This is a genomic window from Aeromonas allosaccharophila, from assembly GCF_000819685.1.
GTDB lineage: Bacteria > Pseudomonadota > Gammaproteobacteria > Enterobacterales > Aeromonadaceae > Aeromonas > Aeromonas allosaccharophila.
In genome coordinates, this window is the sequence record NZ_CDBR01000034.1 from 1 (window position 1) to 55,608 (window position 55,608).

58 protein-coding genes (1 of these 58 only partly in view) are annotated in these 55,608 nt (G+C 60.2%); 31 read left to right on the forward strand and 27 right to left on the reverse strand.

Annotation, left to right across the window (positions count from 1 at the left end):
- Nucleotides 1-449: 449 nt before the first annotated feature.
- The 9 genes from BN1115_RS06955 to BN1115_RS06995 all read right to left on the reverse strand — a co-directional run bounded on the left by BN1115_RS06955 (nt 450) and on the right by BN1115_RS06995 (nt 8,372).
- Nucleotides 450-2,087 (reverse strand): methyl-accepting chemotaxis protein, encoded by a 1,638-nt coding sequence (locus tag BN1115_RS06955; RefSeq protein WP_042656742.1) that lies wholly within the window; start codon nt 2,085-2,087, stop codon nt 450-452.
- A gap of 257 nt (nt 2,088-2,344) precedes the next feature.
- A complete protein-coding gene (locus tag BN1115_RS06960) occupies nt 2,345-3,205 on the reverse strand; it encodes a TIGR03899 family protein (protein ID WP_042656617.1) in 861 nt (286 codons plus the stop codon).
- A gap of 104 nt (nt 3,206-3,309) precedes the next feature.
- Nucleotides 3,310-3,786: a DUF3299 domain-containing protein gene (locus tag BN1115_RS06965; RefSeq protein WP_042656618.1), complete on the reverse strand. Its 477-nt coding sequence runs from the start codon at nt 3,784-3,786 to the stop codon at nt 3,310-3,312.
- 31 nt (nt 3,787-3,817) lie between these two features.
- On the reverse strand, nt 3,818-5,065 hold the full coding sequence (locus BN1115_RS06970; protein WP_021229567.1) for an ABC transporter permease: 1,248 nt from the start codon (nt 5,063-5,065) through the stop codon (nt 3,818-3,820).
- Complete coding sequence (locus tag BN1115_RS06975) at nt 5,059-5,748, reverse strand: ABC transporter ATP-binding protein (protein WP_042656619.1); 690 nt, start codon at nt 5,746-5,748, stop codon at nt 5,059-5,061. The genes BN1115_RS06970 and BN1115_RS06975 overlap by 7 nt, the downstream gene beginning before the upstream one ends.
- Before the next feature lie 4 nt (nt 5,749-5,752).
- Nucleotides 5,753-6,343 (reverse strand): DUF2796 domain-containing protein, encoded by a 591-nt coding sequence (locus tag BN1115_RS06980; RefSeq protein WP_042656620.1) that lies wholly within the window; start codon nt 6,341-6,343, stop codon nt 5,753-5,755.
- A 31-nt stretch (nt 6,344-6,374) separates the two neighbouring features.
- Entirely contained in the window at nt 6,375-6,674 is a 300-nt protein-coding gene (locus BN1115_RS06985) for a DUF2607 family protein (RefSeq protein ID WP_042656621.1), read from the reverse strand.
- A 44-nt stretch (nt 6,675-6,718) separates the two neighbouring features.
- A complete protein-coding gene (locus tag BN1115_RS06990; protein ID WP_042656622.1) occupies nt 6,719-7,261 on the reverse strand; it encodes a YtfJ family protein in 543 nt (180 codons plus the stop codon).
- A 220-nt stretch (nt 7,262-7,481) separates the two neighbouring features.
- A complete protein-coding gene (locus tag BN1115_RS06995; protein ID WP_042656623.1) occupies nt 7,482-8,372 on the reverse strand; it encodes a hypothetical protein in 891 nt (296 codons plus the stop codon).
- Between the two features lie 139 nt (nt 8,373-8,511).
- Here BN1115_RS06995 and BN1115_RS07000 point away from each other — a divergent pair, with 139 nt between their 5' ends.
- The gene (locus BN1115_RS07000) at nt 8,512-8,859 is read left to right on the forward strand and encodes a hypothetical protein (RefSeq protein WP_042656624.1); all 348 of its coding nucleotides are present in this window, start codon (nt 8,512-8,514) and stop codon (nt 8,857-8,859) included.
- A gap of 27 nt (nt 8,860-8,886) precedes the next feature.
- Here BN1115_RS07000 and ppa read toward each other — a convergent pair whose 3' ends face one another.
- The 3 genes from ppa to BN1115_RS07015 form a co-directional block, all read right to left on the reverse strand.
- Nucleotides 8,887-9,417 (reverse strand): inorganic diphosphatase, encoded by a 531-nt coding sequence (gene ppa / locus BN1115_RS07005; RefSeq protein WP_042656625.1) that lies wholly within the window; start codon nt 9,415-9,417, stop codon nt 8,887-8,889.
- A 220-nt stretch (nt 9,418-9,637) separates the two neighbouring features.
- Complete coding sequence (locus tag BN1115_RS07010) at nt 9,638-11,218, reverse strand: DUF3369 domain-containing protein (protein WP_042079963.1); 1,581 nt, start codon at nt 11,216-11,218, stop codon at nt 9,638-9,640.
- 110 nt (nt 11,219-11,328) lie between these two features.
- Complete coding sequence (locus BN1115_RS07015) at nt 11,329-12,210, reverse strand: LysR family transcriptional regulator (RefSeq protein ID WP_042656626.1); 882 nt, start codon at nt 12,208-12,210, stop codon at nt 11,329-11,331.
- 158 nt (nt 12,211-12,368) lie between these two features.
- On the opposite strand from BN1115_RS07015, the gene BN1115_RS07020 reads away from it, so the two are divergent.
- Both BN1115_RS07020 and BN1115_RS07025 read left to right on the forward strand, forming a co-directional pair.
- Entirely contained in the window at nt 12,369-12,770 is a 402-nt protein-coding gene (locus BN1115_RS07020; RefSeq protein WP_042063140.1) for an SMR family transporter, read from the forward strand.
- Nucleotides 12,758-13,078 (forward strand): SMR family transporter, encoded by a 321-nt coding sequence (locus BN1115_RS07025; protein WP_042079960.1) that lies wholly within the window; start codon nt 12,758-12,760, stop codon nt 13,076-13,078. Before BN1115_RS07020 ends, BN1115_RS07025 begins: the two co-directional genes overlap by 13 nt.
- Before the next feature lie 78 nt (nt 13,079-13,156).
- Here the strand turns inward: BN1115_RS07025 and gloA2 are convergent, their stop codons facing one another.
- The 3 genes from gloA2 to hrpB all read right to left on the reverse strand — a co-directional run bounded on the left by gloA2 (nt 13,157) and on the right by hrpB (nt 18,492).
- The gene (gloA2, locus tag BN1115_RS07030) at nt 13,157-13,558 is read right to left on the reverse strand and encodes an SMU1112c/YaeR family gloxylase I-like metalloprotein (RefSeq protein WP_042656627.1); all 402 of its coding nucleotides are present in this window, start codon (nt 13,556-13,558) and stop codon (nt 13,157-13,159) included.
- Between the two features lie 58 nt (nt 13,559-13,616).
- On the reverse strand, nt 13,617-15,935 hold the full coding sequence (mrcB, locus tag BN1115_RS07035; RefSeq protein ID WP_042656628.1) for a penicillin-binding protein 1B: 2,319 nt from the start codon (nt 15,933-15,935) through the stop codon (nt 13,617-13,619).
- Between the two features lie 109 nt (nt 15,936-16,044).
- Complete coding sequence (hrpB, locus tag BN1115_RS07040; protein ID WP_042656629.1) at nt 16,045-18,492, reverse strand: ATP-dependent helicase HrpB; 2,448 nt, start codon at nt 18,490-18,492, stop codon at nt 16,045-16,047.
- A 178-nt stretch (nt 18,493-18,670) separates the two neighbouring features.
- On the opposite strand from hrpB, the gene thpR reads away from it, so the two are divergent.
- From thpR to BN1115_RS07090, 10 genes are all read left to right on the forward strand, one after another.
- Nucleotides 18,671-19,228, forward strand: coding sequence for an RNA 2',3'-cyclic phosphodiesterase (gene thpR, locus BN1115_RS07045; protein WP_042656630.1), 558 nt, complete (start codon nt 18,671-18,673; stop codon nt 19,226-19,228).
- Nucleotides 19,225-19,968, forward strand: coding sequence for a DNA/RNA nuclease SfsA (gene sfsA / locus BN1115_RS07050; protein WP_042656631.1), 744 nt, complete (start codon nt 19,225-19,227; stop codon nt 19,966-19,968). The genes thpR and sfsA overlap by 4 nt, the downstream gene beginning before the upstream one ends.
- Nucleotides 19,969-20,087: 119 nt before the next feature.
- The gene (gene dksA, locus BN1115_RS07055; protein WP_005335644.1) at nt 20,088-20,537 is read left to right on the forward strand and encodes an RNA polymerase-binding protein DksA; all 450 of its coding nucleotides are present in this window, start codon (nt 20,088-20,090) and stop codon (nt 20,535-20,537) included.
- Between the two features lie 111 nt (nt 20,538-20,648).
- Nucleotides 20,649-21,557 carry a tRNA glutamyl-Q(34) synthetase GluQRS gene (gene gluQRS, locus BN1115_RS07060; protein WP_042656632.1) on the forward strand — a complete coding sequence of 303 codons (909 nt, stop codon included), beginning with the start codon at nt 20,649-20,651 and terminating at the stop codon, nt 21,555-21,557.
- A 255-nt stretch (nt 21,558-21,812) separates the two neighbouring features.
- Nucleotides 21,813-23,288 (forward strand): polynucleotide adenylyltransferase PcnB, encoded by a 1,476-nt coding sequence (gene pcnB / locus BN1115_RS07065; RefSeq protein WP_042656633.1) that lies wholly within the window; start codon nt 21,813-21,815, stop codon nt 23,286-23,288.
- A gap of 11 nt (nt 23,289-23,299) precedes the next feature.
- Nucleotides 23,300-23,809 (forward strand): 2-amino-4-hydroxy-6-hydroxymethyldihydropteridine diphosphokinase, encoded by a 510-nt coding sequence (gene folK / locus BN1115_RS07070; protein ID WP_005354659.1) that lies wholly within the window; start codon nt 23,300-23,302, stop codon nt 23,807-23,809.
- Nucleotides 23,806-24,600 (forward strand): 3-methyl-2-oxobutanoate hydroxymethyltransferase, encoded by a 795-nt coding sequence (panB, locus tag BN1115_RS07075; protein ID WP_042063124.1) that lies wholly within the window; start codon nt 23,806-23,808, stop codon nt 24,598-24,600. Before folK ends, panB begins: the two co-directional genes overlap by 4 nt.
- Nucleotides 24,601-24,801: 201 nt before the next feature.
- Complete coding sequence (panC, locus tag BN1115_RS07080) at nt 24,802-25,659, forward strand: pantoate--beta-alanine ligase (protein WP_042656634.1); 858 nt, start codon at nt 24,802-24,804, stop codon at nt 25,657-25,659.
- A 24-nt stretch (nt 25,660-25,683) separates the two neighbouring features.
- Entirely contained in the window at nt 25,684-26,034 is a 351-nt protein-coding gene (locus tag BN1115_RS07085) for a putative quinol monooxygenase (RefSeq protein WP_042656635.1), read from the forward strand.
- Nucleotides 26,035-26,178: 144 nt separating this feature from the next.
- Nucleotides 26,179-27,543 (forward strand): cation:dicarboxylate symporter family transporter, encoded by a 1,365-nt coding sequence (locus BN1115_RS07090; protein ID WP_042656636.1) that lies wholly within the window; start codon nt 26,179-26,181, stop codon nt 27,541-27,543.
- 79 nt (nt 27,544-27,622) lie between these two features.
- On the opposite strand, the gene BN1115_RS07095 is transcribed toward BN1115_RS07090, so the two are convergent.
- The 8 genes from BN1115_RS07095 to hpt form a co-directional block, all read right to left on the reverse strand.
- A complete protein-coding gene (locus tag BN1115_RS07095; RefSeq protein ID WP_042656637.1) occupies nt 27,623-28,150 on the reverse strand; it encodes a rhodanese-like domain-containing protein in 528 nt (175 codons plus the stop codon).
- Nucleotides 28,151-28,154: 4 nt separating this feature from the next.
- Nucleotides 28,155-28,574 (reverse strand): MauE/DoxX family redox-associated membrane protein, encoded by a 420-nt coding sequence (locus BN1115_RS07100; RefSeq protein WP_042656638.1) that lies wholly within the window; start codon nt 28,572-28,574, stop codon nt 28,155-28,157.
- A gap of 62 nt (nt 28,575-28,636) precedes the next feature.
- Nucleotides 28,637-28,897, reverse strand: coding sequence for a putative Se/S carrier protein (locus BN1115_RS07105; protein WP_042656639.1), 261 nt, complete (start codon nt 28,895-28,897; stop codon nt 28,637-28,639).
- Complete coding sequence (locus BN1115_RS07110) at nt 28,894-29,676, reverse strand: acyl-CoA dehydratase activase (protein ID WP_042656640.1); 783 nt, start codon at nt 29,674-29,676, stop codon at nt 28,894-28,896. The genes BN1115_RS07105 and BN1115_RS07110 overlap by 4 nt, the downstream gene beginning before the upstream one ends.
- Nucleotides 29,677-29,685: 9 nt before the next feature.
- Nucleotides 29,686-30,837, reverse strand: a complete 1,152-nt coding sequence (locus BN1115_RS07115) for a double-cubane-cluster-containing anaerobic reductase (RefSeq protein ID WP_042656641.1) — start codon at nt 30,835-30,837, stop codon at nt 29,686-29,688.
- 216 nt (nt 30,838-31,053) lie between these two features.
- Nucleotides 31,054-31,827, reverse strand: a complete 774-nt coding sequence (locus BN1115_RS07120) for an ABC transporter permease (RefSeq protein ID WP_042656642.1) — start codon at nt 31,825-31,827, stop codon at nt 31,054-31,056.
- Nucleotides 31,824-32,741, reverse strand: coding sequence for an ABC transporter ATP-binding protein (locus tag BN1115_RS07125; protein ID WP_042656643.1), 918 nt, complete (start codon nt 32,739-32,741; stop codon nt 31,824-31,826). The genes BN1115_RS07120 and BN1115_RS07125 overlap by 4 nt, the downstream gene beginning before the upstream one ends.
- Nucleotides 32,742-32,852: 111 nt before the next feature.
- Nucleotides 32,853-33,383: a hypoxanthine phosphoribosyltransferase gene (hpt, locus tag BN1115_RS07130; RefSeq protein WP_005335618.1), complete on the reverse strand. Its 531-nt coding sequence runs from the start codon at nt 33,381-33,383 to the stop codon at nt 32,853-32,855.
- Nucleotides 33,384-33,584: 201 nt separating this feature from the next.
- Here hpt and BN1115_RS07135 point away from each other — a divergent pair, with 201 nt between their 5' ends.
- Nucleotides 33,585-34,199 (forward strand): TetR/AcrR family transcriptional regulator, encoded by a 615-nt coding sequence (locus tag BN1115_RS07135; protein WP_042656644.1) that lies wholly within the window; start codon nt 33,585-33,587, stop codon nt 34,197-34,199.
- 54 nt (nt 34,200-34,253) lie between these two features.
- Here the strand turns inward: BN1115_RS07135 and BN1115_RS07140 are convergent, their stop codons facing one another.
- The 3 genes from BN1115_RS07140 to queG form a co-directional block, all read right to left on the reverse strand.
- Nucleotides 34,254-35,216 carry an IS1595 family transposase gene (locus BN1115_RS07140; RefSeq protein ID WP_042656645.1) on the reverse strand — a complete coding sequence of 321 codons (963 nt, stop codon included), beginning with the start codon at nt 35,214-35,216 and terminating at the stop codon, nt 34,254-34,256.
- Between the two features lie 136 nt (nt 35,217-35,352).
- Nucleotides 35,353-36,093 (reverse strand): polyphosphate--glucose phosphotransferase, encoded by a 741-nt coding sequence (gene ppgK / locus BN1115_RS07145; RefSeq protein WP_005339062.1) that lies wholly within the window; start codon nt 36,091-36,093, stop codon nt 35,353-35,355.
- Between the two features lie 111 nt (nt 36,094-36,204).
- Nucleotides 36,205-37,359, reverse strand: a complete 1,155-nt coding sequence (queG, locus tag BN1115_RS07150) for a tRNA epoxyqueuosine(34) reductase QueG (RefSeq protein WP_042656646.1) — start codon at nt 37,357-37,359, stop codon at nt 36,205-36,207.
- Between the two features lie 60 nt (nt 37,360-37,419).
- Between queG and BN1115_RS07155 the strand changes: the two genes are divergently transcribed.
- The 10 genes from BN1115_RS07155 to BN1115_RS07200 all read left to right on the forward strand — a co-directional run bounded on the left by BN1115_RS07155 (nt 37,420) and on the right by BN1115_RS07200 (nt 48,092).
- On the forward strand, nt 37,420-38,931 hold the full coding sequence (locus BN1115_RS07155; protein ID WP_042656647.1) for a bifunctional ADP-dependent NAD(P)H-hydrate dehydratase/NAD(P)H-hydrate epimerase: 1,512 nt from the start codon (nt 37,420-37,422) through the stop codon (nt 38,929-38,931).
- Between the two features lie 10 nt (nt 38,932-38,941).
- Nucleotides 38,942-39,415, forward strand: a complete 474-nt coding sequence (gene tsaE, locus BN1115_RS07160) for a tRNA (adenosine(37)-N6)-threonylcarbamoyltransferase complex ATPase subunit type 1 TsaE (RefSeq protein WP_005339056.1) — start codon at nt 38,942-38,944, stop codon at nt 39,413-39,415.
- A 23-nt stretch (nt 39,416-39,438) separates the two neighbouring features.
- Complete coding sequence (locus BN1115_RS07165; RefSeq protein ID WP_042656648.1) at nt 39,439-41,127, forward strand: N-acetylmuramoyl-L-alanine amidase; 1,689 nt, start codon at nt 39,439-39,441, stop codon at nt 41,125-41,127.
- A gap of 73 nt (nt 41,128-41,200) precedes the next feature.
- Nucleotides 41,201-43,063, forward strand: coding sequence for a DNA mismatch repair endonuclease MutL (mutL, locus tag BN1115_RS07170; RefSeq protein ID WP_042656743.1), 1,863 nt, complete (start codon nt 41,201-41,203; stop codon nt 43,061-43,063).
- Nucleotides 43,053-43,982 (forward strand): tRNA (adenosine(37)-N6)-dimethylallyltransferase MiaA, encoded by a 930-nt coding sequence (gene miaA / locus BN1115_RS07175; protein ID WP_082034813.1) that lies wholly within the window; start codon nt 43,053-43,055, stop codon nt 43,980-43,982. The genes mutL and miaA overlap by 11 nt, the downstream gene beginning before the upstream one ends.
- A gap of 72 nt (nt 43,983-44,054) precedes the next feature.
- A complete protein-coding gene (hfq, locus tag BN1115_RS07180) occupies nt 44,055-44,318 on the forward strand; it encodes an RNA chaperone Hfq (RefSeq protein WP_005339045.1) in 264 nt (87 codons plus the stop codon).
- Nucleotides 44,319-44,381: 63 nt separating this feature from the next.
- Nucleotides 44,382-45,668 carry a ribosome rescue GTPase HflX gene (gene hflX, locus BN1115_RS07185; protein WP_042656649.1) on the forward strand — a complete coding sequence of 429 codons (1,287 nt, stop codon included), beginning with the start codon at nt 44,382-44,384 and terminating at the stop codon, nt 45,666-45,668.
- Nucleotides 45,669-45,759: 91 nt separating this feature from the next.
- Nucleotides 45,760-46,911: an FtsH protease activity modulator HflK gene (gene hflK / locus BN1115_RS07190; RefSeq protein ID WP_042656650.1), complete on the forward strand. Its 1,152-nt coding sequence runs from the start codon at nt 45,760-45,762 to the stop codon at nt 46,909-46,911.
- A gap of 3 nt (nt 46,912-46,914) precedes the next feature.
- Nucleotides 46,915-47,799, forward strand: a complete 885-nt coding sequence (gene hflC, locus BN1115_RS07195) for a protease modulator HflC (RefSeq protein ID WP_005339038.1) — start codon at nt 46,915-46,917, stop codon at nt 47,797-47,799.
- A gap of 104 nt (nt 47,800-47,903) precedes the next feature.
- Nucleotides 47,904-48,092 carry a DUF2065 family protein gene (locus BN1115_RS07200; protein ID WP_042656651.1) on the forward strand — a complete coding sequence of 63 codons (189 nt, stop codon included), beginning with the start codon at nt 47,904-47,906 and terminating at the stop codon, nt 48,090-48,092.
- Between the two features lie 81 nt (nt 48,093-48,173).
- Here the strand turns inward: BN1115_RS07200 and ispB are convergent, their stop codons facing one another.
- Nucleotides 48,174-49,145, reverse strand: coding sequence for an octaprenyl diphosphate synthase (gene ispB / locus BN1115_RS07205; RefSeq protein ID WP_042656652.1), 972 nt, complete (start codon nt 49,143-49,145; stop codon nt 48,174-48,176).
- A 242-nt stretch (nt 49,146-49,387) separates the two neighbouring features.
- Between ispB and rplU the strand changes: the two genes are divergently transcribed.
- From rplU to BN1115_RS07240, 7 genes are all read left to right on the forward strand, one after another.
- Complete coding sequence (rplU, locus tag BN1115_RS07210; RefSeq protein WP_005304210.1) at nt 49,388-49,699, forward strand: 50S ribosomal protein L21; 312 nt, start codon at nt 49,388-49,390, stop codon at nt 49,697-49,699.
- A 17-nt stretch (nt 49,700-49,716) separates the two neighbouring features.
- On the forward strand, nt 49,717-49,974 hold the full coding sequence (gene rpmA / locus BN1115_RS07215) for a 50S ribosomal protein L27 (protein WP_005339028.1): 258 nt from the start codon (nt 49,717-49,719) through the stop codon (nt 49,972-49,974).
- A gap of 191 nt (nt 49,975-50,165) precedes the next feature.
- Nucleotides 50,166-51,368: an Obg family GTPase CgtA gene (gene cgtA / locus BN1115_RS07220; RefSeq protein ID WP_042059940.1), complete on the forward strand. Its 1,203-nt coding sequence runs from the start codon at nt 50,166-50,168 to the stop codon at nt 51,366-51,368.
- A 367-nt stretch (nt 51,369-51,735) separates the two neighbouring features.
- On the forward strand, nt 51,736-53,106 hold the full coding sequence (locus BN1115_RS07225) for a YjiH family protein (protein WP_042059942.1): 1,371 nt from the start codon (nt 51,736-51,738) through the stop codon (nt 53,104-53,106).
- Nucleotides 53,107-53,271: 165 nt separating this feature from the next.
- Nucleotides 53,272-54,261, forward strand: coding sequence for a luciferase-like monooxygenase (locus BN1115_RS07230; RefSeq protein WP_042656653.1), 990 nt, complete (start codon nt 53,272-53,274; stop codon nt 54,259-54,261).
- 234 nt (nt 54,262-54,495) lie between these two features.
- Nucleotides 54,496-54,996 carry a 2TM domain-containing protein gene (locus BN1115_RS07235; protein WP_042656654.1) on the forward strand — a complete coding sequence of 167 codons (501 nt, stop codon included), beginning with the start codon at nt 54,496-54,498 and terminating at the stop codon, nt 54,994-54,996.
- A 211-nt stretch (nt 54,997-55,207) separates the two neighbouring features.
- A protein-coding gene (locus BN1115_RS07240; protein WP_042656655.1) for a DUF6622 family protein crosses the window boundary here: on the forward strand, nt 55,208-55,608 show its 5' portion. Its footprint extends 109 nt past the window's final position; only the first 401 of its 510 coding nucleotides appear in the window; the start codon lies at nt 55,208-55,210; its stop codon lies beyond the right edge, outside the window.

A 55,608-nucleotide genomic window follows, 5' to 3' on the forward strand; every position in this document is an offset into this window, starting at 1 on the left:
CATTCATGCTCTTACCCTGCGAACGCCCCAATCCGTGTTTATTCCGTTCTGGTTGAGATGATAATTCTCGTCTGCTGGGTTTGGCTACGCTCTGCGCCAACTTACAAAAACTACGCTACCGCCCCTGAATTTCAGCCTCCAGTCTGCTGTTTGTTACCTGCGTTTTGGTACTGGCTTGGCTCATGGCTGACTCCTGCGAGAGGTTGCCAAGCGGCTATGTTACCGAACGGGACTGGGGTGAAAAGCGCAAGCGGGCGGTTTTCTGAGCAAGATCAATAAATTAATAAATAACGGACGGTGATATAACCGCAGCACCGCAGCAGCCTATCCGCGCAGAGTGAGATTGGAAGGTGAAAGCGAGAGTGCCGCCCTCTTGCTGGCGGGCACTAAAAAACCCTATGGGCCTGCGGGCCCATAGGGTTTTTCTGCGGTGATGGTTTGGGTAGTGGTTATCTCGCTTGGCGAACCGGCACGGCGCGGGTGGTGGCCACTTCGTAGCGGCTCTGGCTTGCCGGAGCCCCTTTCTGGAACTGGCGCACCAGTCGGTCGAGATCGCTCAACTGGTTGACCAGCTGGGTGATGCCGTGCACGGCGTGTTGGCTGCCGACGCTGGAGTCATCGGCCAGGGTCTTGATGCTGAGTACGTTGCGGTTGATCTCGGCGGTGACGTGGAACTGCTCCTGCACCGCCTGGGCAATCTGGCCGCTGCCGGAGGCCACCTGCTGCAGCATATCGTTGATCTGCTGGAGTATGGTGCCGGTTGCCGAGGCTTTTTGCTGGCAGCTCTCGGAGAGTTGGCAGCCCTTCTCCATCGCCTGCTCTGCATCCCCGGCGCTGGTTTGCAGTTCGGTGATCATCTTCTGGATCTCGCTGGTCGAGGATTGGGTCTTGATGGCGAGGGTGCGGATCTCGTCAGCCACTACCGAGAAACCCCGACCCGCTTCGCCAGCCCGGGCCGCTTCGATGGCGGCATTGAGGGCCAGCAGGTTGGTCTGGTTGGCGATGTTGTTGATCACATCGAGGATGCCATCGATATCGTGGCAGTGGCCGACCAGCGCACTGATCACGCTCTTGGAGGTGGTCAGCTCGCTGTTCATACCCGCCACGGCAGCCACGGTTTCGGCCACGCTGTGGTTGCCGCTCTTGAACAGGTCGGCGGTCTCGTCCAGCAGGCTGGAGGATTCGCTGGAGCTCTGTGAAACCTCGCGAATGGATTCCGACATCTCGGTCACGGCTGTCGCTACCTGATTGGTTTCGGCCTGCTGCTGTTGCAGGTTGTCGGTGATGGATTCGGCGTTGCGCAGATCCCCTTCGGCGGCCTGCAGGATCTTGCTGCAAGTCTGCTGGGTGCGGGCCAGCACGGCGTTGAACTCTGCCTGATTCATCACCATCGAGAGTTCGATGGCGGCGATGTTGTCCACCTTGTTGGTGTAGAGCAGTTGCATCAGCGGGTTGTCAAAGCGGCTGCGGGCCATCTTGTTGAGCTTGCCGAGGCGGCGGCAGAGGGCATTCAGGGTTATGGCCGCTATCGCCAGCGGCAGGGCGACCAGCGCCAGTTGCCAGTTCATGTCGTGGTTGTAGCCCAGTGCAAACATGGCGAGCAGGCTCAGCAGCAGACAGAGGTTGATGGTCAGGGTATGGGAGAAGGTGGGCAGCTTGAGCGCCAGCGGCAGCTTGTTGTTGCGAAGGTCGGCATAGACCTTCTCGGCCCGCTGTTTGATCTCCTCGCTCGGGGCGGTGCGCACCGACTGATACTCCACCACCCGGCCGCTGGCATCCTTGATGGGGGTGACAAAGGCGCTGACCCAGTAATGATCGCCACTCTTGCAGCGGTTTTTCACTGGCCCCATCCAGCTCTTGCCTTCGCGGATATGGTTCCACAGATCGGCAAAGGCCTGTTTCGGCATGTCAGGATGACGTACCAGATTGTGGTGTTCCCCCACCAGCTCGTCGAGCTGGAAGCCTGCAATCTCGCAGAACTCATCGTTGGCGTAGGTGATGCGGCTCTCCAGATCCGTGGTGGAGATCAGGCTCTGGTGGTCTGGATAGAGACGTTCTCTTTGGGTTACCGGTTGATTGATTCTCATGGCCATGCTTCCGAGCTGTGGTGGTTGAAGTTTGATCTGCATCAAGCTTCAAAGCAAAGGGCGGGCCATCAATCACGTTAAGTGATTTTTGTGTCAATAAAGGGGCGCAGCCACTGAATGTGGCGCTGCTGTCGTTGCAATGTGCAAAAAACGAGCGGCAAGGGGTGAGGGGATCTGCATTTTGCACCTCACTTTGCTGAGTGAGGTGCTGTGAGCGGGATCAGTGGAGCTTTGGTGGGCGTGTTCCCTATCGCCTATCAGGGAGCGGCGTCAGGGGTGGGCGGTGTGGTCTCGTTGACCTGATGCTGTACCTCAATCTGGATCCCCTGCACCAGCACGGTTTTCAGATCCTGCAGGTACTCCTCCAGCGGCGACTCTTGCAGCAGCTGGGCGAGCTCGTTGCCCACCGGGGTGAGGCGGTAGTAGAGCAGGGTGATATTGTGCTGCTTGCACTGCAGCCGCCAGCGCTGGTTGCCGAACTCCAGTTCGACCCCGTCGGCGGGCAGCGGGCCGGACTCCAGTTCTGCGCGATGCAGCAGCCCCAGTTCAAACAGCTGCAGCAGGGCGTTGTAGGGCAGCCGGTATTTGCCAAGGCCGAGGCGCGTCGCCTTGGCGCGGCTCAGCAAGCTGGCCCCCTTGTGCAGCCCCAGCAGCAGCCGCTGCTCATCGCTGCCCGCATAGTGGCAGGTGAGGGCGCAGACTCGCTGGAACAGCATGGCTTCGCGCTGGGTCATCTCCTTGAGGGTGGAGAGCGCCCGGATGGAGAAGCGGCCCGGTGTAGCGACCTCGATGGCGAAGATCCGCCCCCACAGCTGCTGCATCGGCACCATGCTGATATCTTCCGCCAGTTGCAGGAAGCGGGTCAGCCAGTCGCTGTCCATCTCGCCGCCAGCCGCCGTCTCTTCGCAGTGGCGGGAGGCCATCACCATGATGGCTTCCAGATTACGCTGGCGGGCGGCCTGATCCGCCAGATGGCGAAAGGTGGCGCGCTGTTCGAAGGTGCTGTCGCTGTTGCGGGTGAGCATGCCGTCGATGCCGCGACTGCGGGCCAGACGCAGGGTCTGCTCCTGGCTGCTCAGGATCGAACTCTCTTTCTTGGGGGGGGGCAGATCGGCCATGCTGGCTCCATTCGCACAGGTTCTGGAGCTGAATGTTACTCCAACCGGGATGCCAAGATAACAAAGCGGCCTCCGTGGAGGCCGCTTTTTTTGCAACGGGAGGATTACTCCTCGTAGACGCTCACCTCGACCGCTTCCATCGAGTAGGAGGCGGTGGCCATCTCGTGGCTGGAGCTGACCGTGCGCATCTTGCCTTTCACCCAGATGGCATCCCACAGATCATCGACCGGCGCACCCTTGGGGTAGCTCACATAGATCACCTGATTGGTGGGGGGCGGCGGCACATGGATGCAGGCGCCGAAGTAGGGCACCAGCAGGAAGGCGGTGATCTTCTTGGCATCCCCTTCCAGCGGCACCACGAAGCCCGGAATGCGCACATCCTGGTTGTCCAGCTTCTTGTTCACCCCGCCCACCGGTTGCGGCACGGAGGCGAGATCTCCATCGTGGCTCACCTGCGGGGGGGGCAGCAGTTTTTCCCCTTCCGGGATCAGCACATCCCAGTCGATGGTCTTGTAATCGGCGGCCATGGCGGGCAGCACCAGCAGGCTGGCGAGCAGCGCCACTATTTTCCACTTCATCATCTGTCCTTCTGTTTCTATTTAGGGCGTCTCGCTAGACGCGAATGCTCATGCCATCGCTCAGGCTGTAGCGGTAAGCGCGGGCGGCAGGGAGCAGGCCGATCACCATGCCCGCCAGCCACACCACCCCCAGCAGCTGCCACTCGTAGGCGCTCGGCAGCCCCAAGCTTAATTGCAGGCCATAGTGGCTGAGCAGCCAGGGCGAGGCAAGCCCCTGCCCCAGATAGAGCACGGCGACCCCGAGGGCGATGCCGACCGTGGTCAGCGCCATCGCCTCCAGCGCCAGCAGCAGGAACAGGTGGGCAGGGCCCGCACCGAGGGATCGCAATATGGCGAGCTCCCGGCGTCGCTCGTTAAGCCCCGCCAGCAGGGTAGTCAGCATGCCGATCAGGCCCGCTACCACCACGAAACCGGCGATGACCGAGAGGGCGGTTTCCGCCACGCTCATCAGGCTCCACAGCTCCTGCAGGGCGGCGCCCGGCAGGATCGCCATCAGCGGCTCTTTGGGATAGGTGTTGACGCTGCGCTGCAGCTGGAACGCCAGGATCCGGTTGCTCAAGCCCACCATAAAGGCGGTGATGGTTTTCGGGGTGAGATCCTGCGCCAGCGCTTGCTCCGGCGTCACGTTCTTGCTGTGACGGCCGGTATCCCAACCGAGATGGATCGCCTCGATCCCCGCCAGCGGCACATGGATGGTGCGATCGATGGGCGTACCGGTCGGTGCCAGAATACCCACCACCTTGAACGGCAGATTGTCGTGCTGGCTGAACGAGGTGTTGCCAGCGCCGTGGGCGATGACGATGGATTGGTCGAGGTGATAGCCGAGCTTCTCGGCCACCTGGGCGCCCAGCACCGCTTCAAACGGCGTCTCGAAAGGCCGTCCTTCCCGCAGTTGCAGCGACTGCTGCTGACCGTACTTCAGGTGAGTGAAGTAGTCGCCATTGGTGCCGAGCACCCGAAATCCCTTGTGGGAGTCGCCAAGGGAAAGCGGGATGGTCCAGGCGACGCCGGGTTTCTGTTTGATGGCCTGATAGGAGTCCCACCCCACGTTGTTGGTGGGGTTGCCGATGCGAAACACCGAGTAGAGCAGCAGGTTCACCTGACCGGAGCGGGCGCCGACGATGAGATCGGTGCCCGAGACGGTATTGGAGAAGCTTTCGCGGGCCTGGGTGCGCACCCGCTCCACCCCGAGTAGAAGGGTGACGCTGATGGCGACGGCCAGCAGGGTGAGCCCGGCGGTAAGGCGGCGGGCCCAGAGACTTTGCAGGGCGAGCTTTAGCATGATGCCCTCCGGTTGAGCTGTTGCAGGTTTTCGACCCGCGGGAACAGGGGTTCGAGATAAGGGTCGTGGCTGACGAAGATCAGAGTCGAGCCCTGCTTGTCGCACTCCTCGAACAACAGCTTGATAAAGGCCGCCCGGTTGTCGGTGTCGAGGGCCGAGGTGGGCTCGTCGGCGATCACCAGTGGCGGCGAGCCGATCAGCGCCCGTGCGGCAGCCACCCGCTGCTGCTGGCCAATGCTGAGGGCATGGACGGGGCGATGCAACGCCTCGTCCGGCAGTTGCAGCTCCGCCAGCAGACGGCGCGCCTCCTGCTCCGGACTCCCTTGCAGGCGGGCCCGTTTGGCGGGCGAAAAGGTGAGGGCAGCGGTCACGTTGTCCTGCACCGAGAGAAAGGGCAGCAGATTGAACTGCTGGAAGATATAACCCAGATTGGCCGCCCGGAAGTGGTCACGGGCACGGCCAGAGAGCCGGGCCAATGGTTGGCCCAGCACCTCCAGGGTGCCGTGGTTGGCGGTCTGGATCCCGGCCAGCAACCCGAGCAGGGTCGACTTGCCGGAGCCCGACGGGCCCTTGATAAAGACCCGCTCACCCTCGCGGATGGTGAGGGCGGGCAGATCGAGTACAGCGTCGCCACCTGGCCAGGCAAAGGCCAGATCGCGGATCTCAACCACGGCTTGTTTCATGGCGTTACCAGCTCAGCTTGTTGGCGGACGGGGTCAGCTCGCCCGCGGTCTGGCCGGTGGGCAGGATCCCCTGCACGCTCAGCTTCTCAAGGCTCGGATAGACGCTGAAGAGGGTTGCCTCAAGGCCGGTCAGTTTGGCTGGCGTGGCGCAGGTGTAGGTGTACATGGCGCCCATATCGGCGTGACCCCCTTCGTCATGATCATGGTGGTCTTCATGTTTGTCGCTGGCAGCCTTGTCATGGTCATGGTCATGGTCATGGTCGTGATCATGATCTTCTTTGGCGGCCTGCAGCTCCTGTTGGGTCAGCTTGCAGCCGGCCGCCGGGTCGAAGCGGAACAGGGTGTCAGGCTGCTGGAGGCGGGCGATGGCTTTGGCGTATTGCGCCTTCTCTTCATCGCTCTTGGCGGCGTGCTCGAAGCCTACCAGATCGGCTGCGGGCGCCTGCAGTTCGATCATCAACTGGTCGCCATCGACCACCAGATTGAGGTGGCCGTGGCCATGCTCGTGGGCGCCGTGGCTGTGGCTCTCGTGTTCGTCGTGATTTGCGTGTGCGCCAAAGGCCGCTGCGGCCAGCAACAGAGTAACTGCTTTCATCTTTAATCCTTTTTCAAAACAAATAGCGAAATTAAACAAAGGGATAGAGAAAAGCAGAGGCGGGCGGCGCACGGATGGCATAGCTGTGAAGCGTGGCGGTATCCGCCGAGCGCTGCATGGTTGCAACGACGGGCAGAACAGAGGTCGAACCGGGGAAACAATAGGGGGTGGCGGTGATGACCTGCTTGCCATCCAGATGGAGGGCGCAGACCAGGCAGTGATGGTCGTCGTGGCCGGGTAGGGCAGATTCAAACTGGTGCCGGGCAAGGGCAGGCTGCAGCCATAACCAGCCCAGCAGCAAGATCCAGATTTTCAGCTTGATACGACCCATAGACCCTTATGGAAAGGGCGCCATCAGCGCCCTTTCTCTCTGACTTAGAGATGGGACTTGATGAGCCCCATCACGGTAGCAATGTTGTTGGCATCGAGCTGGCCATCTTTGGCAAACAGCACCTTGCCCTCTTTATCCAGCAGGATGATCGCCGAGCTTTCCGGCGTCAGATCCCAGGCGTTGCGCGCCATCCCCTTGGCATCCAGCACCATGGCGGACCAGGGGAACTCTTTCTTGCCGTCCTCGGCACTGCTCTTCACGAAGCCGGAGGTGCCCCAGATGGCGTCATTGCTGTTGATGACGGTAACTGTCTGGTACTTGTCTTGCGGCAGCTTGGCGGCCTTGATCGCCTCGATCATCGGGGCATTCAGCTCCTTGGCACTGGAGCGACCGGCAATATGCTGGATCAGGAACACCTTGCCGGTGAGCGAGGTGCTCTGCCACGGCTGGTAGCCGATCTCCTTGCCATTCAGTACCAGCTCACCCTTGTCGCTGACATTGACCAGCGGCACCGGGTTGCCATCCTTGAAGTTGTGAGCAAAGACCAGAGATGGCAGCAGCGCCAAAGTAAGTACGAGATGTTTCATCCTGATGACACTCCATTTGTTATGTTATAACGAGTTTCGGATTGAGGGAATGGGCGAGCTTCATCCTAAACTGATCGGATCTGTTTAAAAAGTGTTAAATAAGATCGCAATTCAGAAGCGTCGGCGCCCCGCCAGTCAGGTGGTTGGCTGGCAAGGGCGGCTAGGATGGCATGACATCGATAAAAATCAATGAATTGGCTGCTGGTCTGAGCTGTCTGCGTCAGTAGAGCGATTCGCTGATGAGGGGGATCTTGGCCATGGTCATCTGCTGGGCCAGCAGGGACGAGCCGGTCAGCAGCACATGGCGCTGATTGTTGATCACCACCACATCTCCGGGTACGCCACTATCTGCCGTAATGGCCAGCCAGGCAGGGGAGACGCTGCCGATGCTGATATCCGGATAGATGATGCTGAGCACATATTGCGGGGCCAGCTCTGCCAGCAGGCTGGCCATCAGCAGAGCCTTCTCGTCGCTGTCAGCCTTGTTATCCTGCAGCGCCAGCAGCGGCGGCGCGAAGTGATCCAGCTGTTCCGGTTGGGTGGGGATGGCGTTCAGCCACTCTTGCATCAGGCTGACGCTGGTGGCGAGATCCTTGGCGGCAAACTGCTGCGCCAGCGGCTTGAGCTGACCCTTGAAGTGGTAGAAGAGCTGGGAGTAATCGGGTCGCACGCAAGGCAGCTTGCGATTGGCCGGATGGACGCAGGGCACCACCCTCATCTGGTAGAAGGCATCCTCCTGATACTGCTGGTAGGCTTGCCAGAACAGCAGCGACTCCATGCTGTTGTCCCGCAGGGTGAAGGCCTGCTCCAGATTGCGAAACTTGGTGGCGGTCTCGGGGCTACTCTGGTTGATCAGGTTGATGCTGTTGTAGAGGCGCGGGCTGATATAGGCGTAGAGCGTCTCCAGCGGATTGGTGAGGGAGGCCTCCAGCAGGCTCATCTCGTGGCGACTGGCGGCCATCACCTGATCGTCGGTGGTCAGCTGGAAGTGCTTGCGCTGGCCATCGGTGGATTGCCACTGCCAGCTCATGTTGATTTCGCTGGCGTTGCTTGTGGCGCCAAGGGTGGTGCAGAGAGTGAGGCTCAGCAACAGCGCGGGGATCGGCTTCATGGTGGTGCTTCCTGCCGTGGACGATAATTAACAACTAGGTGAGCCGGCACCACTTTGGTGATGTTTCGTTTTGTGATCTGGATAACAGATTGATGTGACTTTTAATTTAATTGTGAAATTAAGTCACTCTGGAGGGGTTATGAAGCCTTGGATCATAGTGCTGTTTGGGCTGCTCAGCCTGCCAGCCATGGCGGGTCAGGTGATCGTCAACAAGGGGATGTCCGTTGCGGATACCTTTGCCTTGCGCGATCAGCTGGCGCGCGAACACGAATGGCAGGAGTGGCTACGCTTCCAGCAGGCCATCAAATGGCTGGAGGTGTTGCCGGTCAACTGTGAACTGATGAGCCAGCCGGGCGGCGACTATCGCTGTGGCGGTGATTACTACCGCCCCTACCAGAAAGATGGCCGTGAAATATACATTCAGGGCAATCCTGCCGGAGATGCGGCCAGTCAGCTGCCGCAAATACCGACAAAAAAGGCGCCATAAGGCGCCTTTTTTCATACCGGATAACGCTTACTTGGCAGCGTAACGCTCGGCAGAGGTCTTGATCTCGGCTTCGGCAGCGACCTTGTCGCCCCAGCCTTCCACCTTGACCCATTTGCCCGCTTCCAGCTCTTTGTAGCGCTCGAAGAAGTGCTGGATCTGGGCTTTCAGCAGTTCCGGCAGATCGTTCACATCCTGGATGTGGTCGTACTGCTTGGTCAGCTTGGAGTGCGGTACGGCAACGATCTTGGCATCTTCGCCAGACTCGTCGGTCATCTTCAGCACGCCAACCGGGCGGCAGCGAATGACGGAGCCGGCCAGCAGCGGGTAGGGGGTCGGAACCAGTACGTCGACGGGGTCACCATCCAGAGAGAGCGTCGCGTTCACGTAGCCGTAGTTGCACGGATAGAACATCGGGGTAGACATGAAGCGATCGACGAAAATTGCGCCGCTGTCCTTGTCGACTTCGTATTTGATCGGGTCGGCATTCTGCGGGATTTCGATGATGACATAGATATCGTCGGGCAGGCTCTTGCCAGCCGGTACCAGGTTCAGGCTCATGATATTTCCTTCGTTGTTAGTATCAGGTTTGCAGGCCGATATTATAGCGATGTGATGTTAAATGACCATATTTCAGCGGATATCGCGGCCAAAGAAGAGAGATGTTTCCGGTTTGCGGTGCTTTGATGTGTTCTGGATGCAACAAAACGGCAGTTTTGATGCCCTGCCGGTGACCTTGGTCATCGGCAGGGCATGGTGAGTGGCGAGTGAAACAGGTGAATCAGAGCGAGTAGGGGAGCCTCGACTCGTTGACCAGCCGCGACAGGGCCGCCACCACCTGAGGGTCAAACTGGGTGCCGGAGCGTGACTGGATATACTCCATGGTCTGCGCCAGCGTCCAGGGCTCTTTGTAGGGGCGCTTGCTGAGCAGGGCGTCGAATACATCGACCACCGCCACGATCCGCGCCGACAGCGGGATCTGCTGACCAGCCAGCTGTTCCGGATAGCCCTTGCCATCGAAGTGCTCATGGTGGCCCCGGGCGATCTCGGCGCCCAGCGAGAGGTAGCTGGTTCCCTCCACCATCTCGCCCGCCTTGTACAGGATATTGGCGCCGATATCGGCATGTTGCTCCATGATGGCCCGCTCGTCGGGATCGAACCGCCCCGGTTTGTGCAGGATATGGTCGGGGGTGCCCACCTTGCCCACGTCGTGCAGGATGGAGGCCATGCCGATCATCTCGACAAACTCCGGTGTCAGTTGCTCGGGATATACAGCCATCTGTTGCAGCTCTTCCACCAGCGCATCGGAGAGTTTTTGCACCCGCAGCACATGCTCGCCGGTATCGGAGTCGCGAAACTCCGCCAGCGCCGCCAGCGCCACCACGGTTGCCTCCTGGGCGCGCAGCAGCTGGTTATAGAGATAGAGGTTGTCGTAGGCCGCCGAGATGCGCTGGCAGAAGACATCCAGCAGATCGCATTCGAGTGGGTCGAGAGGTTGGGTCGGGGTGAAGCTCAGCACGAACTCGCGCCCATTCTGGGCGGCGATATAGAGGGAGTCCTGCGGATGCTCGAAGCGGTTGCAGCGTTCGTTCAACGCCTTCATCACCGACTCGTGCAGTGCCGGAAAGTCCTCAAGGACCTGCTCTTCCAGCAGCCCTTCGTAGTCACCGGTCGCGGCCAGGATCTCCAGGCCATGTTGATCGGGACGCCGCTCGGCGCAGATGGCCCCTTCGGTGCCCACATCGAGAATGGCGCTGATCTGTTTCAGCACGCCAGAGGCGAACTCCTTGAGGGAGTGAAGATGATAGAGATCGCCCGCCCCTTCCAGAATTTTGCCAAGTCCCTGGCGGCTCTTGTCGATGGCGCTGAGGGTTTCGTAAGAGCGCAGGGAGGCGATGACGGTGGTGTAGAGCTTTTGTACCGTCAGTTCGGTCTTGGTCTTGTAGTCGTTGATGTCGTAATCGAGGATCACCCGCTGTTCGGGGGCCTGACCGGGCTGGCCGGTACGCAGTACGATCCGCACCAGCGAGTTGCGCATCTCGTTGCGGATCCGGTGTACCAGTCGCAGACCGGCATCTTCGGTCTCCATCACCACATCGAGCAGGATCAGGGCAATTCTGGGATTGGCTTCCAGCATGCGACCCGCTTCGGCGCCGCTGTAGGCATTGAGCAGTTCAAGCGGGCGCGACTTGTAGTGAATATTGGAGAGGGCCAGGCGGGTGGCGTGATGAATGTCCGGCTCGTCATCGACGATCAGCACCTGCCAGGGGTTGAGTGCCTTGGGGACCACGACCTCTTCATCATCGAGTTCGATGATGTCGTCGTCCAGCCAGATATCGTCCTTGTCTTGGGCACTGCTCATATCGGTTACGCCTCCGGCGCTCAATGAGTATGTGAACAGTATGCACGATCACATCCGGTCGGATCACCCGGATAATTGTAGAACGTGAGCGGGCTCTGTCTCTTTTTACTCTATTCAAAAGGCTCCAGATACGCCTGGATCGACTTTTTCAACCAGGCCAGCACCTTGCCGTGGTAGGCATTTTCCGCCAGATAGACGCCGTAGTCCCGCCACTGCAGGCTGAACTTGTGTTTCAGGGTCAGCAGGGAGCCCTGCCGCAGCTGGCTCTGGATCAGCGGCGAGGGGAGCACCGCCCAACCCAGCCCGTCGAGTACCGCATCGCGCATCAGTTCGAAACTGGAGAGCCCGATGTGTTGGCCGCCGATGGGCAGCAGACTTTTGACCGAGAATTCATCCACATAGGAGAGGGTGACCTGGGTGTGGTCGGTCAGATCCTGCTGCATCACCCGCTTCATGCTGGCCAGCGGATGGCTGGGGGCCACCACCATCAGGGTGCGGATCGGGTTGAGCAGGTCGATATTGAGGCCGCTGCGCTCCTGATCCTCGGTGATAAGGCCAAAAGCGGCATCGACGAAACCCTCTTCCACCAGCGCAGGCAGTTCGGGTGGGGAGGCGAGCACCAGCGAGATACTGGTACCGGGGAACTGGCTGCGCAAGGCGGCCAGCATCTCGCGCCACACCGGTTCGGGGATGGCGTCATCGCGCGCAACCCGCAGCGCCACCTCGGCGCCGGAGGCATAGTGTTCACACTTGAGCTTGAGGCTGTTGGCCGCCTGCAGCAGCCGTTTGCAGTCATCCAGCACCAGCTCGCCGATCTCGGTCAGGCGACTCTGATTGGCACCGCGTTCAAAAAGTTCGACGCCTAGCTCCACTTCAAGGGAGGCGATGGCGGTACTGACGGCGCTGCGGCTTTTGCCAAGTCGTCTGGCGGTATTGGCGAGGGAGCCACTGTTTGCTGATTCTACAAAGAGTTCTATCTGATAGAGCTTCATGAAGATGGGTCATGACGGAGTGTTCTGGCATTACCTTAGCCCGCTCGCGGATAACAAGACAAACCGTCAGCGTCTGATAATTCGACGCTCAGCGATTCCTGACCGAGCCGCGACTGCGGCTATCATCTCTCCCGTCGCAGCAACAGAAGGAAAATTCTATGTTAATCAGTCGCATGCTTTTAGCACGCATATTCTTGACGGGGGCCATCCTTACCGAAGTGGCGGGAACATCCAGTATGGCGATGATCCCCGAGGATGCCGCAGGATGGCTGAACTATCTGCCGATGTGGGCCCTGATCACCCTCTCCTATCTGCTACTGGCTCAAGCCGCCAAAACAATCTCCATTGGTATTGCCTTCGCGTTGTGGGAGGGGCTGGGGATTGCACTGATCACCATCGTCTCCGTGCTGTTCCTCGATTACGACCTGAACGCTCAGGAGCTGAGCGGTCTGGCGCTGGCAATAGTGGGTATTGTTATGGTGACCATGGGGGAAACCGGGGATGAACCGGTGCGCAGGAGAGTCACCCGTAACAGCAAGGAGGCGGTATGCACCCGTTAATTATCGTGCTTGGCGCGGCTTTGCTGGATATCGGTGCCAATATGGCGATCAACCGCTCGCGGGGTTTTCGCTACAAAGGGTGGGGCGTGTTGGGGATTATGCTGGTGCTGGGCGCCTTCACCCTGCTCTCCGAAGCGGTGAGCAGTGGCAAGATTGACCTTGCCGTGGCCTACGCCACCTGGGGCGCCATCGGTATTCTGGGTACCGCACTCGGCGGTCTGCTCATCTTCCGTGAGCGACTCAAGCCCATCGGCTGGGCCGGGATGATGGTGATGGCGCTGGCCGTCGCCATGCTGACCACCGCCTGATAGCGCTTCATAGATGACAAAGCCGCCCGGTTTCGCCGGGCGGCTTTTTGTTTGGCCGATTGTTTGGCCGACGCAGGCTCAGTGCGGCGCTTCGTAGAGTTCCAGCGGCAGACCGTCGGGGTCGGCGAAGAAGGTGAAGCGCTTGCCGGTCAGCTCGTCCACCCGCACCGGCTCTACCGCGATCTGATGGGCCAGCAGGTGGGCGATGACCCGGTCAAGGTCGCTGACCCGAAAGGCGAGATGGCGCAGGCCGCACGCCTCGGGCGTCGAGGGGCGGCTGGGGGTGACAGGGAAGCTGAACAGCTCCAGCTGGCTGCCGTCCGGCAGGGCCAGATCCAGTTTCCACGACTGGCGCGCTTCGCGCAGGGTTTCGGCGATGATGGGCAGCCCCAGCACCTCGTGGTAGAAGTGGCGCGAGCGTGGGTAATCGCTGGCGATAATGGCCACATGGTGGATGGCGTCAAACAGCGGAAAGGTCATGGTGTTTCCTTGTCAGCAGCATAGTGAACGGGCAGCCTGCGCTGCCCGTGTCGTTGATCTAGTTGAAGAAACCACCGAACCAGTCATCCAGCGCACTGCGTGGTGTCGCGCTGCTGGCGCAACCGGCCGGGGAGCCCATGGTGGATGCCTTGGCCGGTACCTGCAGGCTGCCCGGGCAGTCGCTGGTGACGCGGGTGCCGCTGGCGCGGGAGAAGTTGGCCCAGGTGACCCCTTCCGGCATCTTCAATCCCAGACTGTTGACGCCGCGCTGGCTCATGTAGCCGCTAAAGAGTTGCAGCGCGCCGCTTGCTCCGGTCAAGCCCGCCGGGGTGTTGTCGTCGCGACCGACCCAGATACTGACCAGCTCGTTGTTGTCCATCCCGGCAAACCAGGAGTCGCGTAGCTCGTTGGTGGTGCCGGTCTTGGCCGCCATGGTGGCGCCGGGGAACTTGGCACTGAGGGCGCGGGCCGTGCCCTGACTCACCGTCTTGGTCATGGCGAACAGGGTCAGCCAGCTCGCTTGTTGGTCGGTGACCCGCTTGGCGGTCTGATCATGCTGATAGAGCAGGCTGCCATCCCCCTTGACCACGGCACGGATCGCCGACAGCGGCTGGGTCAGCCCCTGATTGGCGATGGGCAGATACATCTGGTTCACCTCCATCGGGGAGAGCGCCACCGCCCCCAGCACCAGCGACGGATAGGGCTGGATCTCCTGCTGGACCCCCAGCTTGTGCAGGGTATCGACCACCTTCTCCAGCCCCACTTGCAGACCCAGATTGACGGTCGGCACGTTGAGCGAGCTGGCCAGCGCATCCATCAGCGGTACGCTCTGGCGGAACTTGCGATCGTAGTTTTGCGGCGTCCAGACCTGACCATCCTGACCGCGAATGCGGATTGGCTGATCTTTGAGCGGGGTCGCCAGGGTCAGGCCGTTGGAGAGGCCGGTCAGGTAGACCGCAGGTTTCACCAGTGAACCGATCTGGCGGCGGGCATCGAGCGCCCGGTTGAAACCGGCGTAGCGGGGATCGCGACCACCGACCAGCGCCACCACTTCGCCCTTATGCCAGTCGGAGACCACCATGGCCGCCTCCAGCTTCTTCTTGCCGCGCAGTTTTTCGATATCGGCGAGGCCCGATTCGACCGCCCGCTCGGCTGCGTGCTGGGCGATGGGGTCGAGACTGGTGAAGATCTTCAGGCCAGACTGCTTGAGCAGATCGGCGCCGAAGCGGCTCTGGATCTCCCGCTTGAGCAGCCCCATAAAGGCCGGGGTGCGACCATAGCTCATCTGGCCACGGGCGATGATGCCAAGGGGCTGACGGCTGGCCAGCTCATATTCGGCCTGGGTCAGGCTGCCGTGATCCATCAGCAGCTTCAACACCAGATCACGGCGGGTCTTGGCCCGCTCCGGGAAGCGCCAGGGATCGTAATAGGAGGGGCCTTTCACCAGACCGACCAGCAGGGCGACCTGATCGATATCCAGCTCGTTGACCGGAATGCCGAAGTAGAAGTAGGAGGCAAGCCCGAAGCCGTAGACCCCTTGCGAGAAGTTCTGCCCCAGATAGACCTCGTTGATATAGGACTCGAGGATCTCGTCCTTGCTGTAGCGATAGTCGATCAGCACCGCCATATAGGCTTCCTGCAGTTTTCGCCACAGGCTGCGTTCACGGGTCAGGAAGAAGTTCTTGGCCAGCTGCTGGGTGAGGGTACTGCCCCCCTGCACGGTGCGACCCGCGATCAGGTTGGCGAACATGGCACGCATGATGGCCACCGGCGAGACGCCGCCATGCTGGTAGAAGTCGCGATCTTCGGTGGTGAGCAGGGTCACCAGCAGGCTGTCGGGCACCTCGGCGATGCGCACCAGCAGGCGATCTTCCCGATCTTCGGTATTGAGGCGATCGAGCAGCACCGGGTCCATCTGGGCGTAACCGAGCTGGCGCTGGTTCTCCAGCGACTGGATCCCCTCGAGGCGCGGGCCGTTGAAGGTGAGGCGCAGGCCACGGGCCCCATCGGCGCCGTCATAGAACTCGAACGGACGGCGAATAAGCTCGATGCGGTTGCCGTTGATGGTGTATTCACCCGGCGTGTGAGGCTGGCGCACCTGCTTGTAGCTCAGCATGTTGAGCTCGCGCAGCATCTGGTCTCGCGACAGGCGCTGGCTGGGGTAGAGCTCCAGCGGGCGGCTGTAGACCATCACCGGCAACTGCCACTTCTCGCCATCGAAGCGCTCGCGCACCTTGGTATCCAGATAGATGCCGAACACCACCATAAAGGCCGCCACCACCAGGGAGAGCTTGAAGCCAAGCCAGAACAGCTTGCGCCAGATGGTGCGTTTGGGAGCGGCCTTCTTGGGAGGGCTCTTGCGTCGTTGGGTTGCCATGGTTCCTCTTTACCTGTTCATCATTATTCGTTGTGTTGCCATCGCGGCGTAATCGAACGATCGCGGCCGATTATCCATCAAATGGTCGGTGAGATTTCGTTCATCGAACCTACATCCCCATCTTCTTCTTGGTGACCCTGGTCGGCATCGCCTCCAGCGGATTATCCGGCCAGTAGTGGCGGGGATAGCGCCCCTTCATCTCTTTTTTCACCTGATCGTAAGAGCCAGCCCAGAAGGCGGCCAGATCGGCGGTGATCTGCAGCGGCCGCTGGGCTGGGGAGAGCAGCTCCACCACCAGCGGCACCCGGCCATCGGCCACGCAGGGGGTCGAACCTTGCCCGAACATCTCCTGAATGCGCACCGGGATCACCGGTGCCTGCCCCGGCTGATAGCGGATCCGCACCCGACTGCCGGTGGGCGCCGCAAAGTGGCTCGGCAGCGCCTCGTCCAGCCGCTTGGGCAGTGGCCAGGGCAGGGATTGACGCAGGATGTCGCCGATGTTGAGCTTCTTCAACTGCTCCAGCCGGGTCATGCCGCTCACCGCTGGCAGCAGCCACTGTTCCAGAGTGGCCAGCAGGTTTTCCTCGTCCATTGCGGGCCACCTCTCATCGGGCAGCCAGTCGCGGGCGCAGCGCAGACGGGCCAGCAGCCCTTCGCTGCTCTCGTCCCACGGCAGCACATGCAGCCCCTTGCGGCGGATGCCTTGCAGCAGGCAGCGCCCTTTCTGCTCGTCAGAGAGTTCGGTTAGCGGTCGCTGGCTCAGCACCAGTTCACCGATCACCAGCTGGCGCTCGGCGCGCACCCGCTCTTCCCGTTCATCCCAGTCGAACCATTGCCGCTCGCTCACCAGCTCCGGCAGCAGGCGTACCAGCTCGTCCAGATCGACCGGTTCGGCGATAAAGATTCGGCTGCCGCGATCGTTCTGCCCCATCTCGATGGCGATCAGAGCCCCTTGTCCCTGACAGGGATGACCTTCTACCAGATCGCAGCTCACCCCACCACTGAGTTGATAGCGGCTGCCGCTGCGCAGCTTGCCGATGCGATCCGGCCAGGCGAGGGCGCAGAGCAGCCCGAGCCACTGACCCTGCGCATGGGCAGGGCGGGCGCCAAGCCGTTCAAACCAGCGGGCAGCGTTCTGGCGCAGGGCGCTTTGACGGCGGTGGAACAGCACGGCGAGGCGCTCCGATCCTCGCAGATCTTCTTCCTGCAGCGCCACCAGATATGCGGCATCGGCGACAATCCCTGTCAGACCTTCAGCTTCCAGCTCGCGGGCGCGCAGCAGCATGCGGGCGAGGCGAGGGTGGGTACCGAAGGCGGCCATGGCGCGGCCAGCGGCAGTGAGTTGTTGCTCACCCTCCGGCTTCATGGCGCCAAGGGCCACCAGCAGCCGCTGGGCGCTGGCCACCGCGGCGGCGGGGGGCCTATCCAGCAGCGGCAGATCTTCCACCCTGGCGCCCCACTGGGCGGCGTCCAGCAGCAGGCCGGTCAGCTCCTGAGTCAGGATGTCGGGCGGGCTCTGCTCGGCGAGTCGCTCCTGTATCTCGCTGCTCCAGAGCCGGTAGCAGACGCCGGGGCCGAGACGACCGGCGCGGCCTGCCCGCTGGGTGGCAGAGGATTTGGCTATCTGGCGGGTCTCCAGTCGGGTGACGCCGCTTTTCAGATCAAAGGAGGCCCGTCGCTCCAGTCCGCTGTCGATCACCACCGAAATCCCCTCGATGGTGAGGGAGGTCTCCGCCACATTGGTGGTGAGCACCAGCTTACGGCGGCCCTCAGGTACCGGTTCGATGGCTGCCTGCTGCGCCGCCATATCGAGGCGGCCGTAGAGGGGGGCGAGGATCACATCGTCCGGCAGTTTGTCAGCCAGCCACTGCGCCAACCGCTCGATCTCACCCTGTCCCGGCAGAAAGACCAGCAGACTGCCATCTTGATCGGCCAGCGCTTCGAGCACCACGGCACCGACCTGCGGCTCCAGCCACTGCTGGCGGTTGGCGGGGCGGTAGTGGTAGTCGATGGGAAAACCGCGCCCCTCGGAGCGAACCACAGGGGCATCCGGCAACAGGTGCTCGAGCGCCATGCCATCCAGGGTGGCGGACATCACCAGGAGCTTGAGGTCATCGCGCAGCCCTTGCTGGCTCTCGATGGCGAAGGCCAGCGCGGTATCGGCGTGCAGGCTGCGTTCGTGGAACTCATCGAAGATCACCAGCGAGACGCCGGTGAGCTCGGGATCCTGCTGCAACATCCGGGTCAGCACCCCTTCGGTGACGATCTCGAGCCGGGTCGCTGCGCTGGTGCGGCTCTCGCCACGTACCCGCAGGCCGATGCGATCGCCCACCTTCTCTCCCAGCTGGCGCGCCAGAAAGCTGGCGATATTGCGCGCCGCGAGGCGCCTTGGCTCCAGCATGATGATGCGTCCGGGCAGCCGGTTCTGGCGCACCAGCTCCAGCGGCAGCAGGGTCGATTTGCCCGCGCCGGGCGGCGCCTGCAGGATCACGCTGGTGTGGCTGTCGAGGGCGGCAAAGAGTTCGGGCAATACCGAAACGATGGGGAGCTGGGACAAAGCGATGAGCACCTTCTGTGGCAACCGGTAAAACGGCGCCTATTCTGCCACAGCCACCCGCGCCACCGTGAGTGGATGTGCGGAGATGGTCACTCGGGCGGGCGGCTGGCGAGACATGGCCGGATGGCTGCCATAGAATGGCCCCATCCAATGAGCGTGAAAAAGGCATTATCACCACATGGCCAAACTCTTCTTTGCCCTGCCCGTCAAGGAGCTCGCCCCCGGGCTCATCGCTTGGCGCGATCAGCAGCCCTGGCCCGGTCAGCCGGTGCCGCAAGCCAACCTCCACCTGACCCTGGCCTTTCTGGGTGAGGCCGATGAGTTGACCACCCGCCGCCTGATCGCCGCCGTAGAGCGTCAGCACTGTCCGCCGCTTGCCATCAGGCTGGATGAGACCGGCTGGTTCAGCCGGGCCAAGGCCGCCTGGATTGGCCCGAAGGAGTGGCCCAACGAGCTGAATGTGCTGGCCAAGGCGCTGCGTCGCCACGGTGAGAAGCTGCGCCTTGGCAATGGCGAGCAAGGTTATCGCCCCCATGTCACCCTGTCGCGCAAGGCGGGTGAGGCACCGGCCATCCTGCCAGCCCCAAATTTTCTGCTGCAGGCAGACGAGTTCTGCCTCTATCAATCCATCTCGACCCCGGACGGGGTACGCTACGAGCCGCTCGCTTGCTGGCCGCTGCGGGCAAGACGCAAAGAGGGATTGGATAATGAAGATCAACGGAGGGCAAACCCGTGATCTTTGATCCCCCCCTGCAATCGGGCCAGTTGGTGGCCCGCTACAAGCGCTTTCTGACCGATGTGCAACTCGATAACGGCGAGCTGATCACCATCCACTGCGCCAATACCGGTGCCATGACCGGTTGTGCCGATCCGGGCACCCGGGTCTGGTACTCCACCTCCGACAACCCCAAGCGCAAACTACCCAACAGCTGGGAGATCACCGAGAGCCCGGCGGGCCACTTTATCTGCGTCAACACGGCGCGCGCCAACCAGATCGCCCGGGAGCTTATCGAGCAGAATGCCATCGCCCCGCTGGCGGGTTATCGCCGGTTGCGCACCGAGGTGAAGTATGGCGAAGAGAACAGTCGCATCGATCTGCTGCTGGAAGATGACGAGAAGGGCAATTGTTACATCGAGGTAAAATCTGTCACCCTGCTCGACGAGCGTGATCAACCGGGCATGGGTTACTTCCCTGATGCCGTAACTGCCCGTGGTGCCAAGCATTTACGGGAATTGATGGCCATGAAAGCAGCGGGCCACCGAGCCGTGCTGCTTTTTATGGTGTTGCACTCCGGAATAAGCCGGATGCGCCCTGCAACCCATATAGATCCGCACTATAGTCTGCTAATTGAGCAGTCAATTGCGGCGGGGGTTGAAATTTTATGCTATCGGCCCCATGTTGGGGTGCATGGCATGGTGGCCCAAAGTTTCATCCCATTTGAATCTGGTCACCTGTTACCCGAGGGGAGTGCATAAATATTGGAGTGGGTAACATTATTGGTACGGCTCGTTTGCTTACCCGTTACCCTTCTGCTATAGATGTCGCCCTCAATTTATGGATGGCACGGGTAGCGTGCTGAATTAGGAGACAGGGCATGCCAACAGGCGAAAACAGGAAATCTCTGGGCCCCCTGGCCATTGCGGGTGTCGCGCCTTACCAGGAAAAGCCGGGTGAGGAGTACATGAATGACCAACAAAAGGCGCATTTTCGCAAGATCCTGGGTGCCTGGCGCAACCAACTGATGCAGGAAGTTGATCGTACCGTCGACCATATGAAAGACGAGGCTGCCAACTTCCCGGATCCCGTGGATCGTGCCGCGCAAGAAGAAGAGTTCGCTCTTGAACTGCGTACCCGCGACCGTGAACGCAAGCTGATCAAGAAGATCGAGAAGACCTTGCAGCTGCTTGAAGACGATGATTTCGGTTACTGCGAACACTGCGGTATCGAGATCGGTATCCGTCGTCTGGAAGCCCGTCCGACTGCCGACCTCTGTGTCGATTGCAAGACGCTGGCCGAGATCAAGGAAAAACAGATGGCCGGTTGATCCCGACCCTCTGGTATATGAAAAAGGGAGCTCGCGGGCTCCCTTTTTTATTGAGCTTTTGGCGGTCGCCCCCCAGAATGCAGCCTCAATGAATCGCTTACCCGAACTGTCATGCCCGTGAATACCCCGTCCTCATCCCTTGTGCGCCCCTATGTCGGCCGCTTTGCTCCCTCACCTTCCGGCCCGCTTCATTTCGGTTCGCTGATCGCCGCCCTCGGCAGCTTTTTGCAGGCCAGAGCGCAGCAGGGACGCTGGCTGGTGCGCATCGAAGATATCGATCCGCCGCGGGAGATGGCAGGGGCAGCGCACCTGATCCTCAAGACCCTTGAGGCATATGGCCTCGAGTGGGATGGGGAGGTGATGTTCCAGAGCGCGCGCCACCGCCGTTATGACGAGATCATCGACCAGCTCTATCGGGCGGGGGATCTCTACTGGTGCCGCTGCACCCGGCGCGAAATCATGGCCGCGGGTGGTCTCTACAGCGGCCACTGCCGCACCCTCGGGCTGACGGCAGAGGGATGTGCCGCCCGGCTGCGCCAGCACCATCCGGTCTACCACTTCGATGATCGCTTGCAGGGCCATATTGCGGTCCCGGCGGCGCTTGCCGAGGAGGATTTCATTATCCGCCGCCGCGACGGGCTCTACGCCTACAACCTGGCGGTGGTGGTGGATGATATGGACAGCGGCATCACCGAGATAGTGCGCGGCGCCGATCTGCTGGAACCCACGGTGCGCCAGATTGCCCTCTACCAGACCCTGGGGGCGCCGGTGCCCGATTGGGTGCACCTGCCGCTGGCGGTGCTGGCCGATGGCAACAAGCTCTCCAAGCAGAACCATGCGCCAGCGCTGGCGCTCGATGAGGTGCGCCCGGCCCTGTGGCAGGCACTGCACTTCCTCGGCCAGTGCCCGCCGCCCGAGCTGATGGCGAGCCGGATTGACGAGATCATCCGGTGGGGTATCGCTAACTGGCAGCTCGAACGGGTGCCAGCCAGCGAGAAGATCCCGCTGGACATTGAGTAAAGAGAGCCGGTTTTCGTGTAATAGGACGTGAGCTGGGCGCAGATAGACCGCTATTTTTGCTGGCGACCTGTTTCATTCGGGATCAATTGCCAGCACGGTTTTTCATTTGTGCAGGCGTGAGCTATGCACAGGTAGACCGCTATTTTTTGGCCCGGTTTGATTCAAATGAGCTGAAGTAACCGCATGGTTTTTCATTTGGTCAGGCGTGAGCTATGATAGGCCGCTATTTTTTGGCCTCCCGTCAATTTAGAAGTCATGAAGAGGTGTACCATTTTTTCCCAGATCGCAAACTTTTGCCGCAAGGTGCTCGGCAAGGAAGACGGCGAGCAGTCGGTGGAATCCCCCATTCCAGCCCGTGTCGCCGGTCAACGTCGTACCTTAAGCCGTGATCAGCACCCTATTTCGCGCAAAGAGATCAGCGAGAATGCACTCAAGGTGCTCTATCGCCTGAACAAAGGGGGCTATGAGGCCTACCTGGTCGGCGGCGGAGTCCGGGATATTTTGCTCGGGAAGACGCCCAAGGATTTCGACATCGCAACCGATGCGACGCCGGAGCAGATCAAGGCGCTGTTCAGCAACTGCCGCCTGATTGGCCGTCGTTTCCGCCTTGCCCACATTGTCTTTGGTCGTGACGTGATCGAAGTGGCCACCTTCCGGGGTCACCACCATCAGGTCAATACCAGCAAACATGTGTCGGCCCAGTCTGATGAAGGCATGCTGCTGCGTGACAACGTCTACGGAACCATCGAAGAGGATGCCGAGCGCCGTGACTTTACCGTCAACGCCCTCTACTACAGTGCCAAGGATTTCACCCTGCACGATTTCGAAGGGGGTCTGGAAGATCTGGCCGAGCGCAAGCTTGAGCTGATCGGTGATCCCGAGACCCGTTATCGTGAGGATCCGGTGCGGATGCTGCGCGCCGTGCGCTTTGCCGCCAAGCTGGACATGACCATCAGCCCGCGTACCGCCGCCCCCATCAAGGAGCTGGCGCCGCTGCTGCAAGATATCCCTGCTGCTCGCCTGTTTGAGGAGACCCTCAAGCTGTTCCTGGCTGGCGATGGTCTGGCGACCTACAAGCTGCTGCGCGAGTATGGCCTGTTCCAGCAGTTGTTCCCGCAAGTCGCTGCGCTGTTTACCCCGCACGGTAACTCGCCCTGTGAGCAGCTGATTGAGCTGGCGCTGATCGATACCGACACCCGTGTCCGTGAAGATAAACGCGTCACTCCCGCCTTCCTCTACGCCACCCTGCTGTGGGGCGCTGTCGAGGCCCGTGGTCGGGTGCTGGAGAACGAGAGCGGCCTGCCCTGGTATGACGCCTTCATGCTGGCGATCAACGAGGTGCTGGACAATCAGGTGCGGATCATCGCCGTTCCCCGCCGTTTCACCACCGATGTGCGCGACATCTGGGCACTGCAACAGCGTCTGACCCGTCGTCAGGGCAAGCACCCCGAGCGCGCCATGGAGCATCCCAAGTTCCGCGCGGCGTACGACTTCCTGTTGCTGCGCAACCGGGTCGAGCGTGGTCTCGGCGAGCTGGCCAGCTGGTGGGAGCGCTATGTCGCCTCCAATCCGGATGTGCGCCCGCAACTGCAGCGCGAAGCGACTCGTCGCCCGGCGAGCGGTGAGCGTACCCCGGCCGGTGAGGCCCGCAGCAACGATGGCGAGAAGCGCAGCAGCAACAGCCGCAACCGTCGTCGCCCCCGTCGCCGCAAACCGAAAGTGGCCGAGTGACAACAGACGTGATGACCGAGGTCTTCATCGCCATAGGTTCCAACCTGTCTGACCCGCTGGGTCAGGCTCGTCGCGCCGTCGCTGCGTTGGCAAGGTTGCCGGAATCAGTGCTGGTGGAGGCCTCGTCGTTTTACAGCAGCCGCCCCATGGGGCCTGCTGACCAACCGGACTACGTCAATGCCGTAGCCCGGCTCAACACCCGGCTCGCGCCCCTTGCGCTGCTGGATCAATTACAAAAAATCGAGCTGGAACAGGGACGTGTGCGCAAAGATGAGCGGTGGGGGCCGAGAACCCTGGATCTCGATCTGCTGCTCTATGGGGATCAGGTGATCAACCATGAGCGCCTGATCGTACCCCACTACGGTATGAAGGAGCGGGAGTTCGTGCTGCTGCCCCTTGCCGAAATTGCGCCTGCTCTGGTGCTGCCCTGCGGCACCCCGCTCGCCCGACTGGTTGCCCGCTGCCCGCACAATGATTTGGCCATCATTGCCCCGCGTGCAGACGTACAGGAGCCTCTATGAGCAAGATCACCACCGCCAGCCTGCTGAAGATGAAGCAGGACGGTCAAAAGTTCACCGCCATCACCGCCTATGATGCCACCTTTGCCAAGCTGTTCGACGACGAGGGCGCGCACGTGCTGCTCATCGGCGATTCGTTGGGCATGGTGCTGCAAGGGGGTCAGGATACCCTGGCGGTCAACATGGATGAGATGGTCTATCACACCCGCTGTGTGGCGCGCGGTGCCAGCAAGGCACTGGTGGTCGCCGACATGCCGTTCATGAGCTACGCCACGCCGGAGCAGACTTACCAGAATGCGGCCCGCCTGATGGCAGCCGGTGCCCGCATGGTGAAGATGGAAGGGGGCGACTGGTTGTGCGACTCCATCCGCCACCTCACCCGCAACGGGGTGCCGGTGTGTGGTCACCTCGGCCTCACCCCGCAATCCGTCCATGTCTTTGGCGGCTTCAAGGTGCAGGGGCGCGACGAGTTTCAGGCGCAAGAGATCTACCGTCAGGCCCTCGAACTGCAAGCGGCCGGTATCCAGCTGCTGGTGCTCGAGTGTGTGCCCACTGCGCTGGCCGAGCGCATCACCAAGGCGCTGCGCATCCCGGTGATCGGCATCGGAGCCGGCCCCGCGACCGACGGCCAGATCCTGGTGATGCACGATGCCTTTGGCGTCACCTCCGGCTATGTGCCCAAGTTCACCAAGAACTTTCTGGCTGAGACCGGCGATGTGCGTGCCGCCATCCGCCTCTATGTCCAGCAGGTGAGCGAGGGGAGCTTCCCCGGCCCGGAGCACTGCTTCAACTGATCCTGGCTGTTGCACGATGGGGGCTGCGGCCCCCGTCTCTGCTTGTCAGCCTCGCACAGTTAATCCGTATAGCTAATCCGTATCTTATTGATTCATCTAAAGGTGAACTGCTGATAGCCATGCTCGTGCCTCATCCCGCCCGAGCGCTAGCGGTGGATGCAACCCGTCTCTCTTTTTGATTTATCGGAAGGTGAACTGCTGATGTTGGTCGTAAATAATCCCGTCGTTCTGCGTGAGCAGATCAGCCAATGGCGTCGTGAAGGGCGTGCCATCGCATTCGTGCCCACCATGGGCAACCTGCATCAGGGCCACCTGACCCTGGTGAAAGAGGCGCACAGCCACGCCGAGAAGGTGGTGGTCAGCATCTTTGTCAACCCGATGCAGTTCGACAAGGCCGAGGATCTCGCCAACTACCCGCGCACCCTCGAGCAGGATTGCGCTGCGCTGGAAGTCGCTGGCGTCGACATGGTGTTCACCCCGACCCCGGAGATCATGTATCCGCAGGGGCTGGCGAGCCAGACCTTCGTCGAGGTGCCGGGCCTCTCCGGCCTGCTGGAAGGGGCGCTGCGCCCGGGTCACTTCCGCGGGGTCAGCACCGTCGTCACCAAGCTGTTCAATCTGGTGCAGCCGGATGTGGCCTGCTTTGGCCAGAAGGATTACCAGCAGCTGGCGCTTATTCGCAAGATGGTGGCCGATATGGCGATGCCCATCGAGATCGTCGGTGTGCCCACCGTGCGGGCCGAAGACGGGCTGGCGCTCTCCTCGCGCAACGGCTACCTGACTGCCGCCGAGCGGGCTATTGCCCCCGAGCTGGCACGCACCATGAACTGGATCGCCGAGCAGATTGAAGCGGGTGACCACCACCTGCCCTCCTTGGTGGCGCAGGCAAGCCAGCGTCTCGACAATGCCGGTTTCCGTACCGATGCCATCGACATCGTCGATGCCGCTACCCTCGAATCCGCCACCGACGAGAGCGCGCAGTTGGTGATCCTGATGGCCGCGTATCTTGGCAAGGCCCGCCTTATCGACAATCAAGTGGTCACGCTGCAGCAAGCCTGAGCCCGCCACAACCAGGAGGACCCCATGTCCAAGAAGGTTTACTGCATTGCCCAATTCCTGCCCAAACCCGGTCAGGAGCAAGCCCTGTTTCAGGTGCTGCAGGCGCTCGAGCCCAATACCCTGCGTGAGGATGGTTGCCTGCAATATCGGGTGACCCGCCACATCCCGAGTCCGTTTGCCGAGGGGGAGAGCTTCCCCATCGTGTTCAACGAGATTTGGCAAGATATGGCAGCCTTTGAAGCTCACTGCCAGCGCGCCGAGATCACCACGTTCTTCGAGCGTTACTGCCTTGCCGATGATGGTTTGGCCGCCAAGTGGAATGTCTGCGTCTATAGCGACGAACCCGAACAGTACGACGCCCCCGTAAAGAAGTAATTCCCCCGATTGCCAGCGGACGCCCCCTCGGGCGTCCGCTGCTTTTTCACGCCTGCCATTTGGCGTTTTCCCTCGCGACCCTGCTCGCACCCGCTGTTTTCTCTCTCCACAATCGGCCCTGATGGCCGCTACAGGTGTTTATTTATGTTTACCTTGTTTGCTTCGTTGCTCTTCTGTCTGCTCTGTTTTGCCCTGACCCGGCTGCCCGCCACGGTGCCGCTGTCGCGCAAGGTGCTCGCCGGTCTGCTGCTGGGGGGGCTGTTTGGTCTCGGTCTGCAACTGGGCTGGGGCGCCGATGATGCCGGTGTCCAGCAGACCCTGGAGTGGGTCAATATCGTTGGCGGCGGCTATGTCAGCCTGCTCAAGGTGGTGATGATGCCACTGGTGTTCACCTCCATCCTCTCCGCCATCAACAAGCTGGAGCAGGCCCAGTCCCTTGGCAAGATCAGCGCCGTGCTGATCGGCTCCATGCTGACGCTGGTGATGATCGCCGGTGTGGTGGGGATGACCATCACCCATCTGAGCGGTCTCACTGCCGAGGGACTGCTGAGCCACGGTAGCGACAGCGCCGCCCTGCAGCAGAGCATGAGCACCATCGACAGTGCCCAGACTCTGCCCGCCCTGCTGCTCTCGCTGGTGCCCACCAACTTTGCCGCCGACATGGCGGGTAGCCGAGGTCTCTCGGTGATCGGGGTGGTGATCTTCACAGTGCTGGCCGGGGTGGCCCTGCTGCAGCTGAAGGCGGAGCACCCGGAGGCGGGGGCTCGCGCCGCTGTCGCCATCGATACCCTGCAACTGTGGGTGATGAAGATGGTGCGGGTGGTGATTGCGCTCACCCCCTATGGCGTGATGGCGCTGATCGCCCGGGTGGTAGCTCACTATCCCCTGAGCGAGATCCTCAATCTGCTCGGCTTTATTTTGGTCTGCTATGTCGCCATTCTGGCGATGTTTGCGGTACACATGGTGATCCTGCTGCTGCTCGGCCAGAACCCGCTGCACTATTTGCGGGAAGTGTGGGGCGTGCTCACCTTCGCCTTTATCTCCCGCAGCAGCGCCGCCTCCATCCCGCTCAGCATCGAGACCCAGCAGCGCCTTGGGGTGCCCGCCAGCATCGCCAACTTCGCCGCCTCATTCGGTGCCAATCTGGGGCAGAACGGCTGCGCCGGTATCTATCCGGCCATGATGGTGGCGATGATCGCCCCCATGCTCGGCATCAACCCGTTTGATCCCCTGTTCCTGCTGACCCTACTGCCGGTCATTGCGCTCGGATCCATCGGGGTGGCTGGCGTCGGCGGTGGTGGCACCTTCGCCGCGCTGATCGTGCTCTCCACCCTCAACTTCCCCATCGCGCTGGTGGGGGTGATGATCGCCATTGAGCCACTGGTGGACATGGGCCGTACCGCCCTCAACGTCAACGGCTCCATCATGGCGGCGATGATCACCAAGCGGTTGCTGGGCAAACAGCAGCTGGCCGAGACGCAGGTGCTGGAGCAGCAGGCTGCCAGCTAACTCCGAGCGTGACCCAATATGAAAGAAGCCCGCAGTTGCGGGCTTCTTTATGTCGGCTGTGTTGCCTTGTGAGCAGAGATTACTCGGCAGAGACGGGGTAACCGGCGCCTTTCCAGGCGAAGATGCCGCCCGGCACCCGATAGACCTGCTGATAGCCCTGAGTCACCGCCCAGGCGGCGGCGTTGTGGCTGCGACCGCACTTGACGAAGCCGCAGTAGATCACCACCGGGCGGGACTTGTCTTCACCCAACAGCGCCTGGAACTGCTCCGCCGTGCCGCTCCCCTCGACGATCTCGCTCCAGTTGTCACCGGCCTTGGCCTCCTTCACGAAGACAAAGTTCTTGGCGCCCGGGATGTGCTCTTTCTTGTAGGAGTCCTCATAGGGCATGGTGTCGATGATCACCAGCTCCTCGCCCTTGTCCATCCGGGTCTTCAGCTCGGCCACGGTCAGCAGCTGATAGCCCCCTTGCTGTGTCTCTTGCGCCAGTTGCACCGCCGACTGCTCCAGCTTCACCTCCTGCTCGAACTGGTTGTCGCCACAGCCACCGAGGGCAAAACTGGCGGCGATCAGCGAGGCCAGCAGGGTGCAGGATCGCAATGTCATCATGTCACTACTCCTTAGGAACGGGAAAAACGGGACGGGAAGTTCGCAGCAGGGCGCCCGCAAGCGTCAGTAGCAGCAGATCCCGCAGGATGGCTTCTGGCAGCGAGCTGAGATCAGCCCTGCCAAGACAGCCGCAAGAGATGTCGAGCCCGATGGCAATGCCATAGCCCAACACCGGAATAAACAGGGCGAGCAGCCCGATCACCAGCCACAATCCCCAGCGCCGGTTGGCGATGACTGCGAGCCCGGCGCAGAGCTCAAGGGCGACCAGCCCCCAGGCCGCGAACGGGATCAGCGGCGGCCAGATCAGGCCAAAGGCGCCGATCTGCTCGATGAACAGGGCGGGGGAGACCAGCTTGAACCCGGCAGAGGCGACGAAAAATCCACCCAGCGCCAGATTGGCCAGCATGCGCAGATACACAGCCATGGGATAGCTCTTTATCATCCATGCCTCCGACTGCCAACCATACGACGTTGCTTCGCCATGTCCTAGCTACCGGCCGGATAGCGGGCCAGCTCCTGATAGTCGCCGTCCGCTTCGCAGCGAAAGACGGCGGCGGTTTCGCCGTGCTGGCACCAGTTCTGCCATTCATCTGGCGGGCAGTGGAGGCGGATGGCGAGGCCGCAGCCAGCGCTGAGCTGGCGCGGTACGTCGCAGACCCGAAACGACTGGCCGTGCAGCTCCAGCCGCTTGCGCAGCCTGACCGTGCCGAGGGTGGAGTGGAACAGGTAGAGGAACTCTTCGTTCATGACTTGCCTCCGGTGCTGGCGCTAGCACCGAACAGGGCGGCCCCCAGCGCACCGGCAAACTGGGCATCCGGATGGGTGGCCACGTCGCAGCCCAGCCCATCGGCCAGATAGTGGCGGAAGGTGGCGCAGTGGCTGACGCCGCCGGTGAAGAGCACCGTCGGTCTGGCGCCGAGGCGGCCGATGAAGTTGGCACTGCGCCGGGCCATGGCGCGGACGATGCCAGCGAGGATTGACTCGGCCGGAATGCCCGCCGAGCGCAGGCTGATCGCCTCCGATTCGGCAAAAACGGTACACATGCTGCTGATGTCGTGGGGCTCTGCGCCCTCCAATAGCTCGTCGAGCTGCTCGACTCGCGCCCCCAGGGTGCGGGTGATCACCTCGAGAAAGCGGCCGGTACCGGCGGCGCACTTGTCGTTCATCAGAAAGTCGGTGAGGTTGCCCTCGCCATCGATCTGGATCACCTTGCTGTCCTGCCCACCGATGTCGATGACGGTGTGTACCGATGGGCAGAGCAGGCGGGCGCCCAGCCCGTGGCAGGAGATCTCGGTAACCCGGCGATCGGCGAACGACGCCAGATCCCGGCCATAGCCGGTCAGGGTCAGATGGGGGCGTTTTGGCAGATCGGCCGAAAGTTCGGCCCAGCCTTGCTCGATGGCGGCCAACGGACGAAAGGGGGTCGGCACCAGAAAACGGCGGACGATGCGTCCGCCATCCCGGCTGTCGAACAGGATCCCTTTGGTCGCGGTGGAGCCCGAGTCAATCCCGATGGAGAGTGACACGGCGCCTCCTTACAGCATTTCGATAAAGGCGGCCAGCCGGGTTGCCAGTTGTCCCTTGTCGGCGCTGGAGTAGTCGGTCTCGACCGCCATGTAGGGGATGCCGTGGCGTTCGCGTACGTGGCGCTTGATGGCCAGTGATTCCACCGCATAGGTGTGGCAAGCCTGCAGGATCACGTCGATCACCCCGTCCGCCTGATACTCCTCCACCATCTGGCTCAGCAGCGTCATGCGCTGGTGGTTGGGGGAGATGCAGGAGCAGCCGATGGCCAGATACTTGTCGGTCAACGCATCGAACGGGTCACCCTGTTCGCTGACGCACTGTTCGGTCGCCTTGGCGCCGGTGCAGTTCTCGTAACCCACCACCCAGCCACCGTGCTCCTCGATAAGGCGCACCACCTTGTCGGCGGCACCGCCGATGGGGCAGCCGGTAATGAGAATGCGCGGACGGGCGTCGAGCCGCTTGCCCTCGGCATACTCGGCCTTGATGCGGCGGGTCATCTCCTGCAGCTCGCTGATGAGCTGTTCCTTGTCGAAGCGGAAGGTGGCGCCATAGACCACCTTGAGCAGGTCGGTGCCGCTCAGTGCCGGGGGATTGAGCTGGCCCAGCCGGTAGAAGTCGGCCAGCGCGCGGCGCTCGCGGTTTTTCAGCACGATGGCGTCTCGCAGCGCCTGCTCGCTGATGGGATTGCCGAACTGCTGCTCCAGCAGCTCCTTGAAGCGGACGATCTCGCTGCGCCACAGGGTGCGGGAGGCCTCGTCATCGGCGCGGTTGGGCAACTGCATCACGTGCACCGGTTTGAACTCGGCCATGTACTCGTACATCTTCTTCTTGCCGTCGCAGGTGGTCTCACCCACCACCAGATCGGAGAAGTAGAAGTAGGGGCACTTGTCGGTCTTGCCGAACCCGTAGCTGCTCTTGATCAGCGGGCAGAGGTTGCGGGGCAGATCTTTCTCGGCCTCCTCGATGGTCTCGTCGCTGGTGGAGCAGAGCGATACCACCACGGCGCCGGCGGCCATCGCCACTTCCTGCGGCATGAAGGTGCAGTAGGTGCCAACCAGGGGGATCTGTCGCTCCTTGAGTGCCATCACAGCCAGAAAGCCCTGACGACGGGCATCTGAAAAACTCTCGAAAATGGCTGGCAACTCGGTGATCAGTGACATAAGCGATCCTGTCCTGCTGGGAAATGAGAGAGAGGAAGAGGCCGTCCATCACGGCTCTTCCAACCGCGGGAATTATACCTTTGGGGGTAATCCGAAAATTGCGGTGGATCACAAGGTGCCGGATAAAGCCTTAATAACAGGGAGGTTATCTGATGTGTGATGAAGAGAGGGGGATGAGAATAAACAACGGGCACCGCGAGGTGCCCGTTCTGGTCATTAGTGGCGCAGGCCGGTGCCCCGGGAGATAAGCCACCAGGCGATACCGTAGAGGGCCACGATAAAGCCGATGATGATGAGGTAGGCGGTGCCGAGCGGCACGTCGGATATACCGAGGAAGCCGTAGCGGAACGCGTTCACCATGTAAATGATGGGGTTCACCTGGGAGACACCCTGCCAGAACGGGGGCAGCAGGCTGATGGAGTAGAACACCCCGCCCAGATAGGTGAGCGGCGTCAGCACGAAGGTGGGGATGATGCTGATGTCGTCGAAGGTCTTGGCAAACACCGCGTTGATCAGCCCGCCCAGCGAGAAGAGGATCGAGGTGAGCAGCACGGTGAAGCAGACGCTGAACAGATGGTGGATCTGCAGCGGTACGAAGAACAGCGACACCAGGGTGACGATGAGGCCGACACAGAGGCCGCGTGCCACGCCACCGCCCACATAACCGGCGATGATGACGTAGTTGGGCACCGGCGCTACCAGCATCTCCTCGATATTGCGCTGGAACTTGGCGCTGAAGAAGGAGGAGGCGACGTTGGAGTAGGAGTTGGTGATCACCGACATCATGATGAGGCCGGGCACGATGAACTCCATGTAGCTGAAGCCGCCCATGTCACCGATGCGCGAACCGATCAGGTTGCCGAAGATGACGAAGTAGAGGCTCATGGTGATGGCCGGCGGCACCAGGGTCTGGATCCAGATCCGGGTAAAGCGGCTCACTTCCTTGGCCAGAATGCTCTTGAAGGCGATGTAATAGGTGGCCAGATTCATGCTTTTCTCCCCTCTTCGACCAGATTGACGAACAGCTCTTCCAGCCGGTTGGCCTTGTTGCGCATGCTCACGACCTGCACCTGCTGGCTCGACAGCTGCTCGAACAGGCTGTTGAGTGACTGGCTCTTGTCGAGATCTACCTCGAGGGTGCGCTCATCCGGCATGCGGCCGTTGAACTCTGGCACCTCGGGTACGGCAGAACCTGGCGCAAGGTCGAGCAGGAAGGTCTCGCGACCCAGCTTGCCCAGCAGATTTTTCATGCTGGTGTTCTCGATCAGGCGACCCTTGTCGATGATGCCGATGTTGCGGCAAAGCATCTCGGCTTCTTCCAGATAGTGGGTGGTGAGGATGATGGTGACGCCCTGCTCGTTGAGCTCCTTGAGGAAGGTCCACATGGAGCGGCGGATCTCGATATCGACCCCTGCGGTCGGTTCATCGAGGATCAGCAGTTTGGGTTCGTGCATCAGGGCGCGGGCGATCATCAGGCGACGCTTCATGCCGCCGGAGAGGGTGCGAGCCGGCATGTCGCGCTTCTCCCACAGATCGAGCTGGCGCAGGTACTTCTCGGCGCGGATCTTCGCTTCCGCCTTGGGAACGCCGTAGAAACCGGCCTGATGGGTGACAATCTGGATCACCTTCTCGAACTGGCTGAAGTTGAACTCCTGCGGCACCAGCCCGAGTTGGGCCTTGGCCTGTTCCAGATCGCTGTCGATGTCGTAGCCAAATACCTTCACCTTGCCGGCGCTCTTGTTCACCAGCGAGCTGATGACGCCGATGGTGGTGGATTTGCCCGCGCCGTTCGGGCCGAGCAGGGCGAAGAAATCCCCCTGTTTGACGGTCAGATCGATGCCTTTAAGGGCTTCGACGCCCCCCTGATAGGTCTTTTTCAGGCCGCTGATTTCCAGTGCGTTCATTGCAACCTCTGTGATGGTTGAATCCGGCTCGATACAGAAAAGGCGGCCAAGGCCGCCTGCACAGAGTAAAGGGCGCAAGGCCACTTCACCCGTGATATTCCTGAACCTGGCTTACTCCTGGGGTACCACTTTGCCGATAAACGGCAGGTTGCGGTACTTCTGGGCGTAGTCGATGCCGCAGCCGACCACGAATTCGTCCGGAATGGCGAAGCCAATCCAGTCGACCGGCACCTGCACTTCGCGGCGGGAGGGTTTGTCCAGCAGGGTGCAGATGGCCAGGGATTTCGGCTCGCGCAGGGAGAGGATCTCGCGCACCTTGTTGAGGGTGTAACCGGTGTCGATGATGTCTTCCACGATCACCACATCCTTGCCCTTGATGTCATCGTCCAGGTCTTTGAGGATGCGGACATCACGGGTGCTGTGCATGCCGGAGCCGTAGCTGGAGGCGGTCATGAAGTCCAGGGTGATGGGCAGCTGGCACTGGCGGCAGAGGTCGGCCAGGAAGATGCAGGAACCGCGCAGCAGCGCAATCATCACGACTTCGTCAGAACCCTGATAGCGGGCGGTGATCTCTTCACCCAATTTGGCGATCCGGGCGGCGACTTCAGCCTCGGAGATCATCACCTCGACGGTGTGTTTCATCACTTACTCCCATAAGGCCAAAGGGGATTTGGCCGTTCATGAATATCAAAACCGATGATTCTACCACTCATGTCGAAGGGTGCTAGAGATACGTGGTGCTTTTATCGGCTTATTTTAATTGATAGAGTTAGCAGGCACTCAGGCATGATTGGTTAAAATACTATAAACACCATAATCAATAACTATTAGATGATAAAAACTATGGAACCACGCGCAGAAATAAGACGTCGTACCCGGCTGTCGCCGGAAGCTCGTCGCTCCCAATTGATGGAATGTGCCATCGAGGTGTTCTCCCGTCGCGGCATTGGCCGTGCCGGTCACGCCGAGATTGCCGAACAGGCCAAGGTCTCTGTGGCTACCGTCTTCAACTATTTCAACACCCGCGAGGAGTTGGTTGATGAGGTGCTGGCCGAGATCGAACGCTTTGTGAACCAGATGCTGTCGCAGGCATACGGTGACCAGGGCTCCATTTTCGACAAGATCCAGCGTCATGTACGCCTCTCTGTCGATGCCGCCTACGATCAACCGGATTATGCCGGTATCTGGCTGGAGTGGAGTTCATCGGTTCGGGAAGAGGTATGGCCCCGCTATACCCGGCTGCTCGATCAGTGCCTTGAGCTGATCGCCAGCGAGCTGCAAACCGCCATGGATGCAGGGGAGATCACCAGCGTGCTGTCGGCACAGGATCTGGCCCGCTCTTTGACCGGTTTTGGCTATGTGATGATGCAGATGATCAATCAACCCCAGCGCCCGGCGCGCGAAGAGGTGACTGATTTCCTGTTCAAGTACGTGACGGCACCTATTCAGGCTTGCTGATACGGCTTAACGAAAAAACGGCGCCACTCATTGAGTGGCGCCGTTTTTTTATGGTTATGTACCAATTACGTGTTGCATGGGGTGCTCCAGCGCCTCATGCAAACACGCCTTGATATTTACGCCCCTCCCGTAACGCTCCAGCATCCTGCGCCAACCCAGGTAATTCTTCAGGTAGTGCGTCGCCACGCCATGGAACCGCTCCATCCACTCTTTCAACCGATGGTGATACCCGTTCACGTGCTGGATGTGATACGCACCAACCACCCGTTCGCCTTGGCGATTGTGCACTACCTGATGGGTTACGCCCTGCACTTTGCTGAAACTGGCATACACACCCGCACCATCGCTACACAGCACCGCATCCGTTGACACCAGCGGCTTCAAAACCGCGATGACCGCCTCGGCATTTATCTTCTCCAGCTGAAAATCCGCATGGTGGCCTGCCCGGTCTTGCACCACCATCACCGGGATGTAATCCGGCCCGGTTCCACGGGTTCGCCCCTTGCCACCACGATGCCTTGGCGGACGCGGCAGTCCCCGTTGCCCCTTGAACGATTCGAGGAAGAAGGTCTCATCAACCTCAACGATGCCCTCTTCCCGGGTGGCTTGATGAGCTGCCATGGCACGCAAGAAGCGGTGACGCCAGAGGAACGCGGTGTTTTTGCTGACCCCACAGCGCCGCGCTGCCTGGCGGACGGTCAATCCTTCGATGAGGGCTTGCGCGTAGTCTTCCCAGCACTGTGCTTTACGCAATCTGGCTAAGGGCGTCTTGGTGAGGATGGCGCTGGTGCGCAGACACTGTTTGCAACGGCAACGGCGCAGTCCCCGACTCCAGCCCCAAGGCGCCAGCTGGGCGACATCGGCCTGACAATGTGGGCAGCCACTGCATGCCGGTAACTGAGTATTAAGCGAGGTAATGGTGTGGGGGGCAGTGAGCTGTTGCTGAGCAACACGGCGCTGGCGCAGGGTTAACTGGGGAAAGAGGGACAACAGGTGTTGAAAGGCTGGGGTATCCATGATGGTAGACCTCAAGGTGATGGCCTACTTCAAGCTTAGCCTTTCAACACGTAATTGGGACATAGCCAAACAAAAGGGCCCGGCAGCAGTGCCGGGCCCTTTCCATTGGTATCTGCTGACTTGCAGTGAGCGTCGGTCAGCCCTGCTGCTCGGCCGCGTAGAGGGCGGCCCCGATAATGCCCGCCTGATTGAGGCTGGCCGCCGGAATAAGCGGCGCCCGGGTCTCGATACGATCGACAAACTTATCCAGCTTGGCTGCGCTGCCGCCCCCCAGAATGAAGAGATCGGGGGAGAAGAGAAACTCGAGGCGCGCCAGATACTTGTTGAAGCGCTTGCCCCAGCGGTTCCAGGAGAGATCTTCCCGTTTGCGCGCCGCATCGGAGCAGTAGTGCTCGGCGACCATTCCTTCCAGCATCAGATGGCCCAGCTCGGTGTTGGGCAGCAGATGGCCGTTGACGAAGATGGCGGTGCCGATGCCGGTGCCGACCGTGATGAGGATGATGACCCCCTTGCGATCCTTGCCGGCCCCAAAGCGCATCTCGGCCAGACCGGCGGCATCGGCATCATTCAGCACATAGCAGGGCTTGCCGGTGACATCGGCAAACAGATGCTCGGCATCGGTTTCGATCCAGCTCTTGTCGATGTTGGCGGCACTCTTGGCAACCCCGTTGTGGATGGTGGCAGGAAAACCGCAGCCCACCGGTCCTTTCCAGTCGAAGTGTTCGACCAGCGCCTTGAGGGTATGGGCGATGGCGGCCGGGGTGGCCGGTTGCGGTGTGGCAATGCGATGGCGCTCGCCAATCAATTCGCCGGTTTTGGTATCGACCAGACAGCCCTTGATCCCTGAGCCTCCAATATCCACTCCCAACATATGCATCTGTGTTGTCCTTGTTGTGTGCCGAGCAGTTTGCAGTGACCACGCTGTTATGGGCACTGCAGGTCGGCAGAGCATGAAAAAAGTGCTGCAATCCGGCAAGGGGCAGATCACTTATGCGTGATCCGACAGACCTTTTTCGATGCAGCGGATCAGCAAACGGGTCTTCTTGTTCTCTTCATCCTGACGACTGGCAAGGGTGGCCAGCGCCCATTCGATATGTTCGGCCACCATGGGCTCGGCGGTGGTCAGCCCCAGTTGCAGGGCCGCGATCACCTCGGGGGTTGCCGGGCCATTGCCAAGGGCTACTGCCAGATTGCGGCGCCAGCGTTGATAGCCGATGCGGCGGATCGGGCTCCCTTCGGTCTGTTTGAGGAAATCGCTCTCGCTCCAGCGCCACAGCGCCAGCAGGGGCGGGCGGTGCAGGCTGGGGCGGGGGCTAAAATCGGGTTCCGGGCTGGCATCGGCGTAGCGATTCCAGGGGCAGATAAGCTGGCAGTCGTCGCAGCCGTAGATGCGGTTGCCCATCAGGGGGCGAAACTCTTCCGGAATAGGGCCGTCATTCTCGATGGTGAGATAGGAGATGCAGCGGCGGCCATCCACTACATAGGGAGCGACAATAGCGCCGGTCGGGCAGATGTTGATGCAGGCGACGCACTTGCCGCACTGCTCCTTCTCCACTGGCTGGTCGAGCGGCAGCGGCAGGTTGAGCAACAGCTCACCGAGAAAGAAGAAGGAGCCGGCCGATTCGTTGAGCAGCAGTGAGTGTTTGCCAACCCAGCCGAGGCCCGCCTTGGCTGCCAGTGGCCGCTCGAGGATGGGGGCGGAGTCGACGAAGGGGCGCCACTCACCCAAGGTATCTTCGGTGCCTTGAAACAGCTCGGCGCAGCGCGCTTCGATGCGATCACCCAGCTGTTTGAGCCGGTTGCGCAGCACCTTGTGGTAGTCGCGACCGAGAGCATAGCGACTGATATAGCCGAGGGTCGGATCGCGCAGGGTGGCGGCAAAACCCGCCTCGAACGGCAGGTAGTTCATCCGCACCGACAACACTCGCACCGTGCCCGGCAGCAGCTCGTGGGGGCGCGCGCGCATCATGCCGTGGCGCGCCATGTAATCCATGCTGCCGTGATAGCCCGCATCCAGCCAGGCCTGCAATCTCGGCTCTTCGATACGCAGGTCGGTGTCGGTGATGCCCGCCTGGTCAAATCCTAGCTCCCGTGCCCAGAGCTTGATATCGTGGGCCAGCTGGTGGAAGTCAGGAGCGCTCATGCGGCTTGGCCTGGCCGGTGTTTGCTGGCGTGGGTCGATTGATAAGAGGCGGGAGCCGTCATGGTAGAGATCATCAGGGGCGCGTTGGGCACAAAAGAGGGGGGCAGTTTACCACAGGGGTTGTGGCAGACTGAACAGATCCGCACACTGGAGCGCAACTGGGCCACGCGAGAGGGGCAACCTCTCTATGCTCTGATGGAGCGAGCCGGTGCTGCGCTGCGCACCTATGCCACCCTGCATTGGCCCGACAGTCGCTGCTGGTGGATCTTCGTCGGCCCCGGCAATAACGGCGGTGATGGCTATGTGCTGGCCCGCCTTGCCCGCCAGATCGGCATCGAGGTGGTGGTGATTGCCGCCAGAGCACCCGACCAGCTGAAGGGGGATGCCAGACGGGCTGCCGATGAGTGGCTGGCGGCCGGTGGTCGGGTCTGGCTGGCCGAGCAGTTTGATGGGGATCAGCACTCCGCCCCGGATCTGGTGGTCGATGCCCTGCTTGGCACCGGCGTCAACACGCCCCTCTCGCCACTACTGACAAAGATCGTCGCAACAATCAATGGCTTGGCTGTGCCCGTGCTGGCGGTGGATCTCCCCTCCGGCCTCAACGGCGATACCGGCCGTGCCATGGGGGCCGTGGTGCAGGCCACTCGCACCCTCACCTTTATCGCTATCAAGCAGGGGATGCTCACCGGCGACGGGGTGGATTGTGTCGGCCAGCTTGACTGTGATCCTCTTGGCGTGACGCCTGATGACACTATGCTGCCCGCCGCCTGGCGTATCGATTATCCGCAGCTGAGCAGGCAGCTGACCCCGCGCCCGCGCGCTTCCCACAAGGGCTCTTATGGCAAGGTACTGCTGGTGGGGGGCAATCGCGGCATGCAGGGGGCCATCGTGCTGGCGGCTCGCGCCTGCCTGCGGGCGGGGGCCGGGCTGGTGCGGGTGTGTCAGCATCCGGAGCATCCACCGGTCAGCCTCTATCAACCCGAACTGATGAGTCTCACTACCGCTGATGACGAGGGGTGGGCGTCGGTGCGGGTCATTGGCCCCGGCCTCGGTCAGGATGAGTGGGGAAGGGGGCAAATTGCCCGTTATCTCACCGATCGGCTGCCACTGGTTTTGGACGCTGATGGATTGAATTGGCTGGCGCAATCTCCCCTCCATCAGGATAATTGGGTGCTCACGCCCCATCCTGGCGAAGCGGCGCGACTGCTGGGATGCACCATTGCCGAGATTGAAACCGACCGGTTTGCCGCCGTGCAGGCGTTGCAGCGGCGCTATGGCGGTGTGGTGTTGTTAAAAGGGGCGGGAACACTTATTTATGACGGCGAGCGGGTCGCTCTCTGCTGTGAAGGCAATCCTGGCATGGCAAGTGGCGGCATGGGCGATCTGTTATCTGGTATAATCGCCGCCCTTTTGGCCCAGGGCTGGTCTGCCACCATGGCAAGCTGGCTGGGCGCCGTGATCCACGGCGAGGCCGCAGATCAGGCCGCCGCCGACGGCGAGCGGGGCATGCTGGCGTCAGATCTGCTGCCGCTGATCCGCAGACTGGTTAATCCCGACACCATAACAAGTTAAAAAGAAGAACATGGCAAAACAGTTGATGATGACACTGCCGGACGAGGCAGCAACCGTGGCACTGGGTGGCCGTCTGGCACAGGCCTGCCAGCAGGCGACCACAGTGTTTTTGCATGGCACGCTTGGCGCCGGTAAAACCACCCTGACCCGCGGCTGGGTGCAGGGCCTTGGCCATCAGGGCAAGGTAAAAAGTCCGACTTACACCCTGGTCGAGCCCTACGAGCTCGATGGCTGGCAGGTCTACCATTTCGATCTCTATCGCCTGGCTGATCCGGAAGAGCTGGAATTCATGGGCATTCGGGACTATTTTGCCGCCAACACTCTCTGTCTGGTGGAGTGGTCCGAGAAGGGCGAGGGCTGGTTACCGGCTCCCGACCTGGAAATTACCCTCACTTATGTAGGCGAGCAGCGCGAGGTTCTGATAGAGGCCCGCACTGCTATTGGCGAAGCCATTCTGGAACGGTTGTCATCTACGTGCGCTTGATCCTTGTTATTGCTCTCTCTTTGATGGCGTTACCCTCCTGGGCGAATCAGCTCAAGAGCGTACGAATCTGGCCATCACCGGATAATACCCGGGTGGTGCTCGACATGAGCAGCGCCCCCAACTTCAACTATTTCACCCTCACCGGCCCGGATCGGCTGGTGATCGACCTGAAAGGGGCGAGCAACGCCGCCAATCTGGCCCGGATCGAGAACAACAGCGAACTGGTGCGCAAGATCCGCCAGAGCACGCCACTGGAGAAGGGCGGTCTGCGGCTGGTGATGGATCTCAGCTCCGCCATCAAGCCGGTGGTCTTTCCGCTGGCGCCCGCCGGGCCTTATGGCCACCGTCTGGTCATCGACCTGCCTTATGAAGAGAAGCGCTCGGCGGCTGCAGTGCAGTCCACGCCTGTCGGTGGCAAGGGCAAGGGGGTGGTGATTGCCATCGACCCGGGCCACGGCGGGGAAGACCCGGGCTCCATCGGGCCACGCCGAACCTACGAGAAGCGGGTCACGCTGGCGGTCTCCCAGAAGCTGGCGGCGCTGATCGACCGCGAGCCGGGGATGCGCGCCGTGCTGACCCGTCGTGGCGACTACTTCGTCGATCTGAACAAGCGCTCCGAGATTGCCCGCAAGGCCAAGGCGGATCTGCTGGTATCTGTGCATGCGGACAGCTTCCACAACTCCACGCCCCGTGGTGCCTCTGTCTGGGTGTTATCGACCAATCGCGCCAACCGCGAGATGGGCAGCTGGCTGGAGAAGCAGGAGAAACAGGGCGAGCTACTGGGCGGTGTCGGCAAGGTGTTGGCGGAATCCGATCCCAACCCCTATCTGGCACAGACCTTCCTCGACCTCTCCATGGACAAGTCCCGTGCCGAAGGATATGACGTCAGCCGCCAGATCCTACGCTCCATGGGCAAGGTTGCCCGACTGCACAAGAAGGCGCCGGAGCACGCCAGTCTTGCGGTGCTGAAAGCGCCGGACATTCCCTCGGTGTTGGTGGAGACCGGGTTTATCTCCAACCATGCGGAAGAGAAGCTGCTGGCTACCGCCAGTTATCAGGACCAGCTGGCCCGCGCCATCTTCGAGGGGATCCGCAACTACTACCGCGCCCACCCGACCAAGGGGGCCATGCTGACCGGCAAGAGGCAGGTGAGCCAACCTACGGCTACTCGCCCTGCACCGGTAGCCCGGCAGCCGGTGAGCCAGCCCAGGCAGACACAGTCGCAGCCGGTAGTGACCAACAAGATGCCCGCCACCGCCCGCGACGGCGGTGCTGGGAGCGGCTCTGGCGCCGGGGTGATCAAGCCTTACTCGGCGGCAGCGCAGGAGAGCGGTGCACCGGTCAGCAGTGTGGGGGACTATGACAAATCGCGGATGCTCCGCCATGTGGTCAAACGGGGCGAGAGCCTCTCTCGCCTTGCCGAGAAGCATGGGGTGAGTCAGTCCACTTTGGTGGAGATCAACCAGCTGCGCAGCCGGGATATTCAGATTGGTCAGACCATCTATATCCCCCAACAGGGGCAGAGCCGCAGTGCCGCTCCCGTGCGCAGTGACGACAAGTCGCAGATGATCCGCCATGTGGTCAAGCGGGGCGAGAGTCTCTCCCGCCTTGCCGAGAAGCATGGGGTGAGTCAGGCACGGCTGGTAGAGATCAACAAGCTCAAGTCGCGGAATATTCAGGTAGGGCAGGTGCTCTACATTCCGCAAAACTGACGCGCGGGAGCGGGCGATGCCGCTCCCGCTGTTAGCGAATACCATCAGCAAGATTGAAATTCAGGAGTCAGCGATGCCGATCCGTATATTACCCCCGATTCTGGCCAACCAGATTGCAGCCGGAGAGGTGGTGGAGCGGCCCTCTTCTGTGGTGAAAGAGCTGGTGGAGAACAGCCTGGATGCGGGGGCCGACCGGGTCGAGATCGACATCGACAAGGGGGGCGCCAAGCTGATCCGCATCCGTGACAACGGCTGTGGCGTCGCCAAAGACGAGCTGGTGCTGGCGCTGTCGCGTCATGCGACCTCCAAGGTGGCCACGCTGGATGATCTGGAAGGGATCAACAGCCTCGGCTTTCGTGGCGAGGCGCTCGCCTCCATCAGCTCGGTCTCCCGCCTCACCTTCACCTCCCGTACTGCAGATCAGTCCGAAGCCTGGCAAGCCCAGGCGGAAGGGCGGGAGATGAGCGTCACCATCAAGCCGGCGGCCCATCCGGTAGGCACCACGGTGGAGGTGGTGGATCTCTTCTTCAATACCCCGGCGCGGCGCAAGTTCATGCGCAGCGAAAAGACCGAGTTTGCCCACATCGACGAGCTGGTGCGCCGCATCGCGCTCTCCCGCTTCGATGCCACCCTGATCCTGCGCCACAATGGCAAGGTGGTGCGCCAGTACAAGGCCGCCAATACCGTGCCGGAGCAGGAGCGACGTCTCGCCGCCGTTTGCGGCACCCCCTTCATGCACCATGCGCTGGCGGTGGAGAGCGAGCATAGCGACGTGCGGCTGTGGGGCTGGCTGGCGACTCCGGAGGGGGCAAGACCGCAAAACGATCTGCAATACACCTATGTCAACGGCCGGATGATGCGCGACAAGCTCATCAACCACGCCATTCGTCAGGCCTATGACGAGTTGCTGCCTCCCGACCGCTTCGCCGCCTATGTGCTCTATATCGAGCTGGATCCCCGTCAGGTGGATGTCAACGTCCACCCGGCCAAGCATGAGGTGCGCTTCCATCAGGCGCGACTGATCCACGACTTTATCTTTCAGGCGCTGTTTACCGCGCTGCGCCGCGAAGGAGTCAGCGCCGCTCATCAGGACGCGCCGCTGGCCGAAACCCTGGTCGAGTTGCCGGTCAGTCCGCAAATTGAATATCCCGGTCAGGCGCCACGCCCGGAGTGGTACGGTGCCGAGCACAGCTACCGGGCACCTGCACAGGTACGGGAGGGGGCTGGCCGAGCCAGCAATTATCAACCGCCCGAGCCCCCAAGCCGTGAGGCGATGCGCGGCATGGGCGCTCTGCTCACTACGCTGCCTATCGCAACAGCGGCTGAGGCTGCTCCCGCACAGTCCACCGACACAGTGCCATCACCCAAACAGGGGGGATGTCGCGCCCTGACACTGGTGGAGCAGGCCTACCTGTTGATCGAGCGGGATAATCAGCTGGCGCTGCTCTCGCTGGTGCGCGCCGAGCGGGTGCTGCTGCGCCACTGGCTGCTGGAGACCTGGGGCCAGGGACTGGCGGCTCAGCCACTGTTGCTGCCGGTCTCCTTCAAATTGCCGAAGAATTTGATCGCGCTGGTGACCGAGCAGGAACGTTTGCTGAAACGGATGGGGCTGGAGTTGAAAAGCGGGGGGCGCGACACCATGATCCTGACTCGGGTGCCGGCTCTGCTGCGCCAGACCGATCTGGTGCGTCTGTTACCCGAATTGCTGCAAATTATCGAGGGCGGATCTGACAGTGATGCTGGTCAGCAGGCTGAAGTATTATGCCAATGGCTGGTGGAGCAGGGGATAAGCCGCGAGAAGATATACGATTTTTCAACTGCCAGTCGTCTGCTGACGGAACTTGTGACTGATTTCAGTGACCAACTGGCAGACATTCGCATGGTGCGTCCCCTTTCGTTGGCGACCGTGCTGGAGGAGTTTGAACATGGCGAGTGACTTGCCGACCGCAATTTTTCTGATGGGGCCGACGGCCTCCGGCAAGACGGATCTCGCCATTGAATTGTGCCAGGCATTGCCTTGCGACATCATCAGCGTCGATTCTGCACTGATCTATCGCGGCATGGATATAGGTACGGCCAAGCCGACTGCCGATGAGCTGGCGCGGGCCCCGCACCGGCTGATCGATATTCTTGATCCCGCTGTGAGCTATTCGGCAGCCGATTTTTGCAAGGATGCCCTGCGGGAGATGAAAGAGATCGCCGATCGCGGCCGCATTCCGCTGCTGGTGGGCGGCACCATGCTCTATTTCAAGGCGCTGCTGGAGGGGTTGTCCCCATTGCCCTCTGCCGATCCCGCCATTCGTGCCGGGATTGAGGAAGAGGCTACCCGCCTCGGTTGGCAGGCGCTGCACGATGAGCTGGTGCGCATCGACCCGGTGGCCGGTGCGCGGATCCACCCCAATGACCCGCAGCGACTCTCTCGGGCGCTGGAGGTCTACCGTATCAGCGGCAAGACCCTTACCGAGCTGACGCAGGTGCAGGGGGAGGGCTTGCCCTATCGAGTGCAGCAGTTTGCCATCGCCCCGAGCGATCGCGCCGTGCTGCATCAGCGTATCGAACAGCGCTTTGACAAGATGCTGCAAGGTGGCTTTGAACAGGAGGTTCGTGCGCTGATGGCGCGCGGCGATCTGAACCCGGATCTCCCCTCCATTCGCTGTGTGGGTTATCGCCAAATGTGGGACTACCTGTGCGGTGAAGTGGGGTATGATGAGATGCGTTATCGTGGCATTGTTGCCACACGCCAATTGGCAAAACGACAGTTGACCTGGTTGCGCGGCTGGCCCGATGTGACCTGGTTGGAATCTGGTGAGTCTGGCAATCTCGACCGCGTGCTTGCTCGCGCTGGTGCGGCTTGACACTCCCTGTATAATCAGGTTGTTATATTGATATTCGGTGTTTAAAAACAACAAACTATAAGGAAAAGAAAAATGGCTAAGGGGCAATCTCTCCAAGACCCGTTTTTGAATGCGCTGCGCCGTGAGCGGATTCCTGTTTCTATCTATTTGGTGAACGGCATCAAACTGCAAGGTCAGATCGAGTCTTTTGACCAGTTTGTTATCCTGCTGAAAAACACCGTGAGCCAGATGGTTTACAAGCACGCCATCTCGACTGTCGTACCGGCCCGTGCCGTCAATCATCACCAGCCCACTCCGGGTGGCGCGGCTGATGAACAGGGTGATGCCGAGGCGTGATATCCCTGGGCGAGTCGACTCGCCAACTCAGATTCATCATGATTCCTGTTAAGGAGCAAGCGCTTGTTTGACCGTTATGAAGCTGGCGAACAGGCCGTTCTGGTGCATGTCAACTTCAGTGATGAGGGTGAGCGGGAGGATCTGGAAGAGCTCAAGATGTTGGTGAGCTCGGCCGGAGTCAATGCGCTGGGGGTAATTACCACCAGTCGCAGTGCGCCCAGTGCCAAATTTTTTGTCGGCAGTGGCAAGGCTGAAGAGATCGCGTCCCAAGTCCAGATGCTGGATGCCGACGTCGTCATCTTCAACCATGCCCTGACCCCTGCCCAGGAGCGCAACCTGGAGCGTCTGTTCCAGTGCCGGGTGGTGGACCGAACCGGCCTGATCCTCGATATCTTTGCCCAGCGCGCCCGTACCCACGAAGGTAAACTGCAGGTCGAACTGGCCCAGCTGCGCCATCTTTCCACTCGTCTGGTGCGAGGCTGGACCCACCTTGAGCGTCAAAAGGGCGGGATCGGTCTGCGTGGCCCGGGTGAAACTCAGCTTGAAACTGACCGACGTCTGCTGCGGGAACGCATCAAGGCGATTTTGCGTCGGCTCGACAAGGTGGCCAAGCAGCGGGAGCAGGGACGCCGCGCCCGCAACCGCAACGAAGTGCCGACGGTGTCACTGGTTGGTTATACCAACGCCGGAAAGTCCACTTTGTTCAACCAACTTACAGCTGCCAGCGTGTATGCTGCCGACCAATTGTTCGCAACTCTGGATCCCACCCTGCGTAAACTGGTGATCCGGGATGTGGGTGATGTGATTTTGGCGGATACAGTTGGATTTATTCGGCACTTGCCCCATGATCTGGTCGCGGCCTTCAAGGCGACCCTGCAGGAGACCCGTGAAGCGGATCTGTTGCTGCATGTGGTGGACTGTGCCGATGAGCAGATGCAGGAGAATATCGACTCCGTGCAGCAGGTGTTGGCCGAGATTGAAGCCGACGACAGGCCACAGCTGATGATCTGCAACAAGATCGACAAGCTGGTGGATCGTCCGGCGGGTCTGGAGCGAGATGACGAGGGGCGCCCGTTGCGCGTCTGGCTGTCTGCCCAGACCGGTGAAGGTTGTGAGCATCTGTTTACGGCGCTGACCGAATTGCTGGCTGGCTCCATGGTGCATCACACCCTGCAGTTGCCTCCTTCTGCCGCGAGATTGCGCAGTGCGCTCTATCAGCTGAAAGGGATTGAGCAGGAAGGTTTTAGCGAGGAGGGTGATTTCGTGCTGGAAGTCCGCTTGCAAGTGGCCGACTGGAACCGCCTCGTGAAACAGGAAGGTGAGAGTTTACAACGCTTTATCAGGCATTGATTCGTCGAAGAAGATGAACCCTTAGGGGCTTCTCAACGTATGATGGCCCGGTAGAGATGATATCCATCCGCATGTATTAATGGAGACGCTGATGGCTTGGAATGAGCCTGGTAACAACGGCAAAGACCGTGACCCTTGGGGGAATAACGGCAAGAATCAGGGACCCCCTGATCTGGATGAAATGCTGCGCAAAGTGAGTCGCCGTTTCGGTGGCTTGTTTGGTGGCGGCAAATCTGGCGGCGATATCGGTCGCTTTGGTATCTCCATCGCGCTGGTTGTGGCTGTGGTGGTGTGGGTCGTCAGCGGCTTCTACACCATTCGCGAAGCGGAGCGCGGTGCCGTGCTGCGGTTTGGCAAGTTTTCCCATATTGTCGAGCCGGGCCTGCGCTGGAAACCGACCTTTATCGATCAGGTGATCCCGGTGGACGTCGAGTCCGTGCGTTCCCTGCCCGCTTCCGGTTTCATGCTGACTCAGGATGAGAACGTGGTACGGGTCGAGATGGACGTACAGTACCGTGTCGTCAATCCCGAGCAGTATCTGTTCAGCGTGACCAATGCCGACGAGAGTTTGGGTCAGGCTACCGATAGCGCCCTGCGCTACGTGGTGGGTCATACCCGGATGGATGATGTGCTGACGACCGGTCGTGAGAAAGTGCGTCAGGAGACCTGGCAGGTGATCGATGGCATCATCGAGCCCTACCAGATGGGTCTGCAGATCGTCGACGTCAACTTCCTGCCGGCGCGTCCGCCGGAAGAGGTGAAAGACGCCTTCGATGACGCCATCTCCGCTCAGGAAGATGAACAGCGCTTCATTCGTGAAGCGGAAGCCTACGCTCGTGAAGTGGAGCCGAAGGCGCGTGGTTCGGTCAAACGTCTGGAGCAGGAAGCGGAAGCTTACAAATCCCAGATCGTGTTGAAAGCCCAGGGTGAAGTTGCTCGCTTCAACGAGTTGCTGCCCCAGTATCAGGCTGCCCCCGAGCTGACCCGTGAGCGTATCTATCTGGAAACGATGGAAGAGCTCTATCAGCAGGCCAACAAGGTGGTGGTCGACATGCCGGCTGGCAACAACAGCATGATCTACCTGCCGCTCGACAAGCTGTCCGGCAAGCCGAATGCAGCCCAGTCTGATCGTGCAACTGTCGCTCCGGTCGCAGAGCAAGTCCCCGTTTCCAACGAGGGTGCCAACTCTACGCCGACAACGCCGCTGCGTAGCGGTGACCGCTTCAGCTCAGGGAGAAACTGATAGATGAAAAAGCTAGCTATTGGTGCAATCGCTGTCGCGGCCATGGTCTGCTTCTCCTCTGTCTTTATCGTTGATGAAGGTCAGAAGGGGATTGTGGTGCAGTTTGGCAAGGTGAAGCGGGTTGACTCCGGTGAGCCCCGCCTCTATGAGCCGGGCCTGCACTTCAAGGTGCCGCTCATCGACCAGGTTCGCAAGATGGATGCCCGCATCCAGACCATTGACAGCCAGGCCGACCGTTTTGTCACCTCCGAGAAGAAAGACCTGATCATCGACTCCTACGTGAAGTGGAAGATCGAGGACTTCTCCAAGTACTACCTGGCAACCGGTGGTGGCAACAAGCTGCAGGCTGAAGATCTGCTCAAGCGCAAGATCAACAACGGTCTGCGTTCCGAGATCGGTAACCGTACCATCAAGGACATCGTCTCCGGTGAGCGTAGTACCGTGATGGAAGATGCCCTGAAGAAGATGGCGCGCTCCTCCGAGCTCGGTATCAAGGTGGTGGATGTGCGGATCAAGCAGATCAACCTGCCGGTGGAGGTCTCCAACTCCATCTACCAGAGGATGCGTGCCGAACGTACCGCAGTCGCCCGTGAGCACCGCTCTCAGGGTCGCGAGAAGGCTGAAATCCTGCGTGCCGATATCGACCGCAAGGTGACCGTCATGATCGCCGACGCCGAGAGTAACGCTCGCCAGCTGCGTGGTGAAGGGGATGCGGAAGCCGCCAAGATCTATGCCGACAGCTACAAGAAAGACCCCGAGTTTTTCAGCTTCGTGCGTAGCATGGAGGCCTATCGCAAGAGCTTCGCCGGTGGCAACGACCTGATGGTGTTGAAGCCGGACAGCGAGTTCTTCCGTTACCTCAAGTCGCCTCACGGCACCAAGCAGTAATCGCCACGAGGTCACATTCAAAGGGTCTGCATTGTCAGACCCTTTTTTTTTGCTGCCAATGCCAGCCGTTGATCCTGGGGGCTGGTTGCATTGAAGGAGGTCAGATGCTGACATCCATGCTGATGGGGCTGGGATTGCTGTTGTTGTTTGAGGGGCTCGGCCCGCTGTTGATGCCCAGAGCATGGCAGCAGATGTTGCGGCTGCTGAGCGATCAGCCAGCGGAGCAGTTGCGCCGTATCGGCGGCTCGCTAGTGGTGGCGGGTAGCGTGACCCTCTGGATGCTGAGTCGCTGAGTCTGGCGCAATGCCCTGTCCAGCAGATAGCAGACAATAAAAAAGAGGCCAACGGCCTCTTTTTTCATGCATGTCGTTTACTCAGGCACTGCGTTGCACGGCCATGTGGGCCAGTGTTTCCAGCGCGTGCTTGTGCGGGGAGTCCGGCAGGATGGCGAGAGCGGCAATGGCCCTGTCGGCCTCTTCCCTGGCACGCATGCGGGAGTACTCCAGCGCGCCGGTACGGTCGAGAATCCCGAGGATCTGCTCAAGATGCTCCATGCCGTTGCGGTGCTCGATGGCATCGCGCACCAGCTGGCGCTCTTCGGGCGTGCCCACTTCCATGGCGCGCAGCAGCGGCAGGGTAGGTTTGCCTTCGGCCAGATCGTCACCGACGTTCTTGCCCATCTCTTCGCTCTGGGAGCAGTAGTCCATCACGTCATCAATGATCTGGAACGCGGTGCCCAGATACTTGCCGTAATCGGTCATTGCCTGCTCGACGGGCTCGGGCTGATGGGTCAGCACGGCGGCGAGCCGAGTGGCGGCCTCGAACAGCTTGGCGGTCTTGCAGTAGATGACCGTCATGTAGCTCTCTTCGGTGGTGTCCGGATCGTTGCAGTTCATCAGCTGCAACACTTCTCCTTCGGCGATGGTGTTGGTGGCATCCGAGAGGATCTCCATCACCCGCAGGTTGGAGAGTTCGGCCATCATCTGGAAGGAGCGGCTATAGAGGTAGTCACCGACCAAGACGCTTGCGGCATTGCCAAACATGGCGTTGGCGGTCTCCCGGCCGCGGCGTAGGTCGGATTCATCGACCACGTCGTCATGCAGCAGGGTAGAGGTGTGAATGAATTCGATGATGGCGGCCAGTTTCAGGTGATCCTCACCCTCATAGCCCAGCGCACGCGCAGCCATCACGGTCAGCATCGGGCGCATCCGTTTCCCGCCGGCGCTGACAATGTAGAAACCCAGCTGATTGATCAGACTAACGTCGGACTGGAGTCGGGCCAGGATCAGTTCATTGACCGCCGTCATGTCGGCGGCACAGAGCGCACGGATAGTCTGTTGGTCCATAAGTCTCGTAACGTGACAGCAGCAATAACTGCGATTTTAGTAATGGCAGGGATTCTACACGATTTCACAATGGGTTACAGTTAGGCGTTTATCCACGGCGGCAGATATGCGCACAAAATAAACTTTTTGCTAAATTGGCCTTGCCTGAGCAGATCGATTTGCGTAGAATGCCCGCCCATTGTTATAGGTTTTTGCGCATGTCTAGCCTTGAGCAAAAGACATGCCTTTACGGAGTTAATCAAATGTACGCGGTATTCCAAAGCGGCGGAAAACAACACCGTGTGGCCGAAGGTCAAATCGTTCGTCTGGAAAAGCTGAACGTTGAGACTGGCGCTACTATCGACTTCAACGAAGTTCTGATGGTTGCTGCAGGCGACACTTTTAAAGTAGGTGCTCCTTTCGTTGAAGGTGGCAAGGTTGTAGCTGAAGTTGTGGCTCACGGCCGTGGCGAGAAAGTGACTATCGTCAAGTTCCGTCGTCGTAAGCACCATCGTAAGCAAGCGGGCCACCGTCAGTGGTTCACTGAAGTCAAAATCACTGGCATCAGCGCTTAATTAGAGGAGTCCGATAAATGGCACACAAAAAAGCTGGCGGTTCATCCCGCAACGGTCGCGATTCTGAAGCTAAACGCCTGGGCGTTAAGCGTTTCGGCGGCGAAACAGTTCTGGCTGGTAGCATCATCGTTCGTCAACGTGGCACCAAGTTCCACGCTGGCACCAACGTTGGTCTGGGCAAGGATCACACCCTGTTCGCAACCGCGACTGGTAAAATCCTGTTCGAAGTTAAAGGTCCGCTGAATCGTAAGTACGTTAGCATCGTTGCTGAGTAATTACGGACCGCAAGGATCCGAAGCCCCGCCAACAGGCGGGGCTTTTGTTTTTCTGAATAGTTGACGAAAAAACGGAACGCAGATGACCCGGGCTCCGACAGGGGCGTGGATTGCCAAGATGCGTATCGCCCGCAGGGGTCTGTACCACTATAATTGCGTATCGGTTTTTCGAATTAAGGTGACGGTTACCTATGAAGTTTGTTGATGAAGTCCAGATTCGAGTCGATGCCGGTGACGGTGGTAACGGTTGTGTCAGTTTTCGCCGGGAGTTGTATGTTCCCAACGGTGGTCCGGATGGCGGTGACGGTGGCGATGGCGGTGATGTCTATCTGCTGGCCGACGAAAACCTCAACACCCTGATCGATTATCGTTTTGAACGTTTCCATGCCGCCGAGCGTGGCGAGAATGGTCGCAGTGCCAACTGTACCGGCCATCGTGGCAAGGACAAGATCCTGCGTGTTCCTGTCGGTACTCGCGCCAGCGACGAGGATACCGGTGAACGACTGGGCGACTTGACCACTCATGGTCAGAAGCTGATGGTTGCCAAGGGGGGTTTCCACGGTCTGGGCAACACCCGCTTCAAGAGCTCCGTCAATCGGGCTCCGCGCCAGAAGAGTAACGGTACGCCGGGTGAAGTGCGGACCCTGAAGCTGGAACTGCTGCTGCTGGCTGACGTCGGTATGCTGGGTCTGCCCAACGCCGGTAAATCTACCTTTATCCGTGCCGTTTCCGCCGCGCGTCCGAAAGTGGCCGACTACCCCTTCACCACTCTGGTGCCGAACCTGGGTGTGGTGCGTGGTGAGAACTCCCGCTCCTTCGTGATCGCGGATATTCCGGGTCTGATCGAGGGTGCCGCCGAAGGTGCTGGTCTGGGGATTCGCTTCCTGAAGCACCTCGAGCGTTGCCGCGTGCTGCTCCATCTGGTGGATATCTGCCCCATCGATGGTTCCGATCCTGCTGAAAACGCCGTGACCATCGTCCGGGAACTGGAAAAATACAGCCCCGAGCTGGCAGGCAAGCCGCGCTGGCTGGTGTTCAACAAGATGGATCTGATCCTGGAAGAGGAAGCCCAGGAAGTGATGGACCGCGTCAAGGCGGCACTGGCATACGAAGGTCCGGTCTACCAGATCTCGGCCATCAGCAAGGAAGGTACCAAGAAGGTCTGCTATGACATTCTGGATCTGCTGGACACCATGCCCCGTCAACTGGAGCAGGATGCCAAAGAGGCGATCGAGAAGGTCGAGTTCAAGTGGGACGACTACCACAAGAACCAGCTGGCTCAGGCTGAAGCCGAAGCGCTGGCAGCTTCCGTGGCCTTCGATGAAGGGTTGGATGATGACGATTGGGATGACGACGAAGATGACGGTGTTGAAGTCATCTACGTGCGCGACTAATCCTCGTCACTCTCATTGAAAACCGGAGCCTGAACAGGCTCCGGTTTTTTTATATCTATCGAGTTACCGCTCATTAGGTATATTTGTGATGTCACTTATTGTCTGCCATTGATAACCGATTATACTGCCCACCTAAATTAACAATAACGAAACAATCATCTGGCGATGTCGATTGAATCGATATGCGTTGCTGTATCCGGTTGTTTTGATGGAAGGTTTACCTGCGGAAATATTTATGCGCAAATTTCTGCCTTAAAGGCTTGTTTGTGCATTTTTTTAGAGTATTCTTGCGCCCGTTTTTGCCGGTTAATGCATGAATACGCAGGTTGGCCGGGCTAGGGAAAAGTAACATTAGGGCAGTCATATCATGTTGGAAAAGAGTCTCGAAGCACCTGCGGTCAATACCCGCCGTAACTTGTTGATGTTTCTGGTTCCGTCACTCATCGGGATCCTGCTGTTCATGACGCCGGTCGTCTATGACGGTAACGTCACCATTCCGGTGGCCGTGCTGGCCAAGCTGGTGCAGCGGGTGTTTGCCGATTATCTGGTCGCCATGGTCAGCGCAGTGATCACCACCACCATGCTGATGACGCTGATCGCCTGGTTGTTCAAACCGGCGATTCTGGTGCGCCGTCCTTTCCTCAACAGCTTGTTCAATGTCTCCCCTTTCTGGGCCTGCGTGCGGGTCTTGGGCGGTATCTTCGTGCTGCTGACCTTCTTTCAGGCGGGGCCAGAGGTGCTTTACTCGGGCGCAACCGGTGGACTGGTGCTCAACGATCTGTTGCCGGTGCTGTTCTCGGTCTTCATTTTCGCCGGTCTGCTGCTGCCGTTGCTGCTCGATTTCGGGCTGCTGGAATTTGTCGGCACCATGATGACCCGCATCATGCGTCCGGTGTTCCGCTTGCCGGGTCGCTCCGCGGTGGACTGCTTTGCCTCCTGGCTTGGCGATGGCAGCGTCGGCATCCTGCTGACCAGCAAGCAGTACGAAGGCAAGTTCTACACCCAGCGTGAAGCTGCAGTGATTGGCACCACTTTCTCCGCCGTCTCCATCACCTTCTGTCTGGTGGTGATCTCCCAGGTGAAGCTGGAGCACATGTTTGTTCCCTTCTACCTGACCGTCTGTCTGGCGGGTGTGGTTGCTGCCATCGTGGTGCCGCGTCTGCCACCGCTCTGCTGGAAGAAGGACATCTATGCCGACGGCACCCCCCTGTGTCGCAAGCAGGAGGCGGTACCACACCAGCACAGCGTGATGAGCTATGGCTTCGAGCGGGCGCTGACCAAGGCTGACAGCATGACTGATCTCGGCGCCGTCGCGCGGGAAGGGGTGAAGAATGCGCTGGATATGGTGTTTGGCGTGTTGCCGGTGGTGATGGCGATCGGCACCTGTGCCCTGATGCTGGCCGAACACACTCCGATCTTCAACTGGCTTGGGGCCCCGTTCGTCCCCTTGCTGGAGCTGCTGCAACTGCCGGAGGCGGAAGCGGCCTCCAAGACCATCATGGTCGGTTTTGCCGACATGTTCATTCCGGCGGTACTGGCCTCGACCATCGAAAGCGAGATGACCCGCTTCGTGATTGCAGCCATGTCAGTGACCCAGCTGATCTATATGTCGGAAGTGGGTGCCCTGCTGCTGGGCAGCAAGATCCCGGTCAAGCTGTGGGAGCTGTTCGTTATCTTCCTGCTGCGCACCCTGGTCACCTTGCCGGTTATCGCCGCGGTGGCACACCTGCTGTTCTGATCACCTCGTCGTGGTGAAAAAGGCCATCCCGCTTGCGGGGTGGCCTTTTTGCATCAGGCGCATTGGGTCACCCGCCAGGCCATCAAGGGCAATTGTGTTCCGTTCGAACATCTCATGATAGAGTGCCCGTTCTGTTAGCAAATTGTGATGCAATGGAGTGTATTTATGTCTGCCATCCCCTATTCCGTGCTCGATCTGGTGCCGGTTGCCGAAGGTTCCGTGCCTGCCGAGTCGTTTCGCCGTTCGCGGGATCTTGCCCGCCATGCCGAGGGCTGGGGTTACCAGCGTTACTGGCTGGCCGAGCATCACAACATGCCGGGCATTGCCAGTGCCGCCACTTCGGTGCTGATCGGTCATCTGGCCGAGGCTACCACCACTCTGCGGATTGGGGCGGGCGGTATTATGTTGCCGAACCACTCGCCGCTGGTCATTGCCGAGCAGTTTGGCACGCTGGCCTCTCTCTATCCCGATCGCATCGATCTCGGCCTTGGCCGGGCACCCGGGACCGATCAGCGCACCATGCGGGCGCTGCGGCGTATGCGCAGTGGCGAGGTGGATGATTTTCCGGCCGATGTGCGCGAGCTGATGAGCTACTTCGGCGACGAGATCGGCGCCGTGCAGGCGGTGCCCGGTCAGGGGCTGCATCTGCCGATCTGGCTGCTGGGCTCCAGCCTCTACAGCGCGCAACTTGCAGCGGCGATGGGCTTGCCGTTCGGTTTTGCCTCCCATTTCGCCCCTGCGATGTTGCTGCAAGCGCTGGAGATCTACCGCAGCCAGTATCGCCCCTCTGCTCGCTGGCCCAAGCCCCATGCGGTGGTCTGCATCAACATGATCGCCGCCGACAGCGAGCGAGAGGCCCGCTTCCAGTTCACCACAGTGCAGCAGCAGTTCTTGCGCCTGCATCGCGGTGATGCAGGCAAGCTGCCCGCGCCAGTCGTCCAGCTTGGCGACGAGTGGGCACCCCGTGAGCTGATGGCGATGGAGCAGACGCTGGCCCGCTCTCTGGTGGGCGACCCGGAGCAGGTTCGTCACGGTCTCAAGGCGCTGCTGGCGGAAACCCGTGCCGATGAGCTGATGTTCAATGGCCCCATCGTCGACCATCAGGCCCGGCTGCGCTCCTTCGAGATCGCCGCCGAGCTGATGCAGGGTCTTTAATCCATGGTTTGAGCCTCGGTAAACGCTATCTTGAATAGATAGCGTTTGTCGGGTTGCTGTCGGGTGACCGACATCTGTCTGAATTGCTCACAGGTGGTGCTTGAAAACGGCAGAGATGCTGATTTTAATATGTTGATTTAAAAGGAAAGTCAGGTTTATGTCAGGCATCTGTCGTGTCGCTTGTCACATCTGAGCCCGTAAGCTGGCCCTGTCAATTACCACAAGGAGTTCGAGATGATCGTCAGGAAGTTGAGATTGCAACGGGGTTGGTCCCAGGATCAGTTGGCGACGATGACTGGTTTAAGTGTTCGCACTATCCAGCGGATCGAGCAGGGGCAGCAACCCGGACTGGAATCTCTCAAGGCCCTGGCCTCCGTCTTTGAACTCGATGTGGCTCAACTGGATGGGTCAGAGCAACAGGAGCGCGAGATGAGAGGAAGTGACACTATGGGTCAGGATGCGTTGCAGGTATCGGCCGAGGAGCGGGCTGCCATGCGCTATGTGGAGGCGCTCAAAGGTTTCTATTACCATGCTGTTAGCTATTTTTTAGTTATGTGCGGGTTGTTCGTTATTAACTACCTGAGCAATCCGGAGTATATCTGGGTCTGGTGGCCTGCGCTGGGGTGGGGGTTAGGATTGGCATCCCATGGTATCAGTGTGTACCAACCCTTCAAGCTGTTTGGCCCAGAGTGGGAGCGGCGCCAGATCGAGAAGCGGCTGGGGCGCAAGTTGTAATCTCAACACGATCATACCTTTACCCATATTTATATTACCGCATCATATCTACCCCCCTGAATATGGGCATTCCTATGATATGGCTGAAATTTATTTTGAGATGGGCGCTACAAGATAGTTTTGGCTGGCAGGGGGTTCATTTCGTGAACGAAATTATATATGACAATTATCATTAGATAACATTATTTTGTTTTCTATTAAGGATGGCAATATGTTGCTGTTAAATATTTTAGCAGAGACCCCTCTATGGGTCTGGATTTTGTTTTCCTTTCTCGTCCTTATAGGGGTAAATGCATTAAGTGATAGAGAGATGAATCTTAGAGGATTATTCATCATGCCACTATTTTTTCTCTTGTGGGGTGGCATCACGGTGATTGAAGAACTGGCTTTTTTATTCTGGGGCTTGGCTGCGATGTCGGTGGGGTTGCTGCTCGGTTATGGGGTTGGTTGGTCTCTCTCGAGGGGCGGGCGTCAGTTGAAGAGCAAAGAAGGCTCTCATTTAATTATCTGGCCAGGAACTCCGTGGGTTATCATTTTCGTGATAATTACTTTTATTACAAAGTACACATTAAATGTTTTTTTGAATATAGAGCCTGAGTTGAAATTTTCATT

Coding starts and splice junctions, on each gene's coding strand:
- BN1115_RS06955 (WP_042656742.1), bottom strand. CDS start 2,087: ATGAGAATCAATCAACCGGTAACCCAAAGAGAACGTCTCTATCCAGAC.
- BN1115_RS06960 (WP_042656617.1), bottom strand. CDS start 3,205: ATGGCCGATCTGCCCCCCCCCAAGAAAGAGAGTTCGATCCTGAGCAGC.
- BN1115_RS06965 (WP_042656618.1), bottom strand. CDS start 3,786: ATGATGAAGTGGAAAATAGTGGCGCTGCTCGCCAGCCTGCTGGTGCTG.
- BN1115_RS06970 (WP_021229567.1), bottom strand. CDS start 5,065: ATGCTAAAGCTCGCCCTGCAAAGTCTCTGGGCCCGCCGCCTTACCGCC.
- BN1115_RS06975 (WP_042656619.1), bottom strand. CDS start 5,748: ATGAAACAAGCCGTGGTTGAGATCCGCGATCTGGCCTTTGCCTGGCCA.
- BN1115_RS06980 (WP_042656620.1), bottom strand. CDS start 6,343: ATGAAAGCAGTTACTCTGTTGCTGGCCGCAGCGGCCTTTGGCGCACAC.
- BN1115_RS06985 (WP_042656621.1), bottom strand. CDS start 6,674: ATGGGTCGTATCAAGCTGAAAATCTGGATCTTGCTGCTGGGCTGGTTA.
- BN1115_RS06990 (WP_042656622.1), bottom strand. CDS start 7,261: ATGAAACATCTCGTACTTACTTTGGCGCTGCTGCCATCTCTGGTCTTT.
- BN1115_RS06995 (WP_042656623.1), bottom strand. CDS start 8,372: ATGAAGCCGATCCCCGCGCTGTTGCTGAGCCTCACTCTCTGCACCACC.
- BN1115_RS07000 (WP_042656624.1), top strand. CDS start 8,512: ATGAAGCCTTGGATCATAGTGCTGTTTGGGCTGCTCAGCCTGCCAGCC.
- ppa (WP_042656625.1), bottom strand. CDS start 9,417: ATGAGCCTGAACCTGGTACCGGCTGGCAAGAGCCTGCCCGACGATATC.
- BN1115_RS07010 (WP_042079963.1), bottom strand. CDS start 11,218: ATGAGCAGTGCCCAAGACAAGGACGATATCTGGCTGGACGACGACATC.
- BN1115_RS07015 (WP_042656626.1), bottom strand. CDS start 12,210: ATGAAGCTCTATCAGATAGAACTCTTTGTAGAATCAGCAAACAGTGGC.
- BN1115_RS07020 (WP_042063140.1), top strand. CDS start 12,369: ATGTTAATCAGTCGCATGCTTTTAGCACGCATATTCTTGACGGGGGCC.
- BN1115_RS07025 (WP_042079960.1), top strand. CDS start 12,758: ATGCACCCGTTAATTATCGTGCTTGGCGCGGCTTTGCTGGATATCGGT.
- gloA2 (WP_042656627.1), bottom strand. CDS start 13,558: ATGACCTTTCCGCTGTTTGACGCCATCCACCATGTGGCCATTATCGCC.
- mrcB (WP_042656628.1), bottom strand. CDS start 15,935: ATGGCAACCCAACGACGCAAGAGCCCTCCCAAGAAGGCCGCTCCCAAA.
- thpR (WP_042656630.1), top strand. CDS start 18,671: ATGGCCAAACTCTTCTTTGCCCTGCCCGTCAAGGAGCTCGCCCCCGGG.
- dksA (WP_005335644.1), top strand. CDS start 20,088: ATGCCAACAGGCGAAAACAGGAAATCTCTGGGCCCCCTGGCCATTGCG.
- gluQRS (WP_042656632.1), top strand. CDS start 20,649: ATGCCCGTGAATACCCCGTCCTCATCCCTTGTGCGCCCCTATGTCGGC.
- pcnB (WP_042656633.1), top strand. CDS start 21,813: ATGAAGAGGTGTACCATTTTTTCCCAGATCGCAAACTTTTGCCGCAAG.
- folK (WP_005354659.1), top strand. CDS start 23,300: ATGACCGAGGTCTTCATCGCCATAGGTTCCAACCTGTCTGACCCGCTG.
- panB (WP_042063124.1), top strand. CDS start 23,806: ATGAGCAAGATCACCACCGCCAGCCTGCTGAAGATGAAGCAGGACGGT.
- panC (WP_042656634.1), top strand. CDS start 24,802: ATGTTGGTCGTAAATAATCCCGTCGTTCTGCGTGAGCAGATCAGCCAA.
- BN1115_RS07085 (WP_042656635.1), top strand. CDS start 25,684: ATGTCCAAGAAGGTTTACTGCATTGCCCAATTCCTGCCCAAACCCGGT.
- BN1115_RS07090 (WP_042656636.1), top strand. CDS start 26,179: ATGTTTACCTTGTTTGCTTCGTTGCTCTTCTGTCTGCTCTGTTTTGCC.
- BN1115_RS07095 (WP_042656637.1), bottom strand. CDS start 28,150: ATGATGACATTGCGATCCTGCACCCTGCTGGCCTCGCTGATCGCCGCC.
- BN1115_RS07100 (WP_042656638.1), bottom strand. CDS start 28,574: ATGGCTGTGTATCTGCGCATGCTGGCCAATCTGGCGCTGGGTGGATTT.
- BN1115_RS07105 (WP_042656639.1), bottom strand. CDS start 28,897: ATGAACGAAGAGTTCCTCTACCTGTTCCACTCCACCCTCGGCACGGTC.
- BN1115_RS07115 (WP_042656641.1), bottom strand. CDS start 30,837: ATGTCACTGATCACCGAGTTGCCAGCCATTTTCGAGAGTTTTTCAGAT.
- BN1115_RS07120 (WP_042656642.1), bottom strand. CDS start 31,827: ATGAATCTGGCCACCTATTACATCGCCTTCAAGAGCATTCTGGCCAAG.
- BN1115_RS07125 (WP_042656643.1), bottom strand. CDS start 32,741: ATGAACGCACTGGAAATCAGCGGCCTGAAAAAGACCTATCAGGGGGGC.
- hpt (WP_005335618.1), bottom strand. CDS start 33,383: ATGAAACACACCGTCGAGGTGATGATCTCCGAGGCTGAAGTCGCCGCC.
- BN1115_RS07135 (WP_042656644.1), top strand. CDS start 33,585: ATGGAACCACGCGCAGAAATAAGACGTCGTACCCGGCTGTCGCCGGAA.
- BN1115_RS07140 (WP_042656645.1), bottom strand. CDS start 35,216: ATGGATACCCCAGCCTTTCAACACCTGTTGTCCCTCTTTCCCCAGTTA.
- ppgK (WP_005339062.1), bottom strand. CDS start 36,093: ATGCATATGTTGGGAGTGGATATTGGAGGCTCAGGGATCAAGGGCTGT.
- queG (WP_042656646.1), bottom strand. CDS start 37,359: ATGAGCGCTCCTGACTTCCACCAGCTGGCCCACGATATCAAGCTCTGG.
- BN1115_RS07155 (WP_042656647.1), top strand. CDS start 37,420: ATGGTAGAGATCATCAGGGGCGCGTTGGGCACAAAAGAGGGGGGCAGT.
- tsaE (WP_005339056.1), top strand. CDS start 38,942: ATGGCAAAACAGTTGATGATGACACTGCCGGACGAGGCAGCAACCGTG.
- BN1115_RS07165 (WP_042656648.1), top strand. CDS start 39,439: ATGGCGTTACCCTCCTGGGCGAATCAGCTCAAGAGCGTACGAATCTGG.
- mutL (WP_042656743.1), top strand. CDS start 41,201: ATGCCGATCCGTATATTACCCCCGATTCTGGCCAACCAGATTGCAGCC.
- miaA (WP_082034813.1), top strand. CDS start 43,053: ATGGCGAGTGACTTGCCGACCGCAATTTTTCTGATGGGGCCGACGGCC.
- hfq (WP_005339045.1), top strand. CDS start 44,055: ATGGCTAAGGGGCAATCTCTCCAAGACCCGTTTTTGAATGCGCTGCGC.
- hflK (WP_042656650.1), top strand. CDS start 45,760: ATGGCTTGGAATGAGCCTGGTAACAACGGCAAAGACCGTGACCCTTGG.
- hflC (WP_005339038.1), top strand. CDS start 46,915: ATGAAAAAGCTAGCTATTGGTGCAATCGCTGTCGCGGCCATGGTCTGC.
- BN1115_RS07200 (WP_042656651.1), top strand. CDS start 47,904: ATGCTGACATCCATGCTGATGGGGCTGGGATTGCTGTTGTTGTTTGAG.
- ispB (WP_042656652.1), bottom strand. CDS start 49,145: ATGGACCAACAGACTATCCGTGCGCTCTGTGCCGCCGACATGACGGCG.
- rplU (WP_005304210.1), top strand. CDS start 49,388: ATGTACGCGGTATTCCAAAGCGGCGGAAAACAACACCGTGTGGCCGAA.
- rpmA (WP_005339028.1), top strand. CDS start 49,717: ATGGCACACAAAAAAGCTGGCGGTTCATCCCGCAACGGTCGCGATTCT.
- cgtA (WP_042059940.1), top strand. CDS start 50,166: ATGAAGTTTGTTGATGAAGTCCAGATTCGAGTCGATGCCGGTGACGGT.
- BN1115_RS07225 (WP_042059942.1), top strand. CDS start 51,736: ATGTTGGAAAAGAGTCTCGAAGCACCTGCGGTCAATACCCGCCGTAAC.
- BN1115_RS07230 (WP_042656653.1), top strand. CDS start 53,272: ATGTCTGCCATCCCCTATTCCGTGCTCGATCTGGTGCCGGTTGCCGAA.
- BN1115_RS07235 (WP_042656654.1), top strand. CDS start 54,496: ATGATCGTCAGGAAGTTGAGATTGCAACGGGGTTGGTCCCAGGATCAG.